The organism is Anoxybacillus sp. LAT27 (assembly GCF_022030075.1).
In the GTDB taxonomy this organism is placed as follows: Bacteria; Bacillota; Bacilli; order Bacillales; family Anoxybacillaceae; genus Anoxybacillus; species Anoxybacillus kestanbolensis.
Window position 1 is genome coordinate 171,173 of sequence record NZ_JAIWYK010000445.1, and the last position, 57,671, is coordinate 228,843.

A 57,671-nucleotide genomic window follows, 5' to 3' on the forward strand; every position below is an offset into this window, starting at 1 on the left:
AAACAATAAAGCAACTCAGCAACCATATTGACTGCTTAGCCATACCTGTCCAAATGATATTATAAAAAATAAGCATAATAGCTCGTTTCCAAAACGGTGCTTCATCTGTTGAAATCGCTCCACCCCATTGTGTAAAATGCCCTGTTGTAAATGAAAAAGCTAACTGCAAAAACCCCTCTCCCTCCGTCGTAACCACCGCCATAATCCAAATAAATTGAAATGCAACCGCAATGAGACTGTATAGCAGAAGTTTCTTCGGGCGATATGCTCGCTTCCACCAAACATATAAAATACCAATCCCAAAAGGAATGTACGATAAACGAATACCAAGCATAACGCTAAATAGCCATAACGGAAGCAATTGCACATCGACACGATCCGAGTGAAGCGCACGTTGTAAACTCCATACATACCACCATAAAACAGCGAGTGCGCTTCCTTCCGACATCGGTTGTGAAGCGATTAACATGACGTAGCTAAGCGATTGGACGAGTGCAGTAACGACCCATGCGTACTTTTTTTCCACAAATGTTTTGGCAAGCAAATAAATAGGGATCGTCGCACTCATCATGAGCAAAACGTTCCAAATGGCCAGCGCTTTAGCAGGATTGTCGACAAATGAATGAACAAGCATCCCCCCAAAAATAAAATACGGATACCCTGGGAAATGCGGCTGCATCGCAAGCAAATCATACCGATCAAGCGCCAAAGCAAAGTCCACTTCATCCCACGTTGCAGCAAACGGGCTAGCATAGACGAAATATGATATATGCACAACAACTAGCGCAATAATTGAAACGATTCGCACAATAAACCCTCCTAAGCAAAAAAGTACAAGGTTCCCCTTGTACTTTACATCACTTGTTGTTCAAGCACCTTCTCATTTTGTTCGTTTTTTTCTTCTTTTTTGCCATAACGTGTTTTTACAAGTAAATAAATGACGATAAAATAGCCGATGTAAGCTAATACTTCTTCAAGTGACGGCATCGATGAGTAACCGAATAACGCCTTAAAGAAAATGCCAACATCCCCAGAGAGAATAGGCTCTTGACCTGTATCGCGCACGAAATGTTCGTGGTCAACCGGGTGTTCCGGCATAAACCAAGTAATATCATAAACGTGCGGCATGACGCTACCGATTATTTTTAAATCTTGTAGCATCGAAATGCCTTGTACGAGCAATCCGGCCGCAATCAAAATAATAAATGCACCTGTCACTTTAAAAAACGTTTTTAATGGTACACGCATCGTTCCTTTAAAGAACATATAGCTTACAACAGCAGCGATCGTTAACCCCGTAATCGCACCCCATCCTTGCACCGCCGCTCCGATGTTTCCACCTGTAATAGCAGCGAAGAAAAAGACCGTCTCCACTCCTTCACGCAAAACAACTAAAAACGAATGCATGACCATACCAAATACGTCGCCTTTGGACACATATTTGCTCATTTTTCCTTCCATACTACTTTTTATATCTTTACTATGTTCCGCCATCCAAAAAACCATTTGCGTCAACAAGATGGAAGAAATAAAAATAATGCTCACTTTTAAGTACATTTCGCTCGCCATCGTTGAAAAGCCAGTAAGTACGACTTGAAATAATAAGGCGACAATCGCACTTGCAAACACGGCTAACCCTGCACCGAGCCAAACATATTTCACATAGCGCGATTGATCAATACGCTTTAAATACGATGTAATAATTCCAACAATTAATAGCGCTTCTAATGCTTCACGAAACGTAATGAGCAGTGCTTGAACTTCCAAACTAAACGTCCCCTTTCTTTACTTCCGTTTTCTTACGGCATACACAACAACCGCCACAATGACCATAACGATAGCAATAATCGGTATCCAGTTTTTCACATCAGACAAATCCGTCCATTCTTTCTTTTTTGCAGCAGCTAGTCGCTCTAAATCTTCTTCAGTAAAATGACCCGTTTCAATATTTTCTAATTCAAATTGATCTTGCAACGCTTGCAAAATGACTTTCTTGCTTTCCTTAAATTGATTGATGTTTGACTCTTTTTTTCCTACTCCGAACAATCCTGGATTTCCGAGCGATTGAAGAGCAATGTCAAACTGTTGTTTTAATTGTTCATCAAGCTCCGCATCTTTTTGTTGCACGATTGGAGAAAGTGCTTTATATGTAGCAAATGCTTTTGCTAACAAACGTTTGCTCGTATCATAGTTATCGAAGTTTTTCTCTACATTTTCTAAACGGCGGGCAACGTTTAACACAAGCACTTTTTGCATCGCTGAAACGATCGTATCTACATCTTTATTTTCAATTGCCTCCAAAATAATGGCAGAAGGTTCTGGCCCCATATGCATATCAATTTCTTTTTGTACCGTTTCATAAATCGCCTTTACTTCATCGAATTTTTTTTCTTGTGCTTTTGCCACCATTTCTTTATAAGCTTCAGCAACTGCTTCTTCGTTCGGATCACCGTATGAATAAGCGAACGAAGAAATAGGGGCTGAAGTGAAAATTAATATCATCGACAAACAAAAAAATAAAAAGTGTTTCACTCCGATCTCCTCCTTCGATGATAATGATAATAATTATCATAATTATTGTCAAGAAAAAATGCTAGAGAATCACTCTCTAGCGTTGCTGAACAGAACGTATTTGTTTTCGCTTCGTCGAACGGCACATTTCTTTCACAATAGCCGGGATGACATGCTTAAGATAAGCTGTAAATTTAATAAACGATTGCCCTGTCGTTCTTACTTGATATACAATCGGTACTTCTTTTAACCGAAATCCTTTCCGCACTAGGTTTAACGTCAATACTTGTGCATAGTTGTAGTCATGAATAATTTCTGCTTCTTCCATCGCTTGTCGCGAAAAAGCTCGCATGCCTGATTGACCGTCGTAAATCCATGTTTTTAATAACAGCGATTGAATAAACGTGAATATATAATTTCCAATGCGGCGATGCCACTTCATTCCGTGAATCGTTCCTAAAAAACGGGACCCCATCGTATAATCTGCTTCTCCACGTAAAATAGGCATAATGAGATCAGGAATTTGCTCGGGTGGATATTCATTATCAGCATCAATCATGACACCGATGTCTGCACCGAGTTCGACACATTGTTGTAAGCCGGTACGTACAGCTGCTCCTAATCCGCGATTTCGTTCGTGTCGATAAATAAAATCGGCTCCTGCTTGTTTTGCTACATCAACGGTTCGATCCGTTGATCCATCGTCGACAACAAGGACGGACACTTCTATATTCGGTTGCATTTGTCTTGGAATACGGCGGATCACTTCACCAATCGCTTCTTCTTCATTATGCGCAGGTAAAAATATAACGACTTTCATCATTTTCCCTCTTTCTTTAGCGCTTCAACTAATACAGGGCCACGACTATGGCTCGGATATGGTGCTCCTAGCAAATAAGCAATCGTTGGAGCAAGAGAAACGAGACTATGTTTTTCGTCAATGCGTTTCCCTTTTTCAATCATCGGACCGTACATGAAAAATGGAACGTATCGCTCCCCCTCATCTAAATGACCATGTCCCCCAATTCCGTCTGCTTGTCCATGATCAGCACAAACGATAAATGTCGTATTTTCTGCTTTCCCTTGTTCGTGCAACCATTCGAAAAATTGTTTGATCAATTGATCAACTTCTTCAATTTTTTGTACATACTCATCATAATGTACACCGCGGCTATGACCCGTTTGGTCCGTTCCAATAAATTGAACGACAAATAAATGTAAATCTTGTTCGGTCATGATTTGTTTCGCACGCTCCATAATGTTACGATCTGCGACATCGTTATGCATGACAGCTGTAACCGTTTCGACATCATTTCCTAGGGAATCGACAAGATGAGCGATGCCGAGCACTTTTCCTTTTTTTTCTACTTTTCGGAGCGAATCAAAAATACTTTCGACACGAATACCTAGTTTCCATACCATATTTGAACGAATGCCGTGTTCAAATGGGTATGTTCCTGTAAGCATCGATGTAAAACAGACGACCGTACGTGCAGGATATACCGTTTCCATTTGCGTAAAGTCCGTCCCATTCGCACGAAGCGACTTTAAAAATGGGGCGTTCGCTTGCTCGAAACGATCTTTCCTCATTCCATCAACAACGAGCACAATGACGCGATCGCTCAACGGTTGATCATTTGGAGGCACGTTGTCCGTATAACGGTCAATCACTTTCGGTTTCCAATCAAATAAATAACGGTGCAAAATAAACGACCATATAAAAACAAAGGCGTAAAAAGCAATAAATGACGGAACATGTATGTCATGTTGTACTCCATATTCCCATACAGAAAGAAGAAGCAATACTTTTGGCAATTGTTCCTGTGCATTCCCACTTGTTGAATCGCTATTTTTCAATACAAGTTTCCAAAAACGAGTAAAATTCAACCACGTTGTTCCAATACGTAAATGATAGTATAATGTTCCCCAAAAGAAAACGGTGAAAAAGAAATAAAGACTAACAGCAAGCAAAAGTAAACCTGTCGGAACAAACGACCAAATCATTAGGAACACAACGTACGGAACCCATAAATAGTTACGTAAAAATAACGGATAGTCATATACGTAGTACAATACAAAAAGCGGGATAGTAAACAGTAAGCTATTCCATAACTGCTTTCCTTCTTCAAAAGTGATACCATCAAACAAATGAAAAAGAACCATCGTTCCCATAACAAAAATCGGAGTAAACGGCTTTCCTTCATTTAATAAGTTCCAACACCTTGCCGCTACTTTTTCAAACTTCGATGCTTTTTTCATGCTACGTCCTCCTTTCGAACGAATGTCCATAGCGTCGGGATGCGCCACCATACGTATAGCCCAACGACATAAGAAAATAAAAATTTAAATAAATGGGTCGCCAACGCAAGAGCATATGCTTGTTCCCAATATGAATGAATGCGAGTTAACGCGAACGCCATAACCGCCTCATATGTCGCTAGTCCTCCTGGCGTCATTTGAAATACTTGTCCACCAACCGCCATACTATTTACCCACAACGCTTCGGAAAACGACAGAGGAAAAGCGACCATTTTCGCCATTTCAAACAAAACGACCGCTTCACATATCCAACTAAAAACAATAGCAACAACAATCAACACAAAACGATGGCTTTTCCGTATCATGTTCCAGTGCTGTTTATGTTTTTGTAACCATGACAAATCGATGCGTCGAAGGAGGAAAAACAAACAAACAATACCACCAAAAATGAGGGGGAAAATCATGGCGGAACGGATAATCATATGCATATAAACAATTGCTCCTAAAAAAGCAAAGAAAAATAAAACGATCAAATCTAAAAGGCGCAATACAATGACCGACTCGGCAACAATCGAAAATGGAATGCGATTTTGTTTTGCACATATGCCAACGCGAGCGACATCGCCGATTTTAATTGGAAATATATGATTTATGAATAAACTAGCAAATAACCCATCGATGCACGTTTGAAAACGGGCTTGCGGCAAATACCATTTCCACGCCATAGCACGTAACACAAAAGCAAAACCATACATAGTAACCATATAACTCGTATGCCACGGTTGTGAAACAAGCTTGTGCATCAGATCAAACAACAGTTGGGCATCAAAGTGGTGAATCGTCATCCATATAAACGCTACAATACATATGAGGCTAATGAGTCGCATCAAAATCTTTATTTGTTTATTTTTCATATTGCTTCGCCCATTCAATCGTCTTTGCCAACCCTTCCCGCAACGATACGCGCGGCTCGTACCCGATTTTTTCTTTCGCTTTTGTAATATCAGCCCATGTAGCGACAACATCTCCAACGCGAGGCGGTTCATAATGAACGCGCATATGCGGAAAATGATTGCGCAACTCCGCAAGCAATTGCTTCATCGTCACAGGATGACCAGCCCCTAGGTTAAAAACATCACTTTCGCCTTTTCGTTCTAGCGCTTGAATCATTCCAGCAACAATGTCATCAATGTACGTATAATCGCGTGCTGTATGATCACCGTAAACGATAATCGGCTCATCACGTAACAATTTGCGAATAAATTTACTAATCGCCATATCCGGACGTCCCCACGGCCCATATACTGTAAAATATCGAAAAATTGTCATCGTATAGCCATATATGTGCGCATATGCGTGACAAAACGATTCGGCACTATATTTCGCCGCTGCATACGGAGAAATGACTTGACCGGTTGCCATTTCTTCTTTTAATGGCTGAAACGCGCAATTGCCGTATACGGAAGAAGAAGAAGCAAATAACACATGTTGAACTTCCGCTTCTCCTGCTGCTTGTAATACATTGACGGTTGCCTTCACATCATAATCAATATATGCTAATGGCTCCGATAACGATGGCTGCACGCCTGGTAGCGCGGCTAAATGGAATACAATATCTGGTCGATGATGGAAGAAAATTTGTTTCAACGAATCCAATTGTAGAATGTCTACATTGTAAAAATGAAAAAAGCCAACATTCTCTATTTGTTGAAGCTGACGTTGTTTCCGACACGTTGAATAATATGGATGAAAATTGTCGATCACGATAAGCTCATGCTCAAGTTCAAGCAATTTTCTCCCTAAATGACTGCCGATAAAACCTGCTCCACCTGTGATACATACTTTTGCCATTTGTGTAACTCCTTCATCGTTCGTCGCCTTACTATTGTATCACAACAAAAAAGCCGCGTGTTATGCGCGGCTCTTCTATTTATTGAACAATAGCACTTACAGCATCAAGCACAGCTTTACTATGTTGAGCAGCTTCATCTTTTTTGTTTTCTGCAATAGCGTTATACCATTTTTCTGCCGTAGCAAACACGTCTGCAGCTTTTTGCTCGCCCAATTTTGCTTTCACATCTAATTCAATTGCCTTTAAGAACATGTTTCCTTCTAACGCTTTTACTTTCGCTTCAACAACGTTATTCTCATCTAACTGCGCCGGTGCTTTTTCATGATAGCCTTTCATTTTACCAAACAACGCTTTGGCGAATAATGCACCCACTTCTTCTGCTTTAATGTTTTTATAATCGTTATTTAATGATAAAATTTCATCTAAGCGAGTTGTCGCCGCTTCATCTCCTTCAGCTAAAGAGCCTTTGATCGCTTGTAAAAAGCCCCATGCTTCAGCTTGTTGACCTTTGAGTTCATCTTCTGCCTTACCTTCTTTCACACCGGCTTCAATTTTTTCAGCATATGATTTAGACGCTAAATAGTAACTACGATAAATAGATTTATCTGTCAATTGGATGTACACTTTAAAATCATCTACGTTATTTGCTTTTAATGCTTCCTCTTGCGCTGCTAAACCAGCGTTAATGCTTTGCTCGAGGCTAGATTCTCCTGTTAATTGATAATACTCATCCCGTTTCATTGCCGTTGGAACGAAAATTTCCGCTGCTAGCAACTTAATTTGGTCAAACAATGTTGTCGCTTTTTGTTGATCACCAGCTTCAAGTGCCGCTACAACATCTTTTTGTAGTTTCTTTTGCAATTGATAAAAATAAGATTGCGTTACTTTATCAACAATTTGACGTGCTGGATGAACGTTTAACTCTCCGCTTTTTCCACCTTGAATCGCGGCTTCAATCGTTTGCGCGAATGTACCATCTAGTTCGTTAATTGGTTTTTGCAACTGCTCGACATATGTTTTTTCTACAAGATTCCAGTCAACTGGCTGTCCTTCTTTTGCTTTCTCGGTTTCCGCTTTGATTGCTTTATAAGCATCAATGAACGTTTGAACATTTACTTGTTCTTCCGCTTGTTCGGTTTCAGCAGGTTGTTGCTCTTCCTGTTTTTCTTCTACTTTTGTTTCTTCCTTCTTCTCTGTCGTTTCTGTTTTCTCCGCATTTCCGCAACCAGCCAGCACACCACCTGCTAATAAAAACATGGCAAACACAGCTTTTAATTGACGTTTTTTCATTTCGTATGTATCCCCCTTTTTTTGATAACGATTATCATTAACCGTTATCATTATAGTAGAGAACGATTTTCAGTGTCAATATAAAAATTCAAAAAAAATACCTCGGATGTCTCCGAGGCATGTCGATTATAAATGTTTGCTTAAAAGACCAACAAGCGCTTCTTTTGGTTGGAAGCCAACAGTCTTGTCGACTACTTCTCCATTTTTGAACACGAATAGTGTTGGGATGCTCATCACACCGTATTTTCCAGCTGTTTCTGGGTTATCATCTACATTGACTTTTACTACTTTCACTTTGTCGGCAAGCTCGCGATCTACTTCTTCCAATACAGGTGCAATCATTTTGCAAGGTCCGCACCAAGGTGCCCAGAAATCAACGAGCACAACACCATCTTTTACTTCGTTAACAAATGTTTGATCTGTTGCATTTACAATCGCCATGTTTCATTCCTCCTTAAATATTTCCGTTCCATGCACATAGTATACCATTGAACGTATTCATTGCGCCAATCTTTTGCTTCGCTTCTACTATTTCCTTGTCGCAAAAAAATATGCTGAAAAGAAAAGGCAAAGCATCATGCTCTGCCTTATGAATGTACTTTTAATTTTTTAAATTCTTCGATTAAAAGTGGAACGACTTCAAACAAGTCACCAACAATCCCATAATCCGCCACTTTAAAAATATTCGCTTCAGGGTCTTTATTAATCGCCACGATTACTTTTGAGTTAGACATGCCTGCTAAATGTTGAATCGCCCCTGAAATACCGCACGCAATGTATAAATCTGGCGTAACAACTTTTCCTGTCTGTCCAATTTGAAGCGAATAATCGCAATATCCTGCATCGCATGCCCCACGCGATGCTCCAACCGCACCGCCAAGCACGTTCGCTAATTCTTTCAACGGCTCAAATCCTTCCGCACTTTTCACGCCGCGACCGCCGGCAACGATCACTTTCGCTTCAGATAAATCGACGCCTTCCGCTGTTTTTCTCACAATATCACGAACGATTGTGCGTAAGTCTTTAATGTCTACTTGCACATCGACAACCGCACCTGTGCGACTTTCATCTTTTTCAAGTGGAGCGATATTGTTCGGACGAACAGTCACAAACATAAGACCGTCTGTCACGATTTTCTTTTCAAACGCTTTACCAGAATAAATCGGTCTTGTAAAGACGATATTTCCACCTGTTGCTTCAACAGCGACAACATCAGACACAAGACCAGACTGCCATTTCGCAGCAAGTTTTGGCGATAAGTCTTTTCCAAGCGCTGTATGCCCAAAGACGATTCCTTCTGGTTTCTCTTGCTCAACAACAGCTTGCAATGCTTGGGCATAACCGTCTGGCGTATACGTCGCCAATTTTTCGTGTTCAACAACAATCACTCGATCCGCACCGTAAGCAATCAGCTCAGGAGCTAATGAGCGAACGCTCGCTCCGACAACGACAGCGACAACTTCTCCGCCTTCAGCGATCGTTTTTGCAGCGGAAATTGCTTCAAATGATACGTTACGCAACGCACCGTCACGCACTTCTGCTAATGTTAATACTTTTCTTGCCATGCTCCCCATCCCCCTATTAAATGACTTTTGCTTCTGTATGAAGAAGTGAAACGAGTTCTTTTACTTGATCGGCAATATCTCCTTGCAAAATTTTTCCCGCTTCTTTTTTCGGTGGTAAAAAGATTTCAATCGTTTTCGTTTTCGCTTCTACGTCCTCTTCCTCCAAATCTAAATCATCAAGCTCTAGTTCTTCTAACGGTTTCTTTTTCGCTTTCATAATGCCCGGCAATGACGGATAACGCGGCTCATTTAACCCTTGTTGTGCTGTTACTAATAATGGTAAAGATGTTTCAATAACTTCCTCGTCACCTTCAACATCGCGCACAACTTTCACGTTTGTTCCGTCAATTTCTAACTTCGTAATTGTCGTGACATAAGGAATACCTAGCAATTCAGCAACGCGTGGTCCAACTTGTCCAGACCCGCCGTCAATCGCTACATTTCCAGCTAAAATTAAATCAGCTTCTTTATCTTTTAAATATTCCGCAAGCACTTTTGCCGTTGTATATTGGTCACGATTTTCTACATCATCTTCAATGTTAATGAGCACGGCTTTATCTGCCCCCATGGCAAGCGCTGTACGAAGCTCTTTTTCTGCATCTTCGTTCCCAATTGTAACAACTGTCACTTCGCCACCGTGCTGATCGCGCACTTGAATCGCTTCTTCAATCGCATATTCATCGTATGGGTTGATGATGAATTCGGCTCCTTCTTCGCTTACTTTTCCGTTTTGAATGACAATTTTTTCTTCCGTATCAAATGTACGCTTCATTAATACGAAAATGTTCATGCTTCTCTCCCCCTTTTATTTCCCTTGAAACTGTGGTGTCCGTTTTTCGATAAATGCCGAAATGCCCTCTTTCGCATCTTCCGTTACAAAGACTTGTCCAAACAGTTGAGCCTCTTTTTCAACACATTCATGGAACGTTTTTGTGCGAGCTTCATTAACTAGTTTCAATACCGCTTGAACAGAAATCGGGCTCTTTTGAGCAATTTTTTGTGCAAGTTGCTTCGCTGTATCAAGCAATTGTTCTTCTGGGACGGCTTTGTTTGCTAGTCCCCATTGAACAGCTTCTGTACCTGTGATCGGTTCGCTTGTCCACATCATTTCTAGCGCTTTTGCCATACCGACATGACGCAATAAGCGTTGTGTTCCTGCAAATCCCGGAATGATGCCGAGCTGCAATTCTGGTAAGCCAAGTTTGGCGTTTTCCGCTACGATGCGCAGATGGCAACTCATAGCTAACTCGAGCCCTCCGCCAAGTGCAGCACCGTGAATCGCGGCAATAATCGGTTTCGGAAACTGTTCAATTTTCTCCATCACTTGTTGTCCAGCTCGAGCAAGCTCCGCTGCTTGTTCGCTCGCCTCGATCGCTGTAAACTCTTTAATATCGGCACCAGCTGAGAAAAATCTTCCTTCTCCGTGAAGAACGATGACACGTACTTGTTCGTCTTCTTTTAATGCATCAAGTCGTTCTGAAAGCTCTTTCAAAACAGAAGATGCTAAAGCGTTTGCTGGTGGACGGTGAAGTGCTAAAATCGCCACATACCCCTCTTGTTGAACGGAAAACATGTTCCCCCTCCTTCGTGTATATCGGAAGGTTGTCGTGTTTACACACAACAACCTTTCGTTAACAATTGATGAACCGGTTTCGCTAATGCAACGAGATCATATTTTTGCTCATTCATGACCCATGTTGTCACCATTTCGTCAATCGTTCCAAAAATCATTTGACGAGTGAGACGCACATCTAAATCTGAACGAAATTCCCCTTTGTCAATTCCTTCTTGCACAATGCGATCGACAACTTTTAAGTATCCTTTCAAAATTTCATTAATTTTCAGACGCAACGATTTATTCGATTGGCGAAGTTCCAATTGGGTCACGATCGCTAAATGCGGATCCGCCGCTAACATTTGAAAATGTTTTTGAATCAACAAAAATAACTTCTCCGACGGACTCGAAATTCCTTCTATTTCTTCTTCAATTTTTTCGATGAAGTAGCCCATTTTTTCTTGAAACAATGAAATTAAAATATCCTCTTTATTTTTAAAATACAAATAGATCGTCCCATCCGCTACACCGGCTTGTTTCGCAATTTTCGATACTTGCGCTTGATGGTAGCCGTTTTCAGCAATGACAATCACAGCTGCATCAATAATTTGTTTAAACTTCGGTTTGTCGCGTTTCAACTTTGCATTCTCCCTTTCAAAAATATGAATGAATAATCATTCATATTTTTATTTTAAAGAGAGGCCAAAAGCGTGTCAAGAAAAAACAATCGCCGCTCATTTTTGTTTTTCTTTTTCTTCTTCCACAAGCGCACGGCGCAATATTTTACCAACTGCTGTTTTTGGCAATTCTTTTCTAAATTCATAAATGCGCGGCACTTTATAAGCAGCTAATTTACTTCTCATAAATTGGTCAAGTTCTTCTTCTGTGCACTGTTCTCCTTCTTTGAGCACAATAAACGCTTTCACCGTCTCACCACGATAAGCATCTGGTACACCAATGACGACTGCTTCTTGCACTTTCGGATGCTCATACAACACTTCTTCTACTTCGCGTGGATATACGTTATAACCGCTTGCGATAATCATATCTTTTTTTCGGTCGACGACAAAGAAATAACCTTCTTCATTCATATACCCTAAATCGCCCGTATACAACCAACCGTCACGAAGTGTCGCTGCTGTTTCTTCTGGTCGGTTCCAATATCCTTTCATTACTTGTGGACCACGTACAACGATTTCACCAATTTCATTTACGTTTGCTTTCTCTCCCGTTTCTAACGAGACGATCATCGCCTCTGTGTCTGGCCAAGGCACACCGACACTTCCTTTGATTCGTTTTCCGTCCCAAATAAAGTTGGAATGCGTCACAGGGGATGCTTCGGTTAAGCCGTAACCTTCAATAATCTTCCCACCTGTTACTGTTTCAAATTGTTCTTGCACTTCAACTGGAAGCGGAGCTGAACCGCTAATACATATTTTAATTGACGATAAATCGTATTTTTTTAAATTCGGGTGGTTGAGCAGCGCAATATAAATCGTTGGAGCGCCTGGAAATAGCGTTGGTCGTTGTTTTTCAATCGTTTTTAACGTCGTTTCGACATCAAACTTCGGCAATAAAATCATTTTATATCCTTCCATAATGGATAAGTTCATGACAGCCGTCATCCCGTATACGTGGAAAAACGGAAGTACACCAAGAATCGATTCGTTCCCGCGTTCACATTTATACATCCACTTTGTGCACATGAGCGTATTGGCTGTTAAATTATGATGTGTCAACATTGCGGCTTTCGGAAATCCAGTTGTTCCGCCTGTATATTGAAGAAGCGCAACGTCTTCTATCGGATCCACATCCGTCTCTTTCACTTTCCCACTCGCAAGCGATAAGGCTTTTGTGAATAAGTGGCAATCTCCTTCATGTTTGACGCGTACAATCATCCCTGTTTGTTTCTTTTGAACAAATGGATATAACACATTTTTCGGAAACGGTAAATAATCTTTTATACTTGTAATGATCACATGTTCAATTTTTGTATGCGCTTTCACTTTCATAATTCTTGGATAAAGTAAATCAAGGCCGATAATGACTTTCGCACCGCTATCATTTAACTGATATTCTAACTCTCGTTCAGTATACAATGGGTTTGTTTGTACGACAATACCACCTGCAAATAAAACAGCGTAGTAGCTAATGACCGCTTGTGGACAATTCGGCAACATAATCGATACGCGATCGCCTCTTTCTAAACCAAGCTGCTGTAAATACGATGCTAACTTCAGCGCTTGCTCATATACTTCCTTATATGTCAGCTCCTTTCCTAAAAAATGAATCGCAGTTTTGTGCGGAAACTGCTCCGCTGCTTCTTGCAAAAATTGTTGCAACGGCTTGCGCGGATAATCAATTGAATGAGGAACTTGCTGAGGATATAACGCTAGCCATGGCTTCTCCATTTCGTTTCCCCCTTTTCGATAAGATTATTTATATTTTATAATATTTTCTGAAATTTTTGTATTAAAAAATAAAAAAGGTGCCTGCTGACACCCTTTTATGCAAAAAACGTGAGATATATGACACCAATAAGCAAAAATACACCGCACAATACGAGCAATACTTTCGCTAACGTTTCCATCTGTTTCTCCTCTCACCTTATACTTGCTCCGATGACAAACGACAAGCCGATAGAAATGACCATAGAAATAAATCCTACCGCGCGATTATCGTTGGCAATTTCGTCGTCAATGTTGAACTTTGGCGTTAAAAATTCATAAATAAAATAACCGATTAACAACAAAACAAATCCATAAACGCCCCAACCGATCATCGTTAACAGTGAATCGTGATGATCGATCGAGTACCGGAAAATATTCGCAATCCCAAATATTTTCCCTCCTGTCGCCATCGCTACCGCCATGTTTCCTTTTTTAATCTCTTCCCAGTTTTTGTATTTTGTCACAAGTTCAAAAATAGCTAAAAATAAAACTAAACATAAAATGACGACACTAAAATTAGCAGCAATATGAATCGTTTCATTTTCCCAGAACGCGTTCATAGTTCCTCCCGTTATTGTAATTCGACAATGGTGACGCCTGTTCCCCCTTCAGTCGCCTCACCAAATCGAATGCTTTTTACCGAGCGATGATTTTGTAAATATTGTTGCACGCCTTTTCGAAGTGCCCCTGTTCCTTTTCCATGAATGATAGACACGCGCGGATATCCTGCCAACACCGCATCGTCAATATATTTTTCGACGCGAAGCAACGCATCTTCATATCGCTCACCACGCAAATCTAATTCTAGTGGAACGTGATAGTCGCGTCCTTTTACGGTCGCAATTGGCTTTGTTTCAATCGGTGCTGGGCTGCTTACATACTGCAAATTTTCTTCATCCACTTTCATTTTTAAAATCCCAATTTGCACAAGCCACTCTTTATCGGATACTTTCTCAATCAACTGCCCTTTTTGATTGAGATGAATGACTTTCACTTCATCGCCTGGGTGTAAGGATTGCTTTGCTTTTTGCGCTTGTTTTTTCTTTTTTGTATCGATTTGCGGAATCGCTTCTTCTAACTTTTTCCGCGCGGCAATCAGCTCATGTTCTTTCATAGCAGCGGCCTGTTGTTTTTGCATTTCACGAAGGTTTTGAATCACTTCTTCGGCAGTTTTCATCGCTTTTTTAACAATGAGTTCTGCTTCCTCTTTTGCTTTTTCTAACAACCGCTCGCGCTGTTCACTTAATTCGTTCCACTGCTGTTGTAATTCATTTCGCAACTGTTCCGCTTCTTCGCGAAGTTTTTCGGCTTGCTCCCATTCTTCTTCCGCGCGCTTTTTACTTTGTTCTAATGAAGCAATCATATTTTCAACTTCATTGCTTTCAGCACTAATATACGTACGAGCACGCGCAATAATATGTTCGTCTAAGCCGAGGCGACGAGAAATATCAAGCGCATTGCTTCGCCCCGGAATACCGATCAATAGTTTATACGTTGGACTTAACGTTTCGATGTCAAATTCGACACTTGCATTCATGACACCTTGTCGGTTGTAACCATATGCTTTTAATTCAGGATAATGCGTCGTCGCGACCACCCGCGCCCCACGGTTATGCACTTCATCTAAAATAGCAATAGCTAATGCTGCACCTTCTTGTGGATCCGTTCCTGCTCCAAGCTCATCAAATAAAACAAGGCTATGCTCGTCCACTTGTTTTAAAATATCAACAATATTTACCATATGAGACGAGAACGTACTTAAACTTTGTTCAATTGACTGTTCATCGCCAATGTCAGCATACACCGCGCGAAATACAGCTAATTGTGATCCATCTAACGCCGGCACTTGCAATCCTGCTTGCGCCATAACGGTGAACAAGCCGATTGTCTTTAACGCGACTGTTTTTCCCCCCGTATTCGGCCCCGTAATTACCATCGTCGTATAGTTGCTCCCTAGTTCAATATCGTTTGGAACGACTTCGTCCGATGGAATAAGCGGATGACGTGCTTGTATGAGACGGATATATCCACATTCATTGATAGCTGGTTTTGTTGCTTTGATCGCTTTTGCGTATTTCGCCTTTGCAAACAAAAAGTCAAGCTGAGCAAGCAACTCGACGTTCTCAATAATTGTTGTCGCCTGCTCACCCACAGAGGCAGATAATTCGCTTAAAATACGTTCAATTTCTTGTTTTTCTTTCACACGCAATTGCTGCAGTTCGTTGTTCAATTCCACTACCGATTGTGGCTCGATAAATAACGTAGCCCCAGATGAAGACTGATCGTGTACAATGCCACCATACGTATGGCGATATTCTTGTTTCACTGGGATGACGTACCGATCGTTACGGATCGTAATGATTGCATCTGACAATGTTTTTTGCGCTGATGATGAACGAATAATACTCTCTAACTTATCGCGCACTCGTCCTTCAATCGTGCGCAGTTGATGGCGGAGCGAACGAAGCCGATCGCTCGCTCCATCAAGCACATCTCCGCTTTCATCAATACAATGATATATACGTTGTTCAAGTTCAGGCAAAGGAACGATTTGCGCCGCATATGCGATCATGTGCGGAAGATCTGCCTCTGTCGCTTCTAAAAATTTTTTCAGTTGTCTTGCTGCTCGCATCGTACTTGCGATATCAAGCAGTTCATGTGGACTGAGCGTTCCTCCGATGCTTGCACGTTTCGTTTGCATCCGTACGTCAAATATACCACCAAGTGGGACGTGACCACGTAAACGAAGAACCGTTGCTGCTTCATCCGTTTCTTCTTGCCAGCGCACCACTTCTTCTACATGTGATGATGGCATAAGCGCTACGACTTTTTCTTTTCCTAACGAGGAAGATACATATTCTGCAAGCTGTGCTTTCACTTTATCAAACTCAAGAATGTGTAATGTTTTTGCGTGCACTGAGTAACCCTCCAGCTGTTTATTTTCGCAAAAAAGAGATAAGTTGTTCGATATCCCATGTATTGATGACCATTTCTTTTCGAATCCAACCTTTTCGAGCAAACGCCACTCCAAGCTCCATATCATCAAGCATACGAACGTTGTGTGCGTCTGTATTAATCGCCATTTTCACACCAAGCTGCTGTGCTTTTTGTAAATAAGTGTACGTCAAATCGAGACGGTGTGGGTTGGCATTTAGCTCTAGCACCGTATTTGTTTCTTTCGCAAGCTGCAACAATTCGTCTATATTTACAGCGTATCCGCTTCGTTCCCCAATTAATCTTCCTGTCGGATGAGCGATCATATGAACGTATGGATTCATAAGTGCTTCTTTTAGACGTTTCATAATCGCTTCTTCTGGTTGTGAAAAAGCAGAATGAATCGACGCAATGACAAAATCGACCGTTTGTAATACATCATCTGGAAAATCTAACGTTCCATCTGGTAAAATATCCATCTCAATGCCAGATAAAATAAAAAAATCGTCGTACTTTTCGTTTAGGCGGGCAATTTCTTCTTGCTGCCGTTTTAATCGTTCAACCGTTAGTCCATTGGCTACTTTTAAAAACTGTGAATGATCGGTAATCGCAATATACCGATACCCTTTCTGACGACATGCTTCTGCCATTTGCTCAATTGAAAACGCCCCGTCGCTCCACGTCGTATGCATATGTAAATCGCCGCGTATATCAGATAAAGAAAGGAGCGGCGTGCCGTCATATGCATCAACTTCTATTCCACTTTCACGCATTTCTGGCGGGATGAACGGCAAATGAAAATGAGCAAAAAATTGTTCTTCTGTCGCGAACGTTTTCACTTCGCCTGTCTGAATGTTTTCTACACCGTATTCACTAATTTTTTCACCGCGTTCTTTTGCGAGCTGACGCATGCGCACGTTATGTTCTTTTGAACCGGTAAAATGATGGAGCGTTGTCGCAAAATGTTCAGGGGAAACGAGACGAAAATCGACATTGACAATATAATCGTATTGCAATTGCAATGATACTTTCGTTTCTCCGTTTGCGACAACGTCGTAAATATGTTCAAGTTGCAACAACTGCTCCCGAACATACAAAGGATTGTTTGTTGCGATAATGAAATCCAAATCTTTTACTGTCTCGCATACCCGACGCAAACTGCCTGCTCGCGAAAACCGTACGATATCATCTATATTTGCAAGTTGCCGTTCAATGTCTAAAGCGACTTCTAACATAAACGCAATTGGCAACCGTTCAGGGCGCGCATTCATATTGGCAAGCGCAGTTAAAATGTTTTCTTCTGTCTTTGCACCAAAGCCACTTAATTGTCTTACACGTTGAGCTAAGCACGCTTCTTTTAATGTTTCCACATCAGTTACACCTAGTTCATGATACAGTTTTGCGATTTTTTTCCCTCCAAGTCCGGGCAATTTTAAAAGTGGAAACAATCCTTTAGGAATTTCTTGTTTTAGCTGTTCCAATACATCGCTCGTTCCCGTCTGCAACCATTGTCGCAAAACGGCAGCTGTTCCTTTTCCGATTCCTGCAATGGACGTAAAATCATCAATATCTGTTAAGGCACGTTCATCTCGCTCTAACGCTGAAGCTGCCTTACGAAAAGCGGATACTTTAAACGGATTTTCCCCTTTGATTTCCATATATAAAGCGATCGTTTCGAGCAGGCGAATCGCCTCTTTTTTATTTTTTTCCATCCCATTCCCTTCCTTTCGACGAAAAAACTTCTCTCGGACGGAGAAGTTTTTACGCCATATATTGCACGAGCATATGTTTTACAAAATTTGATAAAACGGGTGTGTGTTTGACAATCAAACTAGCGATGAATGAGTCGTGAAGTGGCTGTTGAATGATAGACATAGGAACAAGTGCACTCACATATAAAAGTACAAATAAAAGCAAATACACTTCTATAAAACCAAGCGCTCCACCTGCCCAACGGTTTACGCTTTTTAAAATGGGTAGCTGTGCGACGAAGTCTAGCATTGAGCCGATCACTTGCATCACAATTTTCGCAGCGAAAAATAAAACAGCAAACGCAATCGCACGATAGTACGCTTCATCTAAATTTGTGCTTTCAATGAGCAATTTTATCGTTTCCCCATCACCAAAACTCGGATATGGCACCCATAATTTTAGTCTTGGTGCTAGTTGATCATAATAGTTATATGCAACAATAAACGCGATCAAAAAACCGGTCATATGAATAAATTGCAAAATAAATCCTCGTTTCAATCCAATCATCAGTCCCATGAGAAGGATGAAACAAATAAGCAAATCAATCATCGCTGTCATCATCCTTTTCTTTATTCATTTTTCGCAAAAGGCGTTCGTATTCATCTTTTAGTTTAATATATTCATGAACGATATTGACTGCCGTTAATACAGCGAGTTTACTCGTATCAAGCGTCGGATTTTTGGCACTAATTTCACGCATTTTGTCATCGACAATGGAAGCAACAAGCCGAATATGGCTGGAGCTTTCCGTTCCGACGATCGAATATTGTTGTCCGTATATATCTACCGTAATACGCGTTTTTTTCTGCTCCGCCAAATTATTTCCCCCATTCATCCGATCTCCCGTTTCGGCAAAATTCTACCTTTTATCTTAACATGATTTGTAGATACATGAAAAGATATACGAAAGGAAGAGCGGGCATCGACACCCGCTCTCATCTAAAACCATTGCTCCAGTTGTTCGCTCGTTCCGTCTTTTTTCGCTACTTGTTTCATATATGCCCAATCCAGCCGCTCTTTATGAAGAAGAACCATTCTTTTTGCCCATTCGCAATCGGATTTCGATTTCCAATGGACACATGCGCGCAAGCGATCTAATATAATGTCTTCAATTCCGATGACATATACATGCAACCCATCTTCTAACTTCAACTCAATTACTTTATCATCATCAGCATCCTCTAGTACATCGTTTGGAATTTCCACACTAACAAACAATTCATCGTGATACCAATGTCTTCCTGACGGAGTGAAACCCAGTTTAGTGAGCAATTGTCCCGCTTTTTCACGATCACTAACAATTAAATCGATATCTACAGTCGTATAATCGCCACGCGTATATATTTCAACCGCAAGCCCACCAACAATAATGGGACGTATACGATGTGGCTCCAACAACTTCGTTAAAATGGCTGTCACTTGAACCATTTTCTCAAACGATGTTTTCGTTTGAAGCGACTGAAGTTTTTCTCTCGCATCTTTAATCGAATTCATAATACCACACTCGTTCATTCAAATATCGAATTTTTCCTTCTTGTTCAGCTTTTTTCCATCTTTTGATGCATAATTCATCTAATACACGCATTTCCTCTTTGTCACGTGGACGTAAACGTACATGTTGCTCTCTTCCATATTTTAATATATCCCGTTCCACATTTCCTTTGCGTGAAAAAATCCACTCGTTTAGTTCAGACATATTCATTTTTCTCACTTCGTTTCACTCCAACAACTATTTTTTTACATTATATCACAAAAGAGCGGGCATCGACACCCGCTCTTATTTCATAAATGGCCACCAATTCGCCCGTCCAAACGTTTTCACCATTACCGGAATAAATAATGGCAAAACGACAAGGGCGTATAAAAATAACCCTGTTAAAATAATCGTTGCAATTTGTAATAGCGACAAAACCCCGGACGGATACATCGCCGCAAACGTTCCTCCTAAAATGACAGCGGCAGAAATGATGACCGTTCCCATATGGCGCATCGCTTCAAGCATCGCTTCTTGCACCGTTTTGTCACGGTATTCATTAAAGCGATCCATAAGGAAAATGCTATAGTCAATGCCAAGCGCCATTAAAATAACGAACGCAAAAAATGGAACAGCCCAGTTCACGCCTTCATATCCGAACATATTCACAAACACAAGTTCAGTGAATGCCATCGACGTATAATACGTTAAAATAAGCGATAACATTAAGTACGCCGGCATGATGAACGAACGAAGAAGAACGATTAAAATGATCGCAATTCCTGCAAGCATAAATACAGACGTGCGTGCATAGTCAGCAGCAGAAATGTCATTTAAATCCGAATATATACTTGTCACGCCGCCAACGCCTACTTTCGCATGCTCAAGTTTCGTACCGTTTACCGCCCGAGCAATCGCATCTTTCACTTCTGCGATCTTTTCCATCGTTTTCGTTTCGTACGGATTGGATGAGAAAACAACATCAAACGTCACGACTTTCCCGTCTTTCGACATATATGCTTCCTTCGCTTGTGCAAATTCCTCACTCATCAACAATTGTGGCGGCATATACCACCCTGCCATTTCTTCATCTGGCGCATTCGCTAAGTCAGAAACGTACTGTTTTGCGGACTGTAATCCATTTTCCACTTGTCGCAATCCATCCACACTTTGATTTAATCCTGAAATAAGTTGATCCATTTGATCATTAAGCTGCGAAAAACCTGTAAGCAATTGCTGTTGTCCGTCGTTTACTTTCGCTAGCCCATTTGTCACTTCTGGCAATCGTTGAACAATTTGCCCTTGACCATCCGCTGCTTGCTCTAATCCGTGACGAAGTTTTCCAAGTCCATCGATCAGTTGATCCATTCCCGTAATAAGCGCTTGTTGTCCGTTTGTTACTGTCGCAAATGATTCATTTGCTTGTTGCAAACCATATTGAACATTTTGTAACGCGTCGTTCACTTGAACAAGAGCCCCAGACAATGTGTTCATTTCCGTACTCATTTGTTCAATCGCTTGCTTCACCTGTGCATACTCCGCATCTTCGCGCAAACTCGTATGACGTTCTTCTATGCGGTTGAGCGACTGAGAAAGAATAGGTAGCTGTTCCGAGATGGCACGTAATCCACTTTCAATTTGTTCATACTGTTCGCCCAACTGACGTAGTCCAACAGTTGCTTGTTCATATCCTTTTCGCAATTCGTTCGCGCCATCATGCAGCTTTTTCATATTCGTTTGTATCGTCTGTAATCCTTTTTCAAGATCAGCCGCACCAATCGCTCCGCTTCGTACTCCTTCTTCCAATTGCTTCAATGCTTGTTGTAAATCAGTCATTCCCGTTTTCAATTTTGACGTTCCGTTGACGAGCTCGTGAATACCACCTGTCGCCTGAGCTAACTTTGGAGCGGACTTTGCCATTTCGTTGCTCGCTTCGCTTAACCCAGAACGAATTTGCCCGATACCGTCCGCTCCTTTTCCAAGTCCATCTTTTAACTGTTCCGCTTGCTTTGTCACAAACAATTGATCAATCGGCTCTCCGAGCGGACGCGTCACCGAGCGAACAGCGTTCACACCATCAATGTTTGCTACTTCGCGACTAATTTTTTCTATTAAATAGTAATATTGCTCGTCATCCATCGCTTCGTCATTTTTCATGACGATTTTCGTCGGCATTGCTTCTCCTTCACTAAAGTGAGAAGAAATGATGTTAAACGCTTTGACGGAAGGATAACGATCGCCAATTTCCGCCATCGAGTTAAACGAAAGTTTTCCGTCATACGTCAATAAAATCGGCAATGTAATGACCGCGACAATCGCAAGCGCCCATAGCGGACGAGCGAAAGAAAAACGCCCTGCCACATCCCATAATTTACTCGGTTTATGTTCAAGCGCACCTTTCATCGGCCAAAACAGCTTTTCACCAAGTGTAGCCATAAAAAACGGCACAAGCGTCACGAGCGCAACAAGTAACACAACGACACCAACCGCAACGGCGGAGGCGGATTGATACAATTTAAATGTCGATAATCCAATCGATGCAAATCCGATCATGACCGCTAATCCGCTAAAAATAACCGTTTTTCCTGCAGTTTGATATGTCGCGATAATCGCTTCAGTTCGATCTTCTCGCTTCGCTAGTTCTTCTTTAAAACGGCTAAGCAGTAAAATGCAATAGTCTGTGCCAATTCCGAATAAAACGGCAACTAAAAACGTTTGTGTAAACGTAGAAAGTGGAAAATCAACACGATCAACAAGAAAAGCAACAATCCCTTGCGACACGATATACGTCAATCCGACCGTTAACAACGGTACAAACGGAGCAACGAGCGAACGGAACACAAGAAATAAAACGACTAAAATAAAAATGACGGTAATACCTTCCGTTTTTTTCAACCCTTCTTGTGAACTTTGAATGACATCTTCATCGATCATCCAACTACCTGTGTAATAGTGCGGCACATCAATATTCTCGATCACATCATAAAGCGCTGTGCTTATTTCTTTTGCGGTGCGTTTGTTTCGTTCTAATTGAAGCGAAATAAGTGCCGTTGTTTCATCTTTTGAAACGAGCTTTTCTTTGAGTGAGCTGTCATCAAGTGGCGAAACAATTTGTATTAAACCGAGCGATTCTTTTTTCGCTTGCAGTTGTTCAATAGCCTTCTCAATTTCGTTCCAATCCTTTTCTTGCAATCTTTCTTTGCGATGGAAGACGAGGACGGTGCTCATTTCCCCTTCCTTATTTTCTTGCTTTTGTACTTCTTTTAATAACTCGCTAGCAAGCGAAGACGAATAGCCGTCTGGGACGGTAATTTGCCCTTTTTCACGCACAAGTTGTGCCATATTCGGAGCAGTCATAACGAGCACGACAGCGGCGACAACCCACGCGAGTAAAACGACCCATTTTCCGCGAATAATCGTTTTCATTTTTTCTCCTCCATTTCTTGTAAAATCATTGCTAGCTTCTCATACGTTTGAATAAACTGTTCAATTTCTTCATGTGAAAGCTTTGTCATCATTGTTTCAACAAGTTCATATACTTTTCGTTCTGTTTCAACGAGCCATTGTTCACCTTTTTCTGTGAGCGAAAGAGCAATAATACGACGATCATCTTCATCTTTGCCACGTGCAATCATTCCTTTTTCAACAAGACGGTTTGTCATCGCCGTAATCGCACTTTTATTTACCGCAAACACGTCCGCCAATTCCGTTGACGTACACATCCCACGCTTATGTATGTAGCGCAATACATAATATTGATCGTGCGTAATATCGTCCAATTCACATTTCATCAACGCAGCCCCTCGTTTATGAACAAGAAATGAAACGGATAAATAGCGCTCAATAAATTGTTGTATGCTTCGCTCCATCGGTCAATGCCTCCTATCGAAATAGTTCAATTGTTTAACTATTTAATAATATAACGATAAAACACGGAATGGTCAATGATGAAGTGAGGTGTGATATAATGGTGAAAAAAGTGAGGGATACGCGATGAAGCCAGAATCATCCAAACTGTATACGTATACCGATTATATTCAATGGGACGGGCGTTGGGAGCTCATTAACGGAAAGGCTTACAACATGAGCCCTTCTCCAACATGGGAGCATCAATTTGCTGTCATGGAACTATCGTTTGCGTTTCGTTCGCATTTTCAAAATAAAAATTGCTACGTTGCGATAGCTCCGTTTGATGTTCGACTTTCCGAAAGCGACGACTACACGTATGCAAAACATGTCGTACACCCCGATATTTCCGTCATTTGCAATCGAAACAATTTAACACCAAACGGCTGTTTAGGCGCACCAACACTTATCGTCGAGGTTCTTTCTCCGTCTACAGCGTTAAAAGATCGAAACGAAAAATTTAAGCTATACGAACAGTTTCATGTGCAAGAGTATTGGATTGTTGATCCTTTGTATAGAACAGTTGAAGTATTTGGATTAGAGGATGGTTTTTTTAAAAAAAGAGAAGCATTTGGAGAAAATGACACGATTACATCTTTCCTATTTACGGATTTTTCTCTCGAAGCGAAGCGATTATTTTTTCAATAAAAAGGCAGCCAGTAACCGCATAACAAGCGAATTGGGCAGCCTTTTTCTTTTTATCGTTTAAGCCGTGACGTCGCGTTTTTGGAACGTCCACCATGTCAGCGCATTAAAAACAGAATGAGCTGTGACATACTCCCACCACCTACGCTTCGCTTAGAGGTGGGGCTTCTCGGGTAATCCCATCTCATGATGGGAAGTTGACCGAGCGATCCCCGTGTGCCCCACGGTTCGAGGACAAATTAGACGATCGCCAATCGTTTCATGCCCTCATGTTTGATATTGATGGCCGCATTGACGTCCCTGTCGCTCTCGAATCCACATTCACAGCGGAATGTCCGTTCAGAAAGCGATAAAGACTCCTTGACTCGACCGCAGCACGAACACGTTTTGGACGAGGGGAACCATTTGTCGATTTTGATCAGCTTCTTCCCCTGTTCGGCCAGCTTGTACTGAAGGAAAGTGGTGAACATGCCCCAGCCGTTGTCATGAACGCCTTGACCGAAATGGAGGGCTTGTGACATCCCTTTCATGTTGAGGTCTTCGATGACCACGCAATCATACCGTTTCGCTAATTTGTGCGACTCCTTATGCAGAAAGTCCTTGCGCTGGTTGGCAATTTTCCCATGCAGCTTCGCTACTTTCAGACGCTGTTTGTGCCAACGATTCGAGCCTTTCTTTTTACGAGACAATTTACGCTGTTCTTTCGCTAATTTTTCCAATGCTTTGCGATAGAATCGAGGATAATTGGCTCTCTTACCCTCGCTATCGACATATAGCGTACTCATGGAAAAGTCAAGCCCCACAACCGTTTGCACTTCTTTTAGGGCAGGTTGATGTTCGTACTCTGTGAGAATAGAAATATAGTATTTTCCTGTCTTGGTTTTCGTGATCGTACAAGACTTGATGATATGGTGGGCAGGAATTTCCCGATGTTGCTTGAGCTTGATCCATTTCAGTTTGGGCAGCTTGATATAGCCATCTGAGAGCTTGATGTTGCCATTTACCACATTTGTGGTGTACGACTGTTTCGCCTTGCGGTTTTTGAACTTGGGAAATCCAGCACGGCCAGAAAAGAAGTGTTGAAACGCTTTCTGCAAATTTAGTTGAGCATTTGCCAGCGCAAGACTGTCCACTTCTTTTAGCCAAGGAAACTCCTTTTTGTACTTGGCAGGGGTCGGAAATGTTTGCTGTTTCAAGGATTCTTGATCGTCCTTGGACTTTTCAAACATTTGTATGCGCTCTTCAAGCATTTTGTTATACACGAAACGGACACAGCCGAAGGTTTTGGCGAGCCGTTGTTCTTGTTCTTTTGTTGGGTATAGACGGAACTGATAGGCTTTGTTTGCCATATCGACACCACATCACTTCATACCTTGATTTTTGATATATTTTTTCTAAAACTGATTATATCATAACACACAAAAAAGAGACAATTTTAGGCTATACCTAACCGAAATTCATCTCCCACTTTCACTTCGTTTAGAAGTGGGAGACTTCTTTCGGAGGGAAGTTAAAAATTTGATAACCAATATTTTCAGTTCGTGTCTTTCGTTTTGTTTTGTTTTCTTTTCATGAATAAAAGAATTATGAGGAAGCCAAGCAAAATAAGTGTAATCCATAAGGAAATGGAATAAGCCTTTTTAAATAGTTGAAGAGTCCACGCTGGTGCCCAAGCATCCTCCCCTAGTAGCCAATATGCGACCACATTTGAAATTCCAATACCCTCTGTATTTGGTTTCAGCGATGATAATAATTAAGTGCTAAACTAATACTGCAAACTACGGATACGAAAAAAAGTGCAGTAATTGTGATAAGGAGTGTTTTAGATAAATCTTTTGTTCTTTTATGGAACAAATGAGTAAAAACTAAAAGAGTAAGTAGCAAAATATAATAAAAATAAAGTTCTGGATTGAACATCATTTCACCTCTAATTTCCCAAAATTATACTCTTGTCGTTAGTGAGACAAGAAGCTTATCGGATTTGGATTGCTCGTTATCGATGTTCCGTATGCCACAAGACGATGACCTTGCTTCCAATATTTTTTTATTCATAATTTTAAGAAATTAGTTCTGGAATAGTGTGTTACAAAGCAGTGAAAATTGTTCAACCACAGAATCTTATTCTTTGTCGTCCTTCGTTACTTTTGAAAGTTTAAAAATACCAACTAACAGACAAATCATACTTCCTGCCCATAATGCCCCTGATTCACCTAAAAGAAGGGAAATTTCTTCTGACGACATGGGATGATTAATGTCAAAAGAAATGGCTTTTAATGCCAAGTATACTGCAATAGAGAACGATACAAAATGCACGAAAATCCAAAGAAATGCTGCTCTTTGTGTGGTATTCCTTCTCCAAAGGAAAATTACCGTAATAATTGCAATGAGCATTATTGTAGAAAAACCACCAATTAACATGTTCATCACTTCTTCTTCCAAAGGCAGATGCCGATGCATGTTAAGAACACCTCACATAATGGATAAATGAACTCGTAGTGCTAGTTGAGAACTAGCACTACGAGTATTCCTCTTGCTGAAGCGCTTTTTCTTTTTGGACATACATCTCGTCATAGTCTATCTCGTTGTTGAAATATTGTTTCCATAAGTTATCGTGCTTGCTTTCTAGCATGTACAAAATCGGAAGCGACTTTTTCTTTGCATGAATATCCGCTTTTTTATCCCAGTTGTATAGCGCATCAAGATCATTGTCGATTTGTGCCGCGATGCCGATGTAAGAAGCATACGTTTCAATCGTTGCGATGTCCTCTTTTCCTGCTAATAAAGCGCCTATGACACAAGCCATCGCAACAAGAGAGCCTGATTTTTTCTCTACCATTTTTACATAGTCTGCTTCTGTTTGTACGTCGCACACCACATCAGTCTGTTGTCCGTGTACACTTTGCAACAAGCAAGACGTAACATATGACAGTGCCTTTAATTTTTTATTATTAGAAATCGATACATTCGCAATCGCTTGCTGACCAAGCAGCAAGAACCCAATTGCTATATGAAGAGGAATAGCTGTATCCTCGAAACGATCTTGATCGACTACATCATCCAATAAATCCCCAGCAAGCACGATCAATTCAACAGCTGCGGCGATATATGTTGAGTGATCTCCTTGTGCCGAAAACAAGTCATAATGCAAATAAGCCAACCGCCCAAACAACAAATCGCTCTCTTTCATATGTTGCTCGATTGCGACCAACATGTGTGCTTTCAGTTGCGGTTCCGACATAAATTGTTCCACGATTTCTTTCATTTGCTTCGCTATTTTTTCTTTTTCACTCATCCGATCGCACCTTACACAAATATTTACAAATAGGGAATATTCGACAATTCCAATGAAATTCCTTCCTGAAAAATAAAAAGACTTGTCGAAGATTGTGACAAGTCTTTTGCTTTGTTATCACTTACTACCCAATAGAACCATTAGCATTGCAATAAAACTCTATACTTGTTGAAATCGTATATGTTGCACCATTATAGGAATATTTTCCTGACACTGTAATGACGTATGTGCGCCCACTGTCAATTAATTCCACACTATATCCTGTCTGTGTCCACGTCCCACTGCCGGATGCTTTTGAGGAAATCGATTTAACTCCCGAAAACAGTTGTCTTTTGTGAACATCACTATACTGAGTTTTAAAAGTTCCTGTCACATACAAAGTTTGAACGGTTTGTCCAACTTGGATCGTTGTTGTTTTTGTCTTTGATGCAATCGATTGAGGAGTAATCGTCCCTGATTCTTTTGAGGAATTAATCCCCTTTTGATTCAAAATTGCCAACGAATCTTTTCCTATGCCAAATAAAATTCCCCAAACAAGCATTACTGCTACTGCTACACTGATCAATTGACGAATCATTTAAAAAATTCCTCCTTTCGTTTTGATAATTTGATTATACTTCACTTTTTTTCCATTATTCACCACAAACTTGCTGTCGAACCCCGCCATTTTTGACGGTGCGCCCGCCAATTTTGGCGGACTAGACAAAAAAACGCCCCCACCGATCCGCCAAGGACATAAAAACCCCCATCCAATGCTCATGCATCAGATGGGGGATTCGTTTTATCCGCGCAATGTGGCGCCGAATTGTTGTTCGACCGCTTTGATGACTTGTTCGTGAACGTTTGTTATTTCTTCATCTGTTAATGTCCGCTCTGGGTCATAGTAACGGAGCGAGAAGGCGATCGATTTTTTGCCTTCCGGGAGGCGGTCGCCCTTGTAAACGTCGAAAATCGTTACTTCTTTTAATAGCTCTCCGCCTGCTTTAATAATTGCTCGCTCGAGGTCACCTGCTACGATATGCTCATCAACGACAAGGGCGATGTCGCGCGTAATGGACGGGAAGCGTGGAATCGCCGTATAGCGAATGTCGGCTACTTCCGCTTTTAATAACGCTTCAAGATCTAGCTCAAATACATATGTTTCTTTTAAATCAAATTGTTTTTGCACGTTCGGATGAAGCTGACCGACAAAACCGACCATTTTTCCATCAAGTAAAATATCGGCTGTACGCCCTGGATGAAGGTGCTCGCGTTTTGCTTGCTTATATTCGATACGGTTCTCTAATCCTAGCAAGGCAAATAGACCATCTAAAATGCCTTTTGCAACGTAGAAGTCAACCGCTTTTTTCTCTCCTTGCCATAAATGCGCATGCCATACGCCTGTCAAGACGCCGGCTAACCGCTCTTTTTCGTTTGGCAACTCGTGTTCATTTGTTGCTAAATATACCGAGCCGATTTCATATAGCGCGACATTTTCGACTTGGCGGGCGCGGTTGTAGCTTGCCGCTTCTAGCAAGTGCGGCACTAAGCTTTGTCGTAAGACGCTGCGCTCTTCGCTCATCGGCAATGCTAAGCGAATTGGTGTAGCTGTTTCAAGCGCAAACATCGTCGCTTTTGCTTCGTTTGTGAGCGAGTACGTAATCGCTTGGAATAATCCCGCATCTTCTAAATAACGGCGCACGTGGCGACGCTTTGCTTGATATGGTGTGAGTTTCCCTGGCTTTGCTTCCCCGATCGGCAATGTCGCTGGCAAATGGTCGTATCCATATAAACGCGCCACTTCTTCGATGATGTCTTCTTCAATTGTAATATCTGCACGACGTGACGGAATAGTAATCATAAACGTGCCGTCATGTTCCGTAAATGTAAATTGCAAGTTCGTTAAAATGCCTGCGACTTCTTCTTTCGTAATTGTTGTGCCAAGCACGCGATTGATACGATCTAACGTAATCGTAACGACGACTTCTTTTTTTGTCAGTATCGGGGCGTGACAGGCACGCTGCACATGAATAATGCAACAGCCAGTTATCCATCGCTTACGCTATTCCGATCTTTCTTCGCCACCGCGGGGACGATCCGGATTCGACAGGGGTAGGTCGAGCTTAAGCGGCGAGCCGAGGGGGACGTCCTCGTAAAAACGTCACCTAAAGATAACTGGCAAACAAAACTACGCTTTAGCTGCCTAATTGCTGCAGCTAGCTCCTCCCGCCATCGCCCGCGTGGCGTTCGAGGGGCTCATATGAAGCGGGCTACGCCCAAATCCGCCGCCTGAGGATGAGGGAAGAGACGAACCAGGCTAGCCGCCGGGAGGCCTGTCGGTAGGCGGAACGGACGGCGAAGCGAAATATACCGACTACGCTCGTAGATGCTTAAGTGGCGATGCCTCTGGACGTGGGTTCGACTCCCACCGTCTCCATTTCCAACATCCGAACGGTTCGGATGCGAAATCGTGAAACCCTTGATGCGACCGTGTTTGCGGTCGTTTTTGCTTTTTCAAGAATCCGAAAGAAGCCAGCGAATGGGCGAAAATTTTGCGCGGATTTTGCACCGCGTTTTTACCTTGCATTGTATACCGAGTTCGACAGTGACTAAGTAAACAAAATGCCTCTCATCCCTTGAGGCCAAAGGGACGAGAGGCATTTGGGCATCCTTCCAGCGTGTATCTAGGCGCGAGGATGGATGCCTACAATCTTCGGAGGCGGCCTCAACTCTAGCGCCGCCAAGAGCTGCACTTGTCTATTCTAACCAAGGAATCGAGTCCATGTCGCCTTTTTGGTTTGGCTGTAAATTTATGTTAGCTAATTTGCTCACCTACAGTAGAGAAAAAAAGAATGCTGACAAAAATATTAAACCGATCGAAAATATGACTAATATTCCTTTTATAATGTTTACTGGCAACATTCTTAGGATTATATTTAAAAAATACATTATAACAACTTTATTAAAAGATTCTGGAGTGGGATCATTTATATATTCGTTCTGTTTATGAATCTCGTTATTTAAGTGCTTTATTGTCCAATAAAGAAGAGCTATCCCCGATAACAGCACCATACTTGCCGCAAATAAGATAAACATAACAACTCCTTTATATAATTAAAGTATTTTACTTTAATTTCTTTAAAAAACCTAGATATCCTTTAGCCTTATTCCAAATAGCGTTAACTAGTCCAGACCATGTGATAGGGTCTCCCCCTGCTGCTTGCAATAATATATATTCTTTTGCCGCATATGTGACATCCCAGGCAAACTGACCTGCTTTAGCTATTTGAGACTTGGTCATATAACTAGTTATTCCTCTACCATATATACCTATTAATCCCCCCGTAACAAATAAATTACCGAATTTTTTCCAATTAAATTTATTTATCCACGCACTCCGATTAAATTTATATTTTTTATAAAAGTCCCAAACCATTTGCCAAGTTGCATTTGCGCCCCCGCTTAGAAATGACAATACGATCCATGCATAGTTTCCATTTGGATCCACATACATTACCGGATTATTTTTCGTATACGCATACTGATTCAAACTTTGCGGCTCATTTTCAAACCCATGGAACGTATCTCTTGTAATAAACCGTCCCATATTCGCATCATAATACCGCGCCATTAGGTAGTATAGCCCGGTTTCCCCATCGTAATAATACCCGGCATAACGGTATGGGTTCGCTGTTGCCATCGCACCGGTTTTGGACAGAATGTTACCCCATGCGTCATACTCGTATTGGGCGACGACATTTCCGCTTGCGTCCGTCAATGCAACGACATCTCCATGACCGTTCAAATGATAGTAGTAAGTGGCTCCGGCTTTCGTCATCGTGACCGGGCGGCCCAATGCGTCCCACGTATATTCCGCTGTGATGTTGTTGTTGGCGTCTGTTTCATCCGATAAACTAAGTAATACGTATCATTCCCTAAAAACAGATCCATGATGCCAATACTAGCATCATGGATACCCATTACTTAGAGAAATGGACGAGCCATTCCATATATTCCAACTACAACACATAATAATCCGCCAACAAAATACAAAATTTTAATCAACCAAAAATTAAAAGATATAGGCAATGGGGTTATATATTTAAGACGACTAAAAGTTTTGCTATGAAAAAATCTTTGTCGTGTTGTGTAAAAAAACATCCAAATCCCAAAAATTCCAACTGAAAAATTAAATATAGACCAGTAAAAATCCTCCTCCATTAAATTCTACTCCTTTATTTCATTATATTTTATAACCATTTTTTATATTTTTCATATATTTTTTTTACATAAGGCTTAGCAGTTGCCCATAAAATTCCTACATTGTTATTAAACATTGATAAAATTTGATTCTCGGTGAAAGAGCCGGCACTAAAATCCCCAAAATTAGAGACCAAATAAGCAGCTGGTGCTAAATGTCCTGCTAGAAACTTCTCTGCAACTTTGCTGAGTTGTCCCGCTTTTGCGAGTTTTGAAACTATTCCTCCTCCTATAGCACCAGTAGCAGCACCTTTAAGAAGCTCTACTGCAAACTTTTTCCCACTAAAATGTTTAAAAGCATTTCTAGTTCCATATTTTGCAACAAGCTCTGCAACATAACCTACTGCATTAATAAAAACACCGACCAATGCCTCTGCTACGATTATAGGAATGTGCCCACTCGGATCCACATACATTACTGGATTATTTTTCGTATACACATACTGATTCAAACTTTGCGGCTCGTTTTCAACCCCATGGAACGTATCTCTTGTCAAGAATCGCCCCATATTCGCCTCATAATACCGCGCCATTAGGTAGTATAGTCCGGTTTCCTCATCGTAATAATAGCCGGCATAACGGTATGGGTTCGCCGATGCCAGCGCACCGGTTTTGGACAGAATGTTACCCCATGCGTCATACTCGTATTGGGCGACGACATTTCCGCTTGCATCCGTCAATGCAACGACATCTCCATGACCGTTCAAATGATAGTAGTAAGTGGCTCCGGCTTTCGTCATCGTGACCGGGCGGCCCAATGCGTCCCACGTATATTCCGCTGTGATGTTGTTGTTGGCGTCTGTTTCATACAACAGACGAATCGAGTCGCCATCGTAGTGATAGTAAGTCGTACCGCTTGATGTTGTTTTGCTGATGCGTCTTCCTTGATGGTCATACGTATAGGTTGCGATCGTAGTGCCCGATGCGTTTTTTACTTGAATGAGACGGTTTTCGTCATCATACACAAACGTTTTGTTGCCGTTGTTCGTTAAATTGCCATTGGCATCGTACGTGTACGCTTGTCCGTTGACGGCTGTTAATTGGTCGGCGGCGTCATACGTGTATGTTGTGGTAATCGTCGTCGTTCCATTGTTTACGATTTTCTTCGTACGGTTCCCGACAGCATTGTATTCGTTCCATGGGAGAGGACATGTACAGATACCAATTCTAAAAATATTCTAGTAAGTTGTTCTCTAAAACGTACCCGTTCTCCCAAGTACCAACAAGTAAATATTGGTCATCGTTACTAAATTCAGCAAAACAAGCATATGGAATTTTTTCAATTAATATGGTTTTTAAATCCTCATATCTCAAGATAATTACACTTTCATTATAAGTCACTACAATAAACCTACCATCATTTGATTGATGAAGGTATTGGAAATATCCAATGTGTTCCATAGGAGAATCATTGTCAATGATGTGTCCTCTCTTCAAAATCTTTTTAAAGTCTGAGTCTACTAAGATTATTTCATAACCGTTTACCAAGATGTAGACGTCATGAATGGAGTCGAAAATGACAGAGTCCCAAATTAAAATTTCCGGGTGACTTTTTAACTCAATTGACTGCTTGTTAATTGGTTCCTTAACTTTAACAATTTTATTCTCTCTATAACCCGTTTCGTTATTTACATAACTTAATGTAAATAAATGATAATTTCTATTTTTGAGGAATTGATTATAGTAAATAAGTGTAATGGCGTTTTTAAATTCTGTGAGTATCGTGTATTCCCCTGAATGAATGTTAATAGTTCCAATTTGTTGCCCATCATTGGTTTCTAGAACAGAAAGAATCATTAAATTATCTTGGGTAAAATTAGTATCTCCTTCAACCAACTTAAAAGATTTTTTCGATTGGATCTTTTTTACCAACTGGAAGTTCGCAGTGTTATAAACATATATAGTACCTGTAGTGCTTTTAATTAATAAATATTTATTGTTTTCAGAGAACCTCATATCACTTGGATAATTAGGTTTGTTTAATTCAATAATTTTTTCCCAAGTCGTTAAATCATAAACAATCGTCTTACTATCCATATTATGACATAAAAATTTATTATCTCCTGACAGTCTTATACGGTAAGAAGTTTTTAGTTTTTTTATTAGATTCATTTGAAACATGTTTTGATCCCTCCTTAACCGAGGACACTAATAGTTTAAGTTTTGATTTAGGTATAATCTTTAACTTCTAAATGGTTAAGAATATAGAGATTAACATGGAGTAACGGGTATGATGGATTTTGTCTACTGACGTTTTTCTTTTCTATAGTCATACCTGCAGTGGCTCCACGTTAATCTCATTTGCATGGTTATGCTAATAGGCTATAATCGGCCCATTCTGAAAAATCAACCTAGTTTCACCATTAGAACGGTGAAAAGAAACTCTTTGTTTTTAACCATACTTTAATTGCATCAAGAGCTGCAATTACTCTTTTTCTGTTTGTTTTATAACTGTACTTTTTATTATAGGCATAATTCATGATGTGGTGCTAGTATAGTTTTATGGACAGCTTTTAGTTAACTCTCTATCATAAAAGATAAGAGAGGAAGTGTCCGATATGAAACAAAAAAAGAAATATAACGACGATTTTAAGAAGACAATCGTTGAACTCTATCACACGGGTAGTTCGGTGAGTGCGTTAAGCAGCGAATATGGCGTATCTGAAGTGACAATATACAAATGGATTAAGGCTTTGACCCCAATCAGTGAGGAAACGGGGAGCCTAACCCCTAAAGACATCGCTGCGATTCAGAAAGAAAATCTTCGCATGAAACAGGAGATCGAAATCTTAAAAAAGGCTATGGCCATATTCGCCAAAAAGTAACGGACAACGAGCTCATCGATTTGATTCATGAACAAAAAGAGAACTATCCCATTCAAGTGATGTGTGAGGTACTTGACGTTCCTAGAAGTACTTACTACCAATCCTTGGAGCATATGGAATCGAATCGTGACCGTGGGAATAGGCAACTCACGGAAGAGATCCATCGAATTCACAAGGAGAGCAAAGCACGCTATGGGGCTCCAAAGATTCATCAATCCCTCCTTAAGGAGGGATACGCCGTGAGCCTTAAACGTGTTCAACGGCTGATGAAGAAGGCAGGAATTCGATCCATCACAGTGAAGAAGTTCCGTCCGCAAAAGGGTCAAGGAACGATCATGGAACGCACGAATCACCTAGAGCAAGATTTTACAACTACCACCATTAATGAAAAATGGGTGGCTGACATCACCTATATTCATACGCTTAGGGATGGCTGGTGTTACTTGGCGTCTGTCTTAGACCTGCATTCTAAAAAAATTGTCGGATACTCTTTCTCTCGTTCCATGACAACAGACCTTGTGCTTCAAGCTCTACATAATGCAGTGACAACGCAACATCCTGATCCTGGCCTCATCATCCACACAGATCTAGGAACACAGTATACGAGTGAAGCTTTTGAAAGAGCAGTTAAATCCTACGGGATGAAGCAATCATTTAGCCGTAAAGGATGTCCATATGATAACGCTTGTATTGAATCCTTCCATGCGATTTTAAAGAAAGAAGAAGTCCATCAGGTTAAGTATCTTGACTATGATTCTGCTAAACGAGCTCTATTTCAATATATTGAGGGCTGGTACAATCGTAAACGTATTCACAGCCATTTAGGTTACAGAACTCCACAAGAAGTAGAAGATCAAGCACGTCAGTCAGCATAACGAGTTAACTTTTTTCTGTCCAATATATTGACTCAGGTCCAATGTTATTAATTGTTTCATAGTATTTATTTGTATGCAATCTTCTATGCAGCCCTGTTTTAATGCTAATTAAGTTTTGAGGATTATTTACATTGAGACCGACCTTGCTCAATACATTACGAGCTGGTTGTGCTTTTTTGGCCTTTTGTGCGACTATATGATGTAACTCATATTTAGATCTATAGTTCGGTTTTGTTTTTACTCTAGCAAAACTTTGATCAATTAATTCTCCCACAGCATCAAGTGCCTTAATTGCATAATAAACTAACGCAGTGCCTAAAACTGCCACTGCCGCAGCATAAGCTGCAGGAATGAGCATGGCAAATTGCCCATCAGGATCTATATTCACTACAGGGTTATTATTAGCATAAGCATATTGATTCAAACTCTGCGGATCATCCTCAAACCCATGGAACGTATCCCTTGTAATAAACCGACCAATGTTCGCATCATAATAACGTGCCATGAGATAGTATAATCCAGTTTCTTCATCATAACGATAACCAGCATAACGATATGGGTTAGACGAAGCCATCGTGCCTGTTTGCGAAATAATATTTCCCCAAGCATCATACTGATACTGTGCCACAACATTACCATTTGCATCGGTTAATGCCGTGACATCACCGTGACCATTTATATGGTAGTAATAAGTTACCCCACCCTTGGTCATTGTAACTGGGTTTCCTTGGTAATCCCACGTATACTCCGCCACGATGTTATTGTTGGCATCTGTTTCATATAGCACTTGGTTCGAGTCACCATCATAGTGATAATAGATGGTTCCGCTTGATGTTGTTTTGCTGATGCGTCTTCCAAGCTGATCGTACGTGAAAGACGCGATGGTTGTACCAGATACATTTTTTACTTCAATGAGACGGTTGTCATCATCGTACACAAATGTCTTATTGCCGTTGTTCGTTAAATTGCCATTGGCATCGTACGTGTACGCTTGTCCGTTGACGGCTGTTAATTGGTCGGCGGCGTCATACGTGTATGTTGTGGTAGTAGTCGTTCCATTATTTACGATTTTCTTCGTACGGTTCCCCACAGCATCGTATTCGTACGTGATGGTCGTCCCGTCTGCTAGTGTTTCTTTTGTCAACTGATTCAACGCATCATATTGATACGTGATCGTTCCATTGTTGGTTTCCACACTGGTAATGTTGCCATTGGCATCATAGCTGTAGTTGAAGTAATTTAAGACATTGCCGTTCGCGCCAAAGTTTTTAATCGATTTTAACTGGTTGGCATCATTATACTCGTAGGCGGTATAGGTGCCATTCGCATGGATTATCGAACAGTGCCAGGCACTGTTCGCCAATATCGATTCCCGCTTTGATCGCTGCTCTTCTGCTTTCCACCGCGCTGCATAAGTCCGGCATGTTGCCGGGATGAGCCGCTGTTTTCATGTATAAATGCCGCCGCTAATCCGGAATCATAACTTCAAAAACCGGATAACGGAGGAACAAGATGAAAAAACGGCTCGCTTTTTGCTTTTCGCAGGGCTCTTCTCCTTGCAGTCCATTCATGCTTTGGCCCGCGATGAGTGGATGGAAATAGCGAAAAAGTTTATACCACCCAACACTGTTCTTGCAGATCCCGAATCGATCGAGCTGTATGATTTTGATCAAGACGGGCGCAACCAAATCGTGGCGACATTCCAACTTCAAGCGGGCGAACCGCCTTCCCGCTCCAAATTCGGAGCGATTGCATTGAAAAAACAGAGGCAGGCTGGCAAAAAGTATGGAAGACCGAAATAGTAAATGACTCCGCCTTTCGTCATCATCACTAGGCGGCCCATATATATTGCACTACCATTTTTTATTGGCACCCGCTTCGTCACATAAACCAAGTGACAGATACTCATCCTATAAAACACCCCCAGCTGCATTTTACGCAGTTGGGGGATTCTATACAATATTATTTCATAAAAGACAAGTGCCCGCTCCTAATTTCTTGGTTTACCAATCCGATAATTTTAATAACTTATATACTTCCTTATCATGAAAGTCTGATTCAGAAATTTGTAATATATCTATAAGTCTCTGAATTCCCCCTATCCACATGCGATCGTCATCCTCAGCTGCTTTTATTAGCGAAGCCTCTATATGTGGAACTATCACACTTTTATCTATACTCTTCAATATCTCTATCGCTGTAGGGACACCAGGCCAATTCATATCTTGCATTAACTCTATTAAGCAGGGTATCGCCAGCCTATTTCGTGGGTATCCAATTTTATTTAAAACTTTAACCGCATTCTCCCAACAATGCTTCTCGGTATCTTGTATTAACAAAGGAGTGTATTCATCATCAATTGTTGTTAACTCCCTTATTGCAGATAGTTGAACTTCTTGGGGCATATTCCAACTCAAGTTTTTCATCAATCTTTTAACTTCACTAAGTTCCATTAAAATTCATCTCCTACTATTTAACTTTCACAGAAAGGGCCTGCAATAATTTTGTATATTCATGTGGTCTAGTATTAGCATTTTCCCTTGAGTTTATCCATCCCTGCATTTTCTTCATATTTACTGGTCTCACTGACACATGAGTTTTACCATCTTTTATTGCTACTAGTTTTCCTGTTGCATTAATGGCCTCAATAGTAGTTGCTGTATATGGTCCAGATAAAGGCTTTACTGTAGTATAGGATAGCCCACTAACATCTTTTGGTCTTGGAGTTAAATTAGTGCCGTTTCCACTTCCAGTACGATAAATAACTGTTGGGTTTTTCCTATTAAATTTACGTTCTAAAACACTGACTATCTCATTTGCTGCAACATATGCAATCACTATTGCGGTTGCCTCAACAGCGGCTGCTGTTAGCCATGAAATTGATACACCTGCTAATGGAACTAAAAGAAAAGCGAAGTGACCATTTATATCCACATATATAACAGGATTATTTTTAGTGTAAACATATTGATTTATACTAAGCGGCTCATTTTCAAACCCATGGAACGTATCTCTTGTAATAAACCGTCCCATATTCGCCTCATAATACCGCGCCATTAGGTAGTATAGTCCGGTTTCCTCATCGTAATAATACCCGGCATAACGGTATGGGTTCGCTGTTGCCAGCGCACCGGTTTTGGACAGAATGTTACCCCATGCGTCATACTCGTATTGGGCGACGACATTTCCGCTTGCATCCGTCAATGCGACGACATCTCCATGACCGTTCAAATGATAGTAGTAAGTGGCTCCGCCTTTCGTCATCGTGACCGGGCGGCCCAATGCGTCCCACGTATATTCCGCTGCGATGTTGTTGTTGGCGTCGTTTCATCCGATAAACTAAGTAATACGTATCATTCCCTAAAAACAGATCCATGATGCCAATAAGCATCATGGATACTCATTACTTAGAGAAATGGACGAGCCATTCCATATATTCCAACTACAACACATAATAATCCGCCAACAAAATACAAAATTTTAATCAACCAAAAATTAAAAGATATAGGCAATGGGGTTATATATTTAAGACGACTAAAAGTTTTGCTATGAAAAAATCTTTGTCGTGTTGTGTAAAAAAACATCCAAATCCCAAAAATTCCAACTGAAAAATTAAATATAGACCAGTAAAAATCCTCCTCCATTAAATTCTACTCCTTTATTTCATTATATTTTATAACCATTTTTTATATTTTTCATATATTTTTTTTACATAAGGCTTAGCAGTTGCCCATAAAATTCCTACATTGTTACTGTAGATGAGCAATTTTCATTACAACATTTTCCATTAACAAAGAGACAAACAGGGTACCCCTTAGGCGACATGGAGCTGTTTTTTGACAACATCAATGGCAATATCTTGCTTCGCCGCGTTGTAAATGAACTCAATCAGGCTATGTCCTTTCCGAGTCCGAAGAAGGTCCAGCCCGGCAGAGATGTCTTTGTTGGGATTCCGCTATGCTGTACACGCAAGCCAACAAAACGGTCACCCCATACCGTTTCACCGCCCGAATGTGACGAACGCGGTATCCATCCAGCTTCAGTTGCTCTTTCGCCTGCCAGAAAAAGCATTCGATCGTCCAACGCTGGGCATCGTAACGCAAGATCTCTTCATCGCCTAGCTCCCGATCGGTGCTCAAGACGACATGGAAATGTTCCAGCGTCATCGGCTGATCCGACTTCCAAGACAGCAGCACCAATACGTCATCGAGGCCATGGATCGCCCCCTCATAGCGATACACGCGGTAACGCTCCTGACCCACCGTGACGAGGCGGGTGTCTTTTGGCTCGATATGGCGGGCAAACGACTTGGCTTGGACCCCGATGCCTTTCGGGTAGAGAATCCGGTTCGTCTTGAGCATCGCGATGACATGGAATCCCTGTTTCAGGCAGGCTTCGATGAGTTCCTGGACGGATACCATGAATCCATAAGCACATACACCGGACGAGCCCGTTTTCCTTTGAGCGAGGAAAGCATCTCGATCGCCAGGTCCATTTTGCTTGTTTCCGCCTTCTTGTCATACAAGCGGAACGCGAACGGAAACGCTTGCGTGAAGGTGTGCACCATCAGCCAAATGAGCGAATGCCCCCAGACCATTTGATGATCTTTATGGGAGTAATGCCAATCACATCCTTGAATGACGTGCGTGGCCCGTGACGAAGGCTTCGTTTTTTGGCAAATCGTATCATCAATTGAAAGGAAAAGGGGCTGATTCGTCCGTTTGGCTAGGCGTTCGATCTGGCGAAGAACCCACTCTTGAAGCTTCTCAAGCAGCCTTTCCTCGTTCCAAGGGCTTTTCGTGAAAAAGTGGCTGAGCGTGGTTCGATGATTCGGATGAAAACTCCAGTGATGGACATCGGTCAACGTTCCCGAAAATCTCTTGGTAGTCAAGGCATCGACAAGGTGAACGAGATGCTTCCAAACCGGTTTGGAGATATGCAAGGCCAACCCCAACATCATGAAAAACTTGTGGATTCCTTGATGATACGCTAATCTATTCATAAAACATGAACCTCCTTGTGGGTAGTTGGTGGCACATCTATTCTAACCAAGGAGTCTGGTTCATGTCTCCTTTTTTGTTTGATTGTAAATTTATGTTAGCTAATTTACTCATCTACAGTCAATATGTTATTTTAGGCGATTTTTCGATTTCTACTGCTGGATGGCGAATCTGCTGGCCCCCCTAATTACATCTATATAGTATCATCAGCTAGAATTCCAAAAACAGTAAATATATGAATCCAATTACAATACCTAATCCCAACAAAAATAAAAATATCCTTCTAATTATAGGAGGGAAAAGTTTATAAATCATCATAAGAAAAAAGTCAGAAACATCTGTTGGTGTTCCAGAGGAAGACTCTTTAATTTTTACATTAGATCCAAAAATAGATAGCCATATTAAAGACAACCCTATTAAAATAAAAATGATTGACATCAAGGTTAATTCCATTTTTTACACCATCCTTATGGCTAATTTATTTAAATCTAAAAATTTCAATCAAGGGGCATTTCAACCATTTTTAACTTAATCATAATATGGCACATTAAATTATTAGTTCATTAAATCAAATTCCACTTTGCGAACTAAGTGTGTTTCCTAAAAATTAAATATTCCGTTTTCTGAATTCAATTTACCTTCAAAGCACTTCTTTTTCTCAATCAAGAGATAGATCTACAAAAGTTCATGTGCTGGATGAGAAACTGACTATACCCGAACGCTTCTTTGTTACTCACACTTTACAAAATCACATTATAGTGTGTATAAAACATTCCTTCCCAAAATCATGGCAATATAAATTTAAAGATTATTATTTCCCTTGTACGTCAGCCAATCACTTTAATTTGGAATTTAACCTCCAAATTAGATGTATCCGTTTTACATGGAGTAGCGGACATGTTTGGTTCAATGCCTAGCAAAACAAGGATTAGTGCTCGCACCTTTCCCTAGAACACATGTCCGCAGTGGCTCCATATTAAGCAACCGAATGTTTTTTTCTGTAAACAGAAGGGAGGAAATTTGCATAATTCCGCAGATTTTTGCTGGATGAACGTGCAAAAATCCGTTTGGATTTGCAAAAAAATGACCATTCTATTCCGAATTAACTTGATAATTTACAATAATACCCGAATTTAATACCTAAATATTAGATTTGGAACTACCAAGCTCGTATAGAATATAGATTTTTTTGTCCAGTTATATCCTTTGGTTATTTTTTTAAATGCAGATTTTGAAAGCTTTTTTGCTAAATAGTTAACAACTTTTTCTGCTGCCTTAGTTAATATGATATTAGAAAGAACCGGGAATAGATACCAAGTCAAAACTTGTTTTATTACATAACTGGCGGCTAAACCTGCACCAAAGCCTATACCTGTACTTATTAAAAATCCAGGAGTTAAATTAATTGTTACAGATATTTCTTGCCAACCTATATTTACCTTAATATAACTATTGAACCCTAAATCAAGTCGCTTTGAGTAGTGACCATTTGGATCAATAGAATTAACAGGGTTATTTTTCGTATACACATACTGATTCAAGCTTTGCGGCTCATTCTCAACCCCATGGAACGTATCTCTTGTCAAGAACCGCCCCATATTCGCCTCATAATACCGCGCCATTAGGTAGTATAGTCCGGTTTCCTCATCGTAATAATACCCGGCATAACGGTATGGGTTCGCTGTTGCCAGCGCACCGGTTTTGGACAGAATGTTACCCCATGCGTCATACTCGTATTGGGCGACGACATTTCCGCTTGCATCCGTCAATGCGACGACATCTCCATGACCGTTCAAATGATAGTAGTAAGTGGCTCCGGCTTTCGTCATCGTGACCGGGCGGCCCAATGCGTCCCACGTATATTCCGCTGTGATGTTGTTGTTGGCGTCTGTTTCATACAACAGACGAATCGAGTCGCCATCGTAGTGATAGTAAGTCGTACCGCTTGATGTTGTTTTGCTGATGCGTCTTCCTTGATGGTCATACGTATAGGTTGCGATCGTAGTGCCCGATGCGTTTTTTACTTGAATGAGACGGTTTTCGTCATCATACACAAACGTTTTGTTGCCGTTGTTCGTTAAATTCCCGTTCACATCATATGTGTATGCCTGTCCGTTAACGGCTGTTAGTTGGTCGGCGGCGTCATACGTGTACGTAGTCGTTGTAGTTGTTCCATTGTTGACGATTTTCTTCGTCCGGTTGCCAACCGCGTCGTATTCGTACGTAATCGCTGTTCCATCCGCTAGTGTTTCCTTTGTCAGCTGATTCAATGCATCATACTCATACGTAATCGTTCCATCTTTTGTTTCTACAGCTGTAATATCGCCATTCGCATCGTAACTGTAGAGGAAGTAGTTTAAAACATTTCCGTTGGCATCGAAATTTTTCAATGATTTTAGCTGATTGGCATCGTTATATTCATAAGCGGTATAAGTTCCATTGGCATGGATGATGGCCGAAATATTTCCGCGCTCATCGTACGTAAATCTCGCTAAATTCGCGCTGTTTCTTGACAAGACGACTAACTGGTCCAATGGATTATAGCTGTATCCAATCGTATCAGTCGTTGTACCAGCCGTAATGGATGTCGATGTAACATTTCCATTATCGTCATAACCGTAGGCAATGGCGTTCGATGATCCTTTGCTGATGCGAGTCAGACGGTTGTTTTTATCGTATGTGTACGTGGTTGCATTTCCATTGGCATCCGTCACCGATGTCACGTTGCCATTGGCATCGTAATTGAACGTCCATTTTGTTGTCCCGTTGTAAGCAACGGCAATGAGTCGGTTCAGCGCGTTGTAGCTATAGGATACGCGATCCCCGTTTGCATACGTAACCCCTGTAATATTCCCGTTTTTATCATAAGCAAACGATGTCGTTTGATTTAACGGGTTCTTGAAACTAGAGATTTGGTTCCACTCATTATACGTATAGTTAGTTGTATAATTCTTTGCATTAGTGACCGATGTTCGATTGCCCGCGCCGTCGTAACCATAGGTAGTCACATTTCCGTTTGGGTCGGTGACTTTGGTTAATTGGTTATTGTTGTTATATTCGTAAGAAGTCGTTTTTCCTTTTCCATCTGTGACGCTCGTTTGGTTTCCGATAGCATCGTATGTGTACGAAACCATATTTCCTGCCGGATCGGTGACTTTGGTGACGTAGTTTTTCTTTGCATCATACGTGTACGACGTCAGAGAAGCTCCTACTTCTAGACGCATTGCATCAAACCATGCTGTGCCCGTTTGATTATAATAGTAATAATACACGTCAATGTAATCGAAGGCCTGTTTCGGTTTTACTTCCGCGGCAACATGTTGCCAGTCAGTCTTCGCCTTATCAAAGTCGTTTGCATAACCCCAATCGGTTGTACCATTCGTATAGTGGATTGCTACTTGCAAGCTATAGTAACCGCCGTTTGGATTGGCTCCTTCTTGTTTGGACCATCCAGACAACGTAAGTTTAGTGTTGCTGTCGCCAGAAATATTAATCCGTTGTTTAATATGCTTATTTTTCCCAGACTCTCCTGTGATTTTAAATGACTTGCTTCCAACATATATATTCGCAACTGTTGTATCTAGTCCATCATTTGTTGATAAATTGCCGCTTGTCGTCCAATTGTCAGGAATTCCATCACTATTCATATCTCGCTCGAAGCTGGAATTATCAACAAGATTATAGGCGCTGACAACCGTTCCTTTCTCTAATTGGATCCCGTCGAAATAAGCAGTCCCAGAACCAGCGTTTACACCGACAGATACCCGAATCGTCTGAGTTCCCGATGGAGCATTATCCGCGACGACATGAAGCCGAGTCCAATCGTTCGTTCCTGCCAACCCATAAGAAATTTTTTGATTTAACCAGTTTCCTTGCGCATCAAAATATTCAACTTTAATAAGAGCTCTGGCAGACATGGACGATGTTTTTACATAACCGCTTGCCACATAAACTCCACCATCATACGGCTGCTTATCAGAACTGACAATCGCCCATCCGGTCGAATTCGAAATGCTGATCGCTTTATTCCCAAATTTGCTTGTTGTCGTCCAACTGAATGTAGCGATTTTCCCTGATTCTACGGCCTTTGTCCAGTTGTCTGGCCAATTATCCGCATTATGATCGAATTCGAAGCTAGAGTTACTTACCAAGTTATCAGCTGTAGACATTGGATACGTCGAATACTGCAAATTTCCCAGATTATCGTATCGCTGTGAAACTGATTGTGTATAAGGATCGATCGCTTCGGTTTGATTGTTATTTTGATCATAATCAAATGTGCTGACGTTGCTGTTGAAATCCTGCTCTTTGATAAGATTATTTTGCAAATCATACGTATATTGTGCCGACTGATTTTCTGGCAATTGAACGCTGACAATATTTCCTTTTTCGTCATATTGATAAATGAACGCTGCGGTTCCATTCGCCTTATTTTCATTTGGTTCCACTACTCGGGTTAAATTATTGTTATTATCATAATCGAATGTTGTCACAGCCTTGTTTTGAGCATCTAAAGGATTTTCTGTGATTTGAATAATATTGCCGTTAGCGTTGTACGTATAATCTACCCGTCTCCCTTCGCCATCTGTGACCGACGTAACACCATTGGTTTTGTCATATGAATAATTTGTGGTACTATTTGTAAGTGCGCCGTTAATCGTAATAGGGCGTTCAATGCTTGTTACGCGGTCGAGTGTATCATAACCAATTGTCGTCGTAATATTTCGGGCATTTTTAATACTTGTTAGATTATGATCCGAATCATACGTAAAAATGGTCGCGTTTCCTTGAGCATCCGTAACTTTCGTTAGGTTGCCGGAAGCATCATACTCATAAGAGATGGTTCTGTTTGCTGGGTCGGTGATACTCGATACATATCCGTTTGTTCCATAGGCAATCGTCGTCGTTCTTGCTGATGCATCTGTAATTGAAGCTAATTTTCCGTTTGCATTATAATTCAATGTAGTCGTGTTCCCATTTGTATCGACCATGCGAGAAAGTTTGCCATTTGTATTGAAATAAAGTTTCGTACCATCGGTTTTGGTTATTGTATAAGTGCCGTCCCCATTTTTGATTAGATCGAGATAGACACCACCAGCAGCTTCGTATCCCCCGCCAACTTTTTCACCAAAAATATGACGAGTATTATCTCCATCAACAAACGTAACTGGTCCACTGCCTGCATCCCAAATATTCATTTCGAGATTAGACATCCATCCATAACCAAACATCCCATTCGATCCGGACTTTCGGCTATTGTATGTTCTCGTAAATTCAACATCTTCGCCTAGACCAGAAATAGCAAGATCCGTTGTTTGTAAAACAAGGTTTCCGTTTGCTGGATTCACCCCATCTTTAGTGGTCGTCCAGAAAGATTCTTGGCCGATTGGCTCTACCCAATAATTAATCGTAATGCGCGGCGTATTAACACTATTGTTTACCGTATTAAATGTGCGATATGGAGAAGACGATTCGTTCTGCTGTTTCAGCATCAAGCCGTAGTTCGGCTGAATACCATTGTACCAGTCCTTGACCAACTGAGTGATATCCCAGCTCCAGTACGTATTGGCCGTATTGTTTGTTGTCGTTGATTCTTTTGTGCTTCGAATAGAAGGCTGATTATTCCAGGTAACAGAAGAAGACCAATTGCTTGTAATTCGATGTAAATCAATAGATACTTGTTGACCATCGGCATTTGTTTGATAGGCATTAAATGTAGCGCTGGAAATGACACTATCACTCGGAAGACTCGGAAGGTAAAATCTCACTAAAGCACGAGTCGTTCCGAAATAACTGTTGTAACCTGTATGCATGTATGTGTTGCTCGAATAGACAGAATCAGGAAAATTATAGGCAATAAAATTATCCCGCAAAACATCCCATTCATTGATCGTAGGGTCAATCGTTACCGGATATATGGTGTCTGGATCTTGTAAAAAGCTCTCATCTACTATCACATCAATATAAGTTTTGCCGCTATTTTGACGTAAATGAAAGGCAACTTGATCAGAATACTTGTGGTTCGCATCGAACATATATGGCTTTTCTAAGTACCACTTAGGGTTCCCTTTTGAGTCTTCAAAGACGATCGTTCCGTCTTTTTTAGCAACAGCCTTTACCCCTTTTAGTTTCATCTCAAAAGTAAAAGCATTGCTGGAAGGTTTATTGTTAAGAATAATATCCTCTTTGACCGCATTGCCTTGAAGGCGATATCGCACATCGGTTTGTTCAAATAACCCTTTATAAATGATTTCATTATTTTTCGCAACACCTTGCACATTTTTCGCATTTATTGGGATAAACGAAAGGATTCTATCATTTTCTTTGATCGAAACAAGTTCAGGTTGACTCGATTGTTTTGCGAATGTTACTTTGAAGGCGTTAGCCGTATTCTCAAACATATCGGCCCCGTTGGGTTTTAGATCGTTATTAATTTTTTTCCATTTCTTATCAAGAGGATCTTGATAAAATTGGGGTTGCAGGTATATCTCTTCAGTAAAGCTTCCATCCGGATTCAAGTATCTTGTCGAATACTTTGTCCGTCTGCTCTCGAGCTCTAATTTTGATTTTGGCCGTTTCGTGGGAAGATCACCAATGTTAGCTTCAATATTTCGGCTTTTTTGCACTACGCGTTCCGATTTCCCAGGAGCAGCTTGTGCAAATGGGGGGACGACAATACTAAAAATTAAACAACATGAGAGAATCATAGCCACATAGCGATAGTTAAATATCGACTTTCCTTCCACCTTATTCCCTTCCTCTCAGGATATGTTGATCATCCGGATGTCAATAAGATTATAGCAACGAAATACAAAGATACGTAATGATCCAAATAATGTAAATTATCAATCGTTTAAGATGACTATAAAAACCCGCCCGCACTCTCATTCGTTTGCTATTGCCAAAAGTTTATCCATCACGATTTTTCTCTGAGTTTTAACGTCTGGAAAAAAGCTTGTCACCTCTGTTTTTCGGCCATCATGAAATAACTACATACTCAACAGCCCAAACATTGTGATGAACAAGGGGGAAGAGATGATGAGAATATCTGATTTTCTTAAAAGATATCATTTGCATGGGAGTTTAATTAAGGGTCTTCACCATTTTCTGTGATTTCTACTCAATCCTAGAAACATGTTAGCTGGATGAAATAGGTTCATCAGTCAGGATCCTTCTTCCGCATACAGACCACGAAGTTGGTAGAATGGAAACAGTCAAGTGCTTTCCTTGACGGGTTCCATTCTACCAACTATCATACCGATAGCGGAAGAAGGGAGCGCTTAAGCAGCCTGACTACCTGTAGTGTTCCCTGTACACTCCAGAAATACACGCAAACGAAACCGTTCTAGATTTCGATAGCCATATGCCCGGCGTTTGATGTTTTTGATCTTGTGATTCGTCCCCTCAATTCGGGCATTCGTATATGGGCACAAAAAGTAGGAAAGAATAGGCTCCTTCCACCTTTCAAGCGTGTTGGCTGCTTCCTGAAAAGAAGCAAAAGGGCTCTGTTTGGCTAACTTAATCCATTCTTCCAAGCGTTCCTTTGCTTCATTATATCCATCGGTTCGGTAAAAATCCCGAAACAACTCTTTTAGATAATAAGCAATGGAAAGTACCAGATACTCCTCCAAGATATCGTCTAATCGACGCCGTTGGTCCTTACGAAGCTTTTCACAGCCTTTTAAGAGAAGATATCGAGCCTTTTTCAATGGAGAAAATTCCTTTCTTGCTTGATCCAAGGCTTGGGTCACTTTTTGAACCACATGGTACTTATCGATGACAATCGAAGCAGATGGAAACAGGGCGCGAACCGCCTTATGATAAGGTTCCCACATGTCAAGAATCACCGTTTGGACCATTTCTTTCGACAGGATATTTTGGCTCAACAAGTTGATGGCGGAGTCACATTGGCGATCGGCATGCATTCCCATGACCGATCCGTCTTTGGCATCCATCAATACGGTTTCATACTGATGTCCCTTTTTTACCGCGATCTCATCTAAGCTAAGCACCATCTCTTCTTGAGAAGATGCTTCTATCGCTGTTTGACGCTCTTTTGCTTTTTTCGATGCGATGGAGTAATAGATGCGTTCCAATGTCGTATATGGGATGCGGTGCTTTCGGCTAACCTCTTGAATGGCGGAGCCTTCACAAAGTTCATACAAGTACTCACAAAATCGATTAGTGTAATGTTGATTGGGCTGAATCGATTCCAAAGAGGCAGAAAACACTCGGGAACAATTCCAGCACCGATAGCGCTTTACCTTGACGAACAAGTACACCGGCTGATGGAAAATCGCCAAATCCCGTACTTTTCTTGTCCGTCTGTCGTGGACAGTGGAAGTGGCAAACCCACAATGAGGGCAGCGTTCCTGTGTCTCTGTTTTCTCTACATGAATCGCATAACCATAGGAAAGAAGTTCTTGTTTAATCACTTTAAATTCTGGCAATCCTAGTGATATAGAAAGCACTTACGAGACCCCCTTAATGTTGATTTCACCACTAACATTATTGCTAGGATCTCGTTAGTGCTTTCTCTTTTTTGTCACTAAATCACAAAATTTGGTGATGAACCAAAAATAAAAAGACTTGTCGAAGATTGTGACAAGTCTTTTGCTTTGTTATCACTTACTACCCAATAGAACGATTAGCATTACAATAAAATTCTATACTTGTTGAAATCGTATATGTTGCACCATTATAGGAATATTTTCCTGACACTGTAATGACGTATGTGCGCCCACTGTCAATTAATTCCACACTATATCCTGTCTGTGTCCACGTCCCACTGCCGGATGCTTTTGAGGAAATCGATTTAACTCCCGAAAACAGTTGTCTTTTGTGAACATCACTATACTGAGTTTTAAAAGTTCCTGTCACATACAAAGTTTGAACGGTTTGTCCAACTTGGATCGTTGTTGTTTTTGTCTTTGATGCAATCGATTGAGGAGTAATCGTCCCCGATTCTTTTATCCCCGTTTGATTCGAAGTTGCCAATGAATCTTTTCCTATGCCAAATAAAATTCCTCCAACAAGCATTACTGCTACTGCTATGCTTACAAATTGACGAATCATTTTAAAAATTCCTCCTTTCGTTTTGATAATTTGATTATACTTCACTTTTTTCCATTATTCACCGCCAACTTGATGTCGAACCCCGCCAATTTTGGCGGACTAGACAAAAAAACGCCCCCACCGATCCGCCAAGGACATAAAATCCCCCATCCAATGCCCGTGCATCAGATGGGGGTTCGCTTTACCCGCGCAATGTGGCGCCGAATTGTTGTTCGACCGCTTTGATGACTTGTTCGTGAACGTTTGTTATTTCTTCATCTGTTAATGTCCGCTCTGGGTCATAGTAACGGAGCGAGAAGGCGATCGATTTTTTGCCTTCCGGGAGGCGGTCGCCTTTGTAGACGTCGAAAATCGATACATCCTTCAACAGTTCACCGCCTGCCTCGATAATCGCTTTTTGCAACTCACCCGCGACGACATGCTCATCAACGACAAGGGCGATGTCGCGCGTAATCGACGGGAAGCGTGGAATCGCCGTATAGCGAATGTCGGCTACTTCCGCCTTCAACAATGCTTCAATGTCTAGTTCAAACACATACGTTTCTTTTAAATCAAATTGTTTTTGCACGTTCGGATGTAGCTGACCGATAAAACCAATTGTTTTGCCGTCTAGCAACATATCGGCCGTGCGCCCTGGATGAAGGTGCTCGCGTTTTGCTTGCTTATATTCCACGCGGTTTTCTAATCCTAGCAACGCAAACAAACCATCTAAAATTCCTTTAACGACATAGAAGTCAACTGCTTTTTTCTCCCCTTGCCATAAATGGGCGTGCCATACACCTGTCAAAACGCCTGCGAGACGTTCTTTTTCGTTCGGCAGTTCATGTTCGCCGTTAGCTAAATATACCGAGCCGATTTCGTATAGCGCTACGTTTTCGACTTGGCGGGCACGGTTATAGCTTGCTGCTTCCAATAAGTGCGGCACTAAGCTTTGCCGTAAGACGCTTCGTTCTTCGCTCATTGGAAGAGCAAGACGAATCGGTTCCGCCGTTTCAAGCGCAAACATCATTGCTTTTGCTTCGTTTGTGAGCGAGTACGTAATCGCTTGGAACAAGCCTGCATCTTCTAAATAACGGCGCACGTGACGACGTTTTGCTTGATATGGCGTTAATTTCCCCGGCTTTGCTTCGCCGATCGGCAATGTCGCAGGTAAATGGTCGTAGCCATATAGACGCGCCACTTCTTCAATGATGTCTTCTTCAATTGTAATGTCTGCACGACGCGACGGAACGGTAATCGTAAACGTACCGTCATGTTCTGTAAACGCGAATTGCAAGTTTGTTAAAATATTCGCAACTTCTTCTTTCGTAATGGCTGTGCCAAGCACGCGATTGATACGATCTAACGTAATCGTGACAACAACATCTTTTTGTTGCAGTGTGTTCACTTCCACAACGCCGCCAACGACTTCTCCGCCAGCATATTCCGCCATTAACGCAGCCGCGCGATCAAGCGCTTCTTTTGTCCGCGCTGGATCGATTCCTTTTTCAAACCGTGTGCTCGACTCGCTGCGCAATCCGTGATCTTTGACCGCTTGGCGAACAACCGAACTTGCGAAATACGCGGACTCAATAAACACGGTCGTTGTGTCATTTTTTACTTCCGAGTTCGCACCGCCCATCACACCAGCTAAAGCGACAGGCTCTTTCCCGTTCGTAATGACGAGATGGTTTTCTGTAAGCGTGCGCTCTACATCATCAAGCGTCACGATCGTTTCACCGTTTTTCGCACGGCGAACGACAATTTCTTTCGAACCGAGGCGATCATAGTCAAACGCATGAAGCGGTTGACCATATTCAAGCAAAATGTAGTTCGTAATATCAACAACGTTATTGTGTGGACGAATGCCAGCTGCCATTAAACGCGCTTGCATCCAAAGAGGGGATGGACCGATTTTCACGTTTTTCACAATGCGTCCCGCATATAACGGATTATCTTCTTGTGCATCGACCCGTACAGAAATGTAGTCATGAACGTTTTCGTCGTTTTCTTTCAACTCAATGGCCGGAAGCTTCACGCTCCGCCCTAAAATCGCTGCCACTTCATAAGCGACGCCGATCATGCTTAAACAATCAGCACGGTTTGGTGTTAAACTAAGCTCCAACACTTCATCATCCAAGTAAAGTAGTTCTAGCGCATCCGCTCCGACCGGTGCATCGCTTGGGAAAACGAAAATGCCATCGGCGTATTCTTTCGGCACTAATTTCGACTCCACGCCAAGTTCTTGTAACGAACAAATCATGCCGTTCGATTCTTCACCGCGCAGTTTTGCGCGTTTAATTTTAAAGTTGCCGGGCAATACGGCACCAACTTTAGCCACCGCAACTTTTTGTCCTTTTGCCACGTTCGGCGCCCCGCAAATGATTTGCACCGGTTCCTCTTCGCCAATATCAACGAAACATTTGCTTAATTTATCAGCGTTCGGATGTTGTTCACGCTCAAGCACATGTCCGATGACGACACCTTGTATTCCTTTATTGCGCACCTCGACGCTTTCCACTTCAATACCTGCTTTTGTGATGCGATCAGCCAATTCTTTTGCGGTAATGCCTGTTAAATCGACATATTGTTGTAGCCATTTATATGAAACAAACATCGTTCCAACCTCCTTTTACATCCGATTAAATTGTTGTAAGAAACGAACATCATTTTGATAAAAATGACGAATATCATCAATGCCGTACTTCAACATCGCAATACGCTCCGGCCCCATCCCGAACGCAAAGCCTGTATATTTTTTCGAATCAAATCCTGCCATCTCCAGCACGTTCGGATGAACCATTCCTGCCCCTAAAATTTCAATCCAACCTGTTCCTTTACATACGCTGCAACCGTGTCCACCGCAATTGGCACATGATACGTCCACTTCAACAGACGGCTCTGTAAATGGGAAAAAACTTGGACGGAAGCGAATGTCGCGGTCTTCTCCAAACATTTTGCGCGCAAATTCGCGCAACGTTCCTTTTAAGTCGCTCATGCGAATGTTTTCGTCCACAACGAGCCCTTCAATTTGCGTAAATTGATGCGAATGTGTCGCATCGTCGTTGTCGCGACGATATACTTTTCCCGGGCAAATGATTTTTACTGGACCGCGTCCTTGATGTTTTTCCATCGTGCGCGCTTGCACCGGAGACGTATGTGTACGCAATAAAATTTCCTCTGTAATATAAAATGAATCTTGCATATCGCGCGCTGGATGACCTTTTGGCAAATTGAGCGCTTCAAAGTTGTAGTAATCTTGCTCTACTTCTGGACCTTCGGCAATCGTATAGCCCATGCCGATAAACAAATCTTCAATTTCTTCAATAACGCGCGTGAGTGGATGATGATTGCCACGTCTCATTGGACGCCCTGGAAGCGTGACATCAATCGCTTCAGATGCCAATTTTTTCTCTACTTCTTCTTGTTCAAGTGTTGCTTGTTTTGCTTCTAATGCTCGTTGAATCGCTTCGCGTACGTCGTTGACAAGTGCTCCCATGAGCGGGCGCTCTTCAGGCGACAATGCCCCCATCCCGCGCAGCACTTCTGTAATGGGGCTTTTTTTTCCAAGATACGCCACGCGCACATCGTTTAACGTTTTTAAATCGGCTGCTTGCTCAATTTGAACGAGCGCTTCTTGTTGAAGCTGTTGTAACCGTTCTTTCATGAAATACCCTCCTTTGTTATGTATAAAAATAAAAAACTCGCCCCTTAAGTAAGGGACGAGTGCACTCGCGGTACCACCCTTGTTAGCTATGCAATCAACATAGCTCACTTCATTGCGATAACGGTCTACACCGGAACGCCTTTACATTTTGCATGCGCAAAATGGTCCAAGCGCCAACTCCCGAGGTGAATTCACTTGCTTAAGCCATAAAAACGCTCGCAGTCTATGGCGTTTTCTCCCTGAATGGCGATCGGCAAGCTACTCTTCTCGATCATCGTTTTTTGTATGATGAAATTCTTCATTTATTATAAGCAAATGGGGAATAACGTGCAAGGTTGCGTTTATTTTTTCTGCAAATGGTAAAGTAAAATCCCTGTTGCAACGGCTACGTTTAACGATTCTGCCTTCCCATAAATCGGCACATATAAGTTTGTTGTCGTCTGTTGTAGCCACTTATCGCTTACCCCGCTTCCCTCATTTCCAACAATTAATGCAAACGATGAAGAAGGAGATACAGAACGGTAGTCTGCCCCATTTTGCAGCGATGTTCCATAAATGGGGATATGCTTGTTTTGGAAGCGAGCGATCCATTGCCCTATGTCCCCTTTGACAACAGGAAAATGAAACAACGAACCTTGCGTGGCGCGAATCACTTTTGCGTTATATATATCGACGCTTCCTTCTCCGACAACGACAACGTCTATTCCTGCAGCATCTGCTGTGCGAATAATCGTCCCTAAGTTTCCGGGATCTTGTACTGCATCAACGAACAACGCTGTTTGCACATCATCCACGTTCCAATGCATTTGTTTACATACCGCTGCAATGCCTTGCGGTGTTTCTGTGTCGCTTATCGCTTTTATCACTTCATCGGTCACGATCGTCATCGGAATATGAGAAATATTCCAACTAGCTGGAATGGACGCATGCTCAACAACGATCAATTGTTCAATGTGCACACCGCTTTTCACTGCTTCTTCTACTAAATGAAATCCTTCAATGAGAAACAGACCGGTTTTGTCGCGCCCTTTTTTCGTTAAAAGCTTTTTCCATTGTTTCACCCGCTCGTTTTTCGGCGATTCAATTCGCTTCACTCGTTTTTCCCCCAATGTTTCGCAATAAATTCATCACGTCCAGATGCCGCTCGGTCTTCCTTATAATGTTTTGGGTTTTTCTTATGGTAGTTTTGATGGTAGTCCTCAGCTGGATAAAATGTCGTCGCCGGTAAAATGTTTGTCACAATCGGTTTTGAAAAACGTCCACTTTCTTCTAATTGTTTTTTTGATTGTTCAGCTAATGCTTTTTGCCGTTCATTATGATAAAAAATTGCTGTTCGATATTGTGGGCCACGGTCGTGAAATTGCCCCCCGTCATCCGTCGGATCAATTTGACACCAATACAACTCTAACAATTTTTCATACGGAAATACATCGGGATCAAACGTAATTTGTACCGCTTCATAATGTCCTGTCGTTCCTGTTTTCACTTGTTCATACGTCGGATGTTCCACATGACCGCCTGTGTATCCAGAAACGATGCCGTAAATCCCATCAAGTTCTTCAAACGGCGTAACCATGCACCAAAAACACCCACCAGCAAATGTTGCTTTTTCCATGTTTCTCTCTCCTCTTTTATGAATAGTAGTTATCATTATAGCAAAAACTACTTACGCAATACATAAAGAATGGAGTGAGTCAAATGGATTTTAATTTACGTGGTGCCGTTATGGCAAACGTCGCAAACAGTTCAAAAGACCAGCTTCAACATACGATCGTTGATGCGATTCAACAAGGTGAAGAAAAATATTTACCCGGTCTTGGTGTCTTATTCGAAGCACTATGGAATCACGCGACAGAAGAACAAAAACAATCGATGCTTGAAACATTAGAAAAAGCCGTAAAAAAATAGCCTTCGCATTGAAGGCTATTTATATTTAAGGGGGATCTTCATTTTCTAAACGCTTTTAACTTCTTAGATATTTCCTTTGTTTGCGTATATATTTCCTTATACACCAAGAAAATTTCCTTGTACCTCTCTACCGCTTCGTTATTTGGCTCGACAATTTGTTCTACCTTTTTAAATACACGAGCACAATGTTCTAAGGATGGGAACCACTTACACCCATAAGCTGCAATCATCGCAGCACCCATGCTCGGTCCCTGCTCGTTTTTTAACTTTTCAATTGGGGTAGCAAATATATCCGCTTGAATTTGTAACCACTCTGCACTTTTAGCGCCCCCTCCAATTGAAACGACGGTATCTATTCGTTTTCCGCTTGCTCTAATAATTTCAACCGATTCATTTAAAGAAAATGTAATTCCTTCTAAAACAGCACGAGCAAAATCCCATATCGTATGAGTAGCATCCACTCCGATGAAAGAGGATCGAATATCTGCATCTGCATAAGGTGTTCTCTCTCCGACTAAATATGGCGTAAACAATAATCCATTTGCCCCAATAGGTGATTGACTATACGCTCGTTTGACAATTTCGGAAAAGGACATATCATTTAGCAACGTGCGCTTGAACCAATCAAAACTATATCCGGCAGCTAATGTTACGCCCATAATGTAGTACGAATCTGGTTTTGCATGATTAAAATAATGTACTTTTCCTCCAAATTCCTTTCCACCTGTTTGCTCAAATGCAAGCACAACACCAGATGTCCCAATACTACACATCGTTTGTCCTTCTTCTAATATACCTGCACCAATCGCACCACATGCGTTGTCTGCTCCCCCAGCAAATACTTTTACACTTGTTGGAAGACCTGTTTTTTCCGCTATTTCAGGTAACAACGTACCAACATAATCGGTAGCTTCCACTAATGGGGGACATAACCGAATGTCGATATCAAGTAATTGACAAATTTCTTGACTCCATTCTTTTTTTCTTATATCAAGAAGTAACGTTCCTGCCGCATCGGAATATTCCATGGCAACATGGCCAGTAAGGCGCATGCGAACATAATCTTTCGGCAATAAAAACGTACGAGCTTGCTTATAAAGATGGGGTTCATGTTTTTTCACCCATAATAATTTTGGTAATGTAAATCCTTCAAGTGCCCGATTTTTTGTAATGGATAACAATTTCTCATTTCCAATTCTCTCTTCAATCCATCGACATTGTTCCGTCGTTCTTGTATCGTTCCAAAGAATAGCTGGTCGCACAACCTCATTGTTTTCAGATAATAACACTAACCCGTGCATTTGCCCAGAAAAACTGATGCCAACAATCGAACTTGGATCAACATTTGATACTTGCAACACTTTTCGCAATGCAGTAATCGTTTTTTCTACCCAATCTTCTGGGTTTTGTTCGTTATATCCTGAATGTGGTTGGTAAAGGGGATACGCTTCCGTACTCTCCCCTTTGATCTTTCCTGTCCAGTCAATGAGTAATGCTTTAACTGCACTTGTTCCTAAATCAATACCAATGACGTGTTCCAAGTTCATCCCTCATTTCATTAACGTCCTGCACAAACTTCGAGTAAATATTGATTAAGCAACGTTTTCAAACGCTCTTGACGTCCTGAATGATTGTGGATATCCCCAAGTTGCAATGCATATGTCTCTAGCGTATGAAAATTGGCTCTACCCTCAACAATGTCGCGACCAATTCCTTCAGTATAACTCTTGTATCGTTCCTCAATGACGGATTCAAATACACGATCTTCAATTAGGCGGTGTGCAACTTTTAGTCCAATTGCAAAGCTATCCATACCGGCAATATGAGCGTAAAATAAGTCCTCCGGTTCGAACGAGCCACGTCTTACCTTAGCATCGAAATTTAATCCACCACGGCCAAGTCCGTCATTTTGTAAAATTTCATACATCGCAAGTGTTGTTGTATATAGATCCGTTGGAAATTCATCTGTATCCCAACCAAGCAACGTATCTCCTTGATTTGCATCAACAGAACCTAACATGTTATGAATGCGTGCAACTCGCAATTCATGTTCGAATGTATGTCCGGCCAATGTCGCATGGTTAGCTTCAATATTAAATTTAAAATAATCTTTTAGTCCATATGTTTGTAAAAATGCTAACGCTGTAGCGACATCAAAATCATACTGATGTTTCGTTGGTTCTTTCGGTTTTGGCTCAATTAAGAATTGTCCATCAAAACCAATTTCTTTTGCGTAGTCAACAGCCATATGCAAGAAACGGGCTAAATTGTCAAGCTCTAGCTTCATGTCGGTGTTCAATAACGTTTCATACCCTTCTCGCCCGCCCCAAAATACATAGTTTTCTGCACCGAGCCGCTTAGCGATTTCTAGTCCCTTTTTCACTTTCGCCGCCGCATATGCAAACACATCAGCATTGCAAGAAGTGGCTGCGCCGTGTACAAAACGTGGATGCGTAAATAAGTTAGCTGTATTCCAAAGCAACTTTGTTTTACTCGTCTTCATATATTGTTCAATCATATCAACGATTTCATCTAAGTTTCTATATGTCTCTACAAGATTATCTCCCTCTGGCGCAATATCAACATCATGAAAGCAGAAAAATGGAATGTCCAACTTT

General features: G+C 41.3%; 45 protein-coding genes, 1 other RNA gene, 3 pseudogenes and 1 other annotated feature (2 of these 50 running past the window's edge). Of the genes and pseudogenes, 5 read left to right on the forward strand and 44 right to left on the reverse strand.

From position 1 onward, the window contains the following. From LD028_RS16480 to LD028_RS16590, 23 genes are all read right to left on the reverse strand, one after another. A protein-coding gene (locus LD028_RS16480) for a nucleoporin-interacting protein (protein WP_237812406.1) crosses the window boundary here: on the reverse strand, positions 1-808 show its 5' portion. Its footprint begins 593 nt before the window's first position; only the first 808 of its 1,401 coding nucleotides appear in the window; its start codon is at positions 806-808; the stop codon falls past the left edge of the window. Between the two features lie 44 nt (positions 809-852). After that, complete coding sequence (locus tag LD028_RS16485; RefSeq protein WP_237812407.1) at positions 853-1,767, reverse strand: FTR1 family iron permease; 915 nt, start codon at positions 1,765-1,767, stop codon at positions 853-855. Between the two features lie 18 nt (positions 1,768-1,785). Continuing rightward, a complete protein-coding gene (locus LD028_RS16490) occupies positions 1,786-2,532 on the reverse strand; it encodes a hypothetical protein (protein ID WP_077427937.1) in 747 nt (248 codons plus the stop codon). Between the two features lie 76 nt (positions 2,533-2,608). Then, positions 2,609-3,331, reverse strand: a complete 723-nt coding sequence (locus LD028_RS16495; protein ID WP_237812408.1) for a glycosyltransferase family 2 protein — start codon at positions 3,329-3,331, stop codon at positions 2,609-2,611. Continuing rightward, positions 3,331-4,770, reverse strand: coding sequence for an alkaline phosphatase family protein (locus LD028_RS16500; RefSeq protein ID WP_237812409.1), 1,440 nt, complete (start codon positions 4,768-4,770; stop codon positions 3,331-3,333). Before LD028_RS16500 ends, LD028_RS16495 begins: the two co-directional genes overlap by 1 nt. Continuing rightward, a complete protein-coding gene (locus LD028_RS16505) occupies positions 4,767-5,684 on the reverse strand; it encodes a lysylphosphatidylglycerol synthase transmembrane domain-containing protein (protein WP_237812410.1) in 918 nt (305 codons plus the stop codon). The genes LD028_RS16500 and LD028_RS16505 overlap by 4 nt, the downstream gene beginning before the upstream one ends. Then, positions 5,674-6,621: an NAD-dependent epimerase/dehydratase family protein gene (locus tag LD028_RS16510; RefSeq protein WP_237812411.1), complete on the reverse strand. Its 948-nt coding sequence runs from the start codon at positions 6,619-6,621 to the stop codon at positions 5,674-5,676. The genes LD028_RS16505 and LD028_RS16510 overlap by 11 nt, the downstream gene beginning before the upstream one ends. 79 nt (positions 6,622-6,700) lie before the next feature. Further along, positions 6,701-7,912, reverse strand: coding sequence for a hypothetical protein (locus tag LD028_RS16515; protein WP_237812412.1), 1,212 nt, complete (start codon positions 7,910-7,912; stop codon positions 6,701-6,703). Positions 7,913-8,038: 126 nt separating this feature from the next. Further along, the gene (trxA, locus tag LD028_RS16520) at positions 8,039-8,353 is read right to left on the reverse strand and encodes a thioredoxin (protein WP_237812413.1); all 315 of its coding nucleotides are present in this window, start codon (positions 8,351-8,353) and stop codon (positions 8,039-8,041) included. A 146-nt stretch (positions 8,354-8,499) separates the two neighbouring features. Further along, positions 8,500-9,477, reverse strand: a complete 978-nt coding sequence (locus LD028_RS16525; RefSeq protein ID WP_004889145.1) for an electron transfer flavoprotein subunit alpha/FixB family protein — start codon at positions 9,475-9,477, stop codon at positions 8,500-8,502. A gap of 16 nt (positions 9,478-9,493) precedes the next feature. Continuing rightward, entirely contained in the window at positions 9,494-10,267 is a 774-nt protein-coding gene (locus LD028_RS16530; protein ID WP_004889143.1) for an electron transfer flavoprotein subunit beta/FixA family protein, read from the reverse strand. A gap of 15 nt (positions 10,268-10,282) precedes the next feature. Beyond that, a complete protein-coding gene (locus LD028_RS16535) occupies positions 10,283-11,050 on the reverse strand; it encodes an enoyl-CoA hydratase (RefSeq protein ID WP_006320299.1) in 768 nt (255 codons plus the stop codon). A 38-nt stretch (positions 11,051-11,088) separates the two neighbouring features. Next, complete coding sequence (locus LD028_RS16540) at positions 11,089-11,670, reverse strand: fatty acid metabolism transcriptional regulator FadR (RefSeq protein ID WP_004889140.1); 582 nt, start codon at positions 11,668-11,670, stop codon at positions 11,089-11,091. A gap of 96 nt (positions 11,671-11,766) precedes the next feature. Beyond that, positions 11,767-13,443, reverse strand: coding sequence for a long-chain-fatty-acid--CoA ligase (locus LD028_RS16545; protein WP_237812414.1), 1,677 nt, complete (start codon positions 13,441-13,443; stop codon positions 11,767-11,769). Between the two features lie 191 nt (positions 13,444-13,634). After that, positions 13,635-14,042: a DUF350 domain-containing protein gene (locus tag LD028_RS16550; protein WP_006320287.1), complete on the reverse strand. Its 408-nt coding sequence runs from the start codon at positions 14,040-14,042 to the stop codon at positions 13,635-13,637. An 11-nt stretch (positions 14,043-14,053) separates the two neighbouring features. Further along, positions 14,054-16,399, reverse strand: a complete 2,346-nt coding sequence (locus tag LD028_RS16555) for an endonuclease MutS2 (RefSeq protein WP_237812415.1) — start codon at positions 16,397-16,399, stop codon at positions 14,054-14,056. A 19-nt stretch (positions 16,400-16,418) separates the two neighbouring features. Then, on the reverse strand, positions 16,419-18,128 hold the full coding sequence (gene polX, locus LD028_RS16560) for a DNA polymerase/3'-5' exonuclease PolX (protein ID WP_237812416.1): 1,710 nt from the start codon (positions 18,126-18,128) through the stop codon (positions 16,419-16,421). Positions 18,129-18,177: 49 nt separating this feature from the next. Beyond that, positions 18,178-18,717 (reverse strand): CvpA family protein, encoded by a 540-nt coding sequence (locus tag LD028_RS16565; RefSeq protein WP_237812417.1) that lies wholly within the window; start codon positions 18,715-18,717, stop codon positions 18,178-18,180. Further along, entirely contained in the window at positions 18,710-18,985 is a 276-nt protein-coding gene (gene zapA / locus LD028_RS16570; RefSeq protein ID WP_041637971.1) for a cell division protein ZapA, read from the reverse strand. Before zapA ends, LD028_RS16565 begins: the two co-directional genes overlap by 8 nt. Positions 18,986-19,107: 122 nt before the next feature. Continuing rightward, a complete protein-coding gene (locus tag LD028_RS16575; protein WP_237812418.1) occupies positions 19,108-19,662 on the reverse strand; it encodes a DUF6036 family nucleotidyltransferase in 555 nt (184 codons plus the stop codon). Then, positions 19,649-19,870, reverse strand: coding sequence for a hypothetical protein (locus LD028_RS16580; RefSeq protein WP_226373738.1), 222 nt, complete (start codon positions 19,868-19,870; stop codon positions 19,649-19,651). Before LD028_RS16580 ends, LD028_RS16575 begins: the two co-directional genes overlap by 14 nt. A gap of 75 nt (positions 19,871-19,945) precedes the next feature. Next, complete coding sequence (locus LD028_RS16585) at positions 19,946-23,068, reverse strand: efflux RND transporter permease subunit (protein ID WP_237812419.1); 3,123 nt, start codon at positions 23,066-23,068, stop codon at positions 19,946-19,948. Next, positions 23,065-23,511, reverse strand: coding sequence for a MarR family winged helix-turn-helix transcriptional regulator (locus LD028_RS16590; RefSeq protein WP_237812420.1), 447 nt, complete (start codon positions 23,509-23,511; stop codon positions 23,065-23,067). Before LD028_RS16590 ends, LD028_RS16585 begins: the two co-directional genes overlap by 4 nt. A 124-nt stretch (positions 23,512-23,635) precedes the next feature. On the opposite strand from LD028_RS16590, the gene LD028_RS16595 reads away from it, so the two are divergent. Continuing rightward, a complete protein-coding gene (locus LD028_RS16595; RefSeq protein WP_237812421.1) occupies positions 23,636-24,196 on the forward strand; it encodes a Uma2 family endonuclease in 561 nt (186 codons plus the stop codon). 236 nt (positions 24,197-24,432) lie between these two features. Here LD028_RS16595 and LD028_RS16600 read toward each other — a convergent pair whose 3' ends face one another. The 5 genes and pseudogenes from LD028_RS16600 to LD028_RS16620 all read right to left on the reverse strand — a co-directional run. Then, on the reverse strand, positions 24,433-25,542 hold the full coding sequence (locus tag LD028_RS16600; RefSeq protein WP_043967912.1) for an RNA-guided endonuclease InsQ/TnpB family protein: 1,110 nt from the start codon (positions 25,540-25,542) through the stop codon (positions 24,433-24,435). A 769-nt stretch (positions 25,543-26,311) separates the two neighbouring features. Further along, a complete protein-coding gene (locus tag LD028_RS16605; protein WP_077427907.1) occupies positions 26,312-26,650 on the reverse strand; it encodes a hypothetical protein in 339 nt (112 codons plus the stop codon). Between the two features lie 58 nt (positions 26,651-26,708). Beyond that, complete coding sequence (locus LD028_RS16610; RefSeq protein WP_226373735.1) at positions 26,709-27,485, reverse strand: polyprenyl synthetase family protein; 777 nt, start codon at positions 27,483-27,485, stop codon at positions 26,709-26,711. A gap of 124 nt (positions 27,486-27,609) precedes the next feature. Continuing rightward, complete coding sequence (locus LD028_RS16615; protein ID WP_226373734.1) at positions 27,610-28,062, reverse strand: hypothetical protein; 453 nt, start codon at positions 28,060-28,062, stop codon at positions 27,610-27,612. A gap of 204 nt (positions 28,063-28,266) precedes the next feature. Continuing rightward, positions 28,267-29,463: pseudogene (locus LD028_RS16620) on the reverse strand (phenylalanine--tRNA ligase subunit beta); the annotation flags it as partial. Between the two features lie 89 nt (positions 29,464-29,552). On the opposite strand from LD028_RS16620, the gene ssrA reads away from it, so the two are divergent. Beyond that, positions 29,553-29,904, forward strand: a transfer-messenger RNA (tmRNA) gene (gene ssrA / locus LD028_RS16625). A gap of 684 nt (positions 29,905-30,588) precedes the next feature. Here ssrA and LD028_RS16630 read toward each other — a convergent pair. From LD028_RS16630 to LD028_RS16640, 3 genes and pseudogenes are all read right to left on the reverse strand, one after another. Then, positions 30,589-31,359 (reverse strand): annotated as a pseudogene (locus LD028_RS16630) (RHS repeat-associated core domain-containing protein); the annotation flags it as partial. A gap of 355 nt (positions 31,360-31,714) precedes the next feature. Continuing rightward, positions 31,715-32,899 carry an RHS repeat domain-containing protein gene (locus tag LD028_RS16635; protein WP_483298148.1) on the reverse strand — a complete coding sequence of 395 codons (1,185 nt, stop codon included), beginning with the start codon at positions 32,897-32,899 and terminating at the stop codon, positions 31,715-31,717. After that, complete coding sequence (locus LD028_RS16640) at positions 32,892-33,845, reverse strand: YncE family protein (protein ID WP_006324175.1); 954 nt, start codon at positions 33,843-33,845, stop codon at positions 32,892-32,894. The genes LD028_RS16635 and LD028_RS16640 overlap by 8 nt, the downstream gene beginning before the upstream one ends. A 437-nt stretch (positions 33,846-34,282) precedes the next feature. On the opposite strand from LD028_RS16640, the gene LD028_RS16645 reads away from it, so the two are divergent. After that, a protein-coding gene (locus LD028_RS16645) for an IS3 family transposase (RefSeq protein ID WP_370642778.1) occupies positions 34,283-35,424 on the forward strand; the annotation gives its coding sequence in 2 pieces (ribosomal slippage) (positions 34,283-34,523 and positions 34,523-35,424; 1,143 coding nt in all). Positions 35,425-35,428: 4 nt separating this feature from the next. Here the strand turns inward: LD028_RS16645 and LD028_RS16650 are convergent. Beyond that, on the reverse strand, positions 35,429-36,787 hold the full coding sequence (locus LD028_RS16650; protein WP_237812425.1) for an RHS repeat-associated core domain-containing protein: 1,359 nt from the start codon (positions 36,785-36,787) through the stop codon (positions 35,429-35,431). A 94-nt stretch (positions 36,788-36,881) separates the two neighbouring features. On the opposite strand from LD028_RS16650, the gene LD028_RS16655 reads away from it, so the two are divergent. Continuing rightward, positions 36,882-37,226: a hypothetical protein gene (locus LD028_RS16655; protein WP_006324205.1), complete on the forward strand. Its 345-nt coding sequence runs from the start codon at positions 36,882-36,884 to the stop codon at positions 37,224-37,226. Positions 37,227-37,427: 201 nt separating this feature from the next. Here LD028_RS16655 and LD028_RS16660 read toward each other — a convergent pair whose 3' ends face one another. The 10 genes and pseudogenes from LD028_RS16660 to msrA all read right to left on the reverse strand — a co-directional run bounded on the left by LD028_RS16660 (position 37,428) and on the right by msrA (position 54,760). Next, entirely contained in the window at positions 37,428-37,877 is a 450-nt protein-coding gene (locus LD028_RS16660; protein WP_052023561.1) for a DUF5071 domain-containing protein, read from the reverse strand. Positions 37,878-37,893: 16 nt separating this feature from the next. Further along, positions 37,894-38,733 carry an RHS repeat-associated core domain-containing protein gene (locus LD028_RS16665; RefSeq protein WP_483298309.1) on the reverse strand — a complete coding sequence of 280 codons (840 nt, stop codon included), beginning with the start codon at positions 38,731-38,733 and terminating at the stop codon, positions 37,894-37,896. Positions 38,734-39,238: 505 nt separating this feature from the next. After that, positions 39,239-40,426 (reverse strand): annotated as a pseudogene (locus LD028_RS16670) (IS701 family transposase). Between the two features lie 1,131 nt (positions 40,427-41,557). Then, entirely contained in the window at positions 41,558-47,170 is a 5,613-nt protein-coding gene (locus LD028_RS16675) for a DNRLRE domain-containing protein (protein WP_237812427.1), read from the reverse strand. A gap of 534 nt (positions 47,171-47,704) precedes the next feature. Further along, positions 47,705-48,895 (reverse strand): ISL3 family transposase, encoded by a 1,191-nt coding sequence (locus tag LD028_RS16680; protein WP_043967848.1) that lies wholly within the window; start codon positions 48,893-48,895, stop codon positions 47,705-47,707. A 160-nt stretch (positions 48,896-49,055) separates the two neighbouring features. After that, positions 49,056-49,499 carry a hypothetical protein gene (locus tag LD028_RS16685; protein ID WP_237812428.1) on the reverse strand — a complete coding sequence of 148 codons (444 nt, stop codon included), beginning with the start codon at positions 49,497-49,499 and terminating at the stop codon, positions 49,056-49,058. 181 nt (positions 49,500-49,680) lie between these two features. Continuing rightward, positions 49,681-52,095 (reverse strand): phenylalanine--tRNA ligase subunit beta, encoded by a 2,415-nt coding sequence (pheT, locus tag LD028_RS16690; protein ID WP_237812429.1) that lies wholly within the window; start codon positions 52,093-52,095, stop codon positions 49,681-49,683. Positions 52,096-52,110: 15 nt separating this feature from the next. After that, on the reverse strand, positions 52,111-53,145 hold the full coding sequence (pheS, locus tag LD028_RS16695) for a phenylalanine--tRNA ligase subunit alpha (protein ID WP_237812430.1): 1,035 nt from the start codon (positions 53,143-53,145) through the stop codon (positions 52,111-52,113). A gap of 48 nt (positions 53,146-53,193) precedes the next feature. After that, positions 53,194-53,429 (reverse strand) — a binding site (T-box leader). Positions 53,430-53,486: 57 nt separating this feature from the next. Next, positions 53,487-54,239, reverse strand: coding sequence for a TrmH family RNA methyltransferase (locus LD028_RS16700; RefSeq protein ID WP_237812431.1), 753 nt, complete (start codon positions 54,237-54,239; stop codon positions 53,487-53,489). Beyond that, positions 54,236-54,760: a peptide-methionine (S)-S-oxide reductase MsrA gene (gene msrA, locus LD028_RS16705; protein ID WP_237812432.1), complete on the reverse strand. Its 525-nt coding sequence runs from the start codon at positions 54,758-54,760 to the stop codon at positions 54,236-54,238. The genes LD028_RS16700 and msrA overlap by 4 nt, the downstream gene beginning before the upstream one ends. 83 nt (positions 54,761-54,843) lie before the next feature. Here msrA and sspI point away from each other — a divergent pair, with 83 nt between their 5' ends. Beyond that, positions 54,844-55,053 carry a small acid-soluble spore protein SspI gene (sspI, locus tag LD028_RS16710; RefSeq protein ID WP_035018475.1) on the forward strand — a complete coding sequence of 70 codons (210 nt, stop codon included), beginning with the start codon at positions 54,844-54,846 and terminating at the stop codon, positions 55,051-55,053. Positions 55,054-55,091: 38 nt separating this feature from the next. Here the strand turns inward: sspI and xylB are convergent, their stop codons facing one another. Further along, positions 55,092-56,594, reverse strand: coding sequence for a xylulokinase (gene xylB, locus LD028_RS16715; RefSeq protein ID WP_237812433.1), 1,503 nt, complete (start codon positions 56,592-56,594; stop codon positions 55,092-55,094). A gap of 17 nt (positions 56,595-56,611) precedes the next feature. Next, positions 56,612-57,671, reverse strand: the 3' portion of a protein-coding gene (gene xylA, locus LD028_RS16720; protein ID WP_237812434.1) for a xylose isomerase. Its footprint extends 266 nt past the window's final position; the window shows 1,060 of its 1,326 coding nt (coding positions 267-1,326); its start codon lies off the right edge, out of view; it ends in the stop codon at positions 56,612-56,614.

Bases quoted from the DNA above. Each gene is read 5' to 3' on its own strand.
- LD028_RS16495 (WP_237812408.1), bottom strand. From the start codon at position 3,331: ATGAAAGTCGTTATATTTTTACCTGCGCATAATGAAGAAGAAGCGATT.
- LD028_RS16500 (WP_237812409.1), bottom strand. From the start codon at position 4,770: ATGAAAAAAGCATCGAAGTTTGAAAAAGTAGCGGCAAGGTGTTGGAAC.
- LD028_RS16505 (WP_237812410.1), bottom strand. From the start codon at position 5,684: ATGAAAAATAAACAAATAAAGATTTTGATGCGACTCATTAGCCTCATA.
- LD028_RS16510 (WP_237812411.1), bottom strand. From the start codon at position 6,621: ATGGCAAAAGTATGTATCACAGGTGGAGCAGGTTTTATCGGCAGTCAT.
- LD028_RS16515 (WP_237812412.1), bottom strand. From the start codon at position 7,912: ATGAAAAAACGTCAATTAAAAGCTGTGTTTGCCATGTTTTTATTAGCA.
- trxA (WP_237812413.1), bottom strand. From the start codon at position 8,353: ATGGCGATTGTAAATGCAACAGATCAAACATTTGTTAACGAAGTAAAA.
- LD028_RS16525 (WP_004889145.1), bottom strand. From the start codon at position 9,477: ATGGCAAGAAAAGTATTAACATTAGCAGAAGTGCGTGACGGTGCGTTG.
- LD028_RS16530 (WP_004889143.1), bottom strand. From the start codon at position 10,267: ATGAACATTTTCGTATTAATGAAGCGTACATTTGATACGGAAGAAAAA.
- LD028_RS16535 (WP_006320299.1), bottom strand. From the start codon at position 11,050: ATGTTTTCCGTTCAACAAGAGGGGTATGTGGCGATTTTAGCACTTCAC.
- LD028_RS16545 (WP_237812414.1), bottom strand. From the start codon at position 13,443: ATGGAGAAGCCATGGCTAGCGTTATATCCTCAGCAAGTTCCTCATTCA.
- LD028_RS16550 (WP_006320287.1), bottom strand. From the start codon at position 14,042: ATGAACGCGTTCTGGGAAAATGAAACGATTCATATTGCTGCTAATTTT.
- polX (WP_237812416.1), bottom strand. From the start codon at position 18,128: ATGGAAAAAAATAAAAAAGAGGCGATTCGCCTGCTCGAAACGATCGCT.
- LD028_RS16565 (WP_237812417.1), bottom strand. From the start codon at position 18,717: ATGATTGATTTGCTTATTTGTTTCATCCTTCTCATGGGACTGATGATT.
- LD028_RS16575 (WP_237812418.1), bottom strand. From the start codon at position 19,662: ATGAATTCGATTAAAGATGCGAGAGAAAAACTTCAGTCGCTTCAAACG.
- LD028_RS16580 (WP_226373738.1), bottom strand. From the start codon at position 19,870: ATGAATATGTCTGAACTAAACGAGTGGATTTTTTCACGCAAAGGAAAT.
- LD028_RS16585 (WP_237812419.1), bottom strand. From the start codon at position 23,068: ATGAAAACGATTATTCGCGGAAAATGGGTCGTTTTACTCGCGTGGGTT.
- LD028_RS16590 (WP_237812420.1), bottom strand. From the start codon at position 23,511: ATGGAGCGAAGCATACAACAATTTATTGAGCGCTATTTATCCGTTTCA.
- LD028_RS16595 (WP_237812421.1), top strand. From the start codon at position 23,636: ATGAAGCCAGAATCATCCAAACTGTATACGTATACCGATTATATTCAA.
- LD028_RS16600 (WP_043967912.1), bottom strand. From the start codon at position 25,542: ATGGCAAACAAAGCCTATCAGTTCCGTCTATACCCAACAAAAGAACAA.
- LD028_RS16605 (WP_077427907.1), bottom strand. From the start codon at position 26,650: ATGCATCGGCATCTGCCTTTGGAAGAAGAAGTGATGAACATGTTAATT.
- LD028_RS16610 (WP_226373735.1), bottom strand. From the start codon at position 27,485: ATGAGTGAAAAAGAAAAAATAGCGAAGCAAATGAAAGAAATCGTGGAA.
- LD028_RS16615 (WP_226373734.1), bottom strand. From the start codon at position 28,062: ATGATTCGTCAATTGATCAGTGTAGCAGTAGCAGTAATGCTTGTTTGG.
- LD028_RS16640 (WP_006324175.1), bottom strand. From the start codon at position 33,845: ATGTTTCAAATGAATCTAATAAAAAAACTAAAAACTTCTTACCGTATA.
- LD028_RS16655 (WP_006324205.1), top strand. From the start codon at position 36,882: ATGCCGCCGCTAATCCGGAATCATAACTTCAAAAACCGGATAACGGAG.
- LD028_RS16660 (WP_052023561.1), bottom strand. From the start codon at position 37,877: ATGGAACTTAGTGAAGTTAAAAGATTGATGAAAAACTTGAGTTGGAAT.
- LD028_RS16685 (WP_237812428.1), bottom strand. From the start codon at position 49,499: ATGATTCGTCAATTTGTAAGCATAGCAGTAGCAGTAATGCTTGTTGGA.
- pheT (WP_237812429.1), bottom strand. From the start codon at position 52,095: ATGTTTGTTTCATATAAATGGCTACAACAATATGTCGATTTAACAGGC.
- pheS (WP_237812430.1), bottom strand. From the start codon at position 53,145: ATGAAAGAACGGTTACAACAGCTTCAACAAGAAGCGCTCGTTCAAATT.
- msrA (WP_237812432.1), bottom strand. From the start codon at position 54,760: ATGGAAAAAGCAACATTTGCTGGTGGGTGTTTTTGGTGCATGGTTACG.
- sspI (WP_035018475.1), top strand. From the start codon at position 54,844: ATGGATTTTAATTTACGTGGTGCCGTTATGGCAAACGTCGCAAACAGT.